53 protein-coding genes and 3 pseudogenes (1 of these 56 running past the window's edge) are annotated in these 57,671 nt (G+C 66.0%); 22 read left to right on the top strand and 34 right to left on the bottom strand.

Annotated elements, in window-relative coordinates; translation table 11 throughout:
- The 7 genes from ACYVHU_RS26125 to ACYVHU_RS26095 all read right to left on the bottom strand — a co-directional run.
- Positions 1-378, bottom strand: the 5' end (the start) of a protein-coding gene (locus tag ACYVHU_RS26125) for a putative type IV secretion/conjugal transfer ATPase (RefSeq protein ID WP_498949804.1). Its footprint begins 1,215 nt before the window's first position; only the first 378 of its 1,593 coding nucleotides appear in the window; the start codon lies at positions 376-378; its stop codon lies beyond the left edge, outside the window.
- A 17-nt stretch (positions 379-395) separates the two neighbouring features.
- Positions 396-1,832: an SCO6880 family protein gene (locus ACYVHU_RS26120; protein WP_498949803.1), complete on the bottom strand. Its 1,437-nt coding sequence runs from the start codon at positions 1,830-1,832 to the stop codon at positions 396-398.
- Entirely contained in the window at positions 1,829-3,718 is a 1,890-nt protein-coding gene (locus ACYVHU_RS26115) for a hypothetical protein (protein WP_498949802.1), read from the bottom strand. Before ACYVHU_RS26115 ends, ACYVHU_RS26120 begins: the two co-directional genes overlap by 4 nt.
- A complete protein-coding gene (locus tag ACYVHU_RS26110; RefSeq protein WP_498949801.1) occupies positions 3,715-4,467 on the bottom strand; it encodes a hypothetical protein in 753 nt (250 codons plus the stop codon). The genes ACYVHU_RS26115 and ACYVHU_RS26110 overlap by 4 nt, the downstream gene beginning before the upstream one ends.
- Positions 4,468-4,626: 159 nt before the next feature.
- Entirely contained in the window at positions 4,627-5,382 is a 756-nt protein-coding gene (locus ACYVHU_RS26105; RefSeq protein WP_498949800.1) for a hypothetical protein, read from the bottom strand.
- Between the two features lie 10 nt (positions 5,383-5,392).
- On the bottom strand, positions 5,393-5,734 hold the full coding sequence (locus ACYVHU_RS26100; RefSeq protein ID WP_498949799.1) for a hypothetical protein: 342 nt from the start codon (positions 5,732-5,734) through the stop codon (positions 5,393-5,395).
- A gap of 16 nt (positions 5,735-5,750) precedes the next feature.
- The gene (locus tag ACYVHU_RS26095) at positions 5,751-6,350 is read right to left on the bottom strand and encodes a hypothetical protein (protein ID WP_498949798.1); all 600 of its coding nucleotides are present in this window, start codon (positions 6,348-6,350) and stop codon (positions 5,751-5,753) included.
- 476 nt (positions 6,351-6,826) lie between these two features.
- On the opposite strand from ACYVHU_RS26095, the gene ACYVHU_RS26090 reads away from it, so the two are divergent.
- Positions 6,827-7,723: a C40 family peptidase gene (locus tag ACYVHU_RS26090; protein ID WP_498949797.1), complete on the top strand. Its 897-nt coding sequence runs from the start codon at positions 6,827-6,829 to the stop codon at positions 7,721-7,723.
- Positions 7,724-10,549: 2,826 nt separating this feature from the next.
- On the opposite strand, the gene ACYVHU_RS26085 is transcribed toward ACYVHU_RS26090, so the two are convergent.
- Entirely contained in the window at positions 10,550-11,743 is a 1,194-nt protein-coding gene (locus ACYVHU_RS26085; RefSeq protein ID WP_498949795.1) for a ParB/RepB/Spo0J family partition protein, read from the bottom strand.
- Complete coding sequence (locus ACYVHU_RS26080) at positions 11,740-12,903, bottom strand: AAA family ATPase (protein ID WP_498949794.1); 1,164 nt, start codon at positions 12,901-12,903, stop codon at positions 11,740-11,742. The genes ACYVHU_RS26085 and ACYVHU_RS26080 overlap by 4 nt, the downstream gene beginning before the upstream one ends.
- Positions 12,904-13,741: 838 nt before the next feature.
- On the opposite strand from ACYVHU_RS26080, the gene ACYVHU_RS26075 reads away from it, so the two are divergent.
- Complete coding sequence (locus tag ACYVHU_RS26075; protein WP_498949792.1) at positions 13,742-13,981, top strand: helix-turn-helix domain-containing protein; 240 nt, start codon at positions 13,742-13,744, stop codon at positions 13,979-13,981.
- Entirely contained in the window at positions 13,978-14,388 is a 411-nt protein-coding gene (locus ACYVHU_RS26070; RefSeq protein ID WP_498949791.1) for a hypothetical protein, read from the top strand. The genes ACYVHU_RS26075 and ACYVHU_RS26070 overlap by 4 nt, the downstream gene beginning before the upstream one ends.
- Before the next feature lie 96 nt (positions 14,389-14,484).
- On the opposite strand, the gene ACYVHU_RS26065 is transcribed toward ACYVHU_RS26070, so the two are convergent.
- Both ACYVHU_RS26065 and ACYVHU_RS26060 read right to left on the bottom strand, forming a co-directional pair.
- Positions 14,485-15,741, bottom strand: coding sequence for a DEAD/DEAH box helicase family protein (locus ACYVHU_RS26065; RefSeq protein ID WP_498949790.1), 1,257 nt, complete (start codon positions 15,739-15,741; stop codon positions 14,485-14,487).
- Positions 15,742-15,743: 2 nt separating this feature from the next.
- Positions 15,744-16,208 (bottom strand): hypothetical protein, encoded by a 465-nt coding sequence (locus ACYVHU_RS26060; RefSeq protein WP_498949789.1) that lies wholly within the window; start codon positions 16,206-16,208, stop codon positions 15,744-15,746.
- Between the two features lie 509 nt (positions 16,209-16,717).
- Between ACYVHU_RS26060 and ACYVHU_RS26055 the strand changes: the two genes are divergently transcribed.
- Complete coding sequence (locus tag ACYVHU_RS26055; RefSeq protein ID WP_498949788.1) at positions 16,718-16,957, top strand: hypothetical protein; 240 nt, start codon at positions 16,718-16,720, stop codon at positions 16,955-16,957.
- A gap of 1,075 nt (positions 16,958-18,032) precedes the next feature.
- Positions 18,033-18,758, top strand: a complete 726-nt coding sequence (locus tag ACYVHU_RS26050) for a hypothetical protein (protein WP_498949787.1) — start codon at positions 18,033-18,035, stop codon at positions 18,756-18,758.
- A 584-nt stretch (positions 18,759-19,342) separates the two neighbouring features.
- Here ACYVHU_RS26050 and ACYVHU_RS26045 read toward each other — a convergent pair.
- The 3 genes from ACYVHU_RS26045 to ACYVHU_RS26035 all read right to left on the bottom strand — a co-directional run bounded on the left by ACYVHU_RS26045 (position 19,343) and on the right by ACYVHU_RS26035 (position 21,690).
- The gene (locus ACYVHU_RS26045) at positions 19,343-19,756 is read right to left on the bottom strand and encodes a replication/maintenance protein RepL (RefSeq protein WP_498949785.1); all 414 of its coding nucleotides are present in this window, start codon (positions 19,754-19,756) and stop codon (positions 19,343-19,345) included.
- Positions 19,753-20,301: a replication/maintenance protein RepL gene (locus ACYVHU_RS26040; protein WP_498949783.1), complete on the bottom strand. Its 549-nt coding sequence runs from the start codon at positions 20,299-20,301 to the stop codon at positions 19,753-19,755. Before ACYVHU_RS26040 ends, ACYVHU_RS26045 begins: the two co-directional genes overlap by 4 nt.
- An 861-nt stretch (positions 20,302-21,162) precedes the next feature.
- Positions 21,163-21,690 (bottom strand): SHOCT domain-containing protein, encoded by a 528-nt coding sequence (locus tag ACYVHU_RS26035; protein ID WP_498949781.1) that lies wholly within the window; start codon positions 21,688-21,690, stop codon positions 21,163-21,165.
- 75 nt (positions 21,691-21,765) lie between these two features.
- On the opposite strand from ACYVHU_RS26035, the gene ACYVHU_RS26030 reads away from it, so the two are divergent.
- On the top strand, positions 21,766-21,999 hold the full coding sequence (locus ACYVHU_RS26030; protein WP_498949780.1) for a hypothetical protein: 234 nt from the start codon (positions 21,766-21,768) through the stop codon (positions 21,997-21,999).
- On the top strand, positions 21,996-22,397 hold the full coding sequence (locus ACYVHU_RS26025) for a hypothetical protein (RefSeq protein ID WP_498949779.1): 402 nt from the start codon (positions 21,996-21,998) through the stop codon (positions 22,395-22,397). Before ACYVHU_RS26030 ends, ACYVHU_RS26025 begins: the two co-directional genes overlap by 4 nt.
- 428 nt (positions 22,398-22,825) lie before the next feature.
- Here the strand turns inward: ACYVHU_RS26025 and ACYVHU_RS26020 are convergent, their stop codons facing one another.
- Complete coding sequence (locus ACYVHU_RS26020; protein WP_498949778.1) at positions 22,826-23,881, bottom strand: site-specific integrase; 1,056 nt, start codon at positions 23,879-23,881, stop codon at positions 22,826-22,828.
- 1,000 nt (positions 23,882-24,881) lie between these two features.
- Between ACYVHU_RS26020 and ACYVHU_RS26015 the strand changes: the two genes are divergently transcribed.
- The 4 genes from ACYVHU_RS26015 (at position 24,882) to ACYVHU_RS26000 (ending at position 30,139) form a co-directional block, all read left to right on the top strand.
- Positions 24,882-25,361 carry a hypothetical protein gene (locus ACYVHU_RS26015; protein WP_498949777.1) on the top strand — a complete coding sequence of 160 codons (480 nt, stop codon included), beginning with the start codon at positions 24,882-24,884 and terminating at the stop codon, positions 25,359-25,361.
- A gap of 363 nt (positions 25,362-25,724) precedes the next feature.
- A complete protein-coding gene (locus ACYVHU_RS26010) occupies positions 25,725-26,138 on the top strand; it encodes a DUF4158 domain-containing protein (protein WP_498949775.1) in 414 nt (137 codons plus the stop codon).
- Between the two features lie 469 nt (positions 26,139-26,607).
- Positions 26,608-27,525, top strand: coding sequence for a hypothetical protein (locus tag ACYVHU_RS26005; protein WP_498949774.1), 918 nt, complete (start codon positions 26,608-26,610; stop codon positions 27,523-27,525).
- A gap of 658 nt (positions 27,526-28,183) precedes the next feature.
- Positions 28,184-30,139, top strand: coding sequence for a hypothetical protein (locus tag ACYVHU_RS26000; protein ID WP_498949772.1), 1,956 nt, complete (start codon positions 28,184-28,186; stop codon positions 30,137-30,139).
- Positions 30,140-31,339: 1,200 nt separating this feature from the next.
- Here ACYVHU_RS26000 and ACYVHU_RS25995 read toward each other — a convergent pair.
- The gene (locus ACYVHU_RS25995; protein ID WP_498949771.1) at positions 31,340-31,462 is read right to left on the bottom strand and encodes a hypothetical protein; all 123 of its coding nucleotides are present in this window, start codon (positions 31,460-31,462) and stop codon (positions 31,340-31,342) included.
- A 457-nt stretch (positions 31,463-31,919) separates the two neighbouring features.
- Here ACYVHU_RS25995 and ACYVHU_RS25990 point away from each other — a divergent pair, with 457 nt between their 5' ends.
- Positions 31,920-33,557 (top strand): pentapeptide repeat-containing protein, encoded by a 1,638-nt coding sequence (locus ACYVHU_RS25990; RefSeq protein ID WP_498949770.1) that lies wholly within the window; start codon positions 31,920-31,922, stop codon positions 33,555-33,557.
- A gap of 53 nt (positions 33,558-33,610) precedes the next feature.
- Here the strand turns inward: ACYVHU_RS25990 and ACYVHU_RS25985 are convergent, their stop codons facing one another.
- The 7 genes from ACYVHU_RS25985 to ACYVHU_RS25955 all read right to left on the bottom strand — a co-directional run bounded on the left by ACYVHU_RS25985 (position 33,611) and on the right by ACYVHU_RS25955 (position 37,845).
- Positions 33,611-33,802, bottom strand: a complete 192-nt coding sequence (locus tag ACYVHU_RS25985) for a hypothetical protein (RefSeq protein ID WP_498949811.1) — start codon at positions 33,800-33,802, stop codon at positions 33,611-33,613.
- A 62-nt stretch (positions 33,803-33,864) separates the two neighbouring features.
- Complete coding sequence (locus ACYVHU_RS25980; RefSeq protein ID WP_498949769.1) at positions 33,865-34,056, bottom strand: hypothetical protein; 192 nt, start codon at positions 34,054-34,056, stop codon at positions 33,865-33,867.
- Positions 34,057-34,169: 113 nt separating this feature from the next.
- On the bottom strand, positions 34,170-34,454 hold the full coding sequence (locus ACYVHU_RS25975) for a hypothetical protein (RefSeq protein WP_498949767.1): 285 nt from the start codon (positions 34,452-34,454) through the stop codon (positions 34,170-34,172).
- 483 nt (positions 34,455-34,937) lie between these two features.
- Complete coding sequence (fxlM, locus tag ACYVHU_RS25970) at positions 34,938-36,194, bottom strand: methyltransferase, FxLD system (protein WP_498949766.1); 1,257 nt, start codon at positions 36,192-36,194, stop codon at positions 34,938-34,940.
- The gene (locus tag ACYVHU_RS25965) at positions 36,182-36,334 is read right to left on the bottom strand and encodes a Scr1 family TA system antitoxin-like transcriptional regulator (RefSeq protein ID WP_498949764.1); all 153 of its coding nucleotides are present in this window, start codon (positions 36,332-36,334) and stop codon (positions 36,182-36,184) included. The genes fxlM and ACYVHU_RS25965 overlap by 13 nt, the downstream gene beginning before the upstream one ends.
- Before the next feature lie 767 nt (positions 36,335-37,101).
- A complete protein-coding gene (locus ACYVHU_RS25960) occupies positions 37,102-37,590 on the bottom strand; it encodes a hypothetical protein (RefSeq protein WP_498949762.1) in 489 nt (162 codons plus the stop codon).
- Between the two features lie 102 nt (positions 37,591-37,692).
- Positions 37,693-37,845 (bottom strand): hypothetical protein, encoded by a 153-nt coding sequence (locus ACYVHU_RS25955; protein WP_498949761.1) that lies wholly within the window; start codon positions 37,843-37,845, stop codon positions 37,693-37,695.
- A gap of 51 nt (positions 37,846-37,896) precedes the next feature.
- Between ACYVHU_RS25955 and ACYVHU_RS25950 the strand changes: the two genes are divergently transcribed.
- From ACYVHU_RS25950 to ACYVHU_RS25940, 3 genes are read left to right on the top strand one after another with little or no spacing between them, the layout of a single operon-like run.
- Positions 37,897-38,208 carry a hypothetical protein gene (locus ACYVHU_RS25950; protein WP_498949760.1) on the top strand — a complete coding sequence of 104 codons (312 nt, stop codon included), beginning with the start codon at positions 37,897-37,899 and terminating at the stop codon, positions 38,206-38,208.
- Positions 38,209-38,222: 14 nt separating this feature from the next.
- Positions 38,223-38,417 (top strand): hypothetical protein, encoded by a 195-nt coding sequence (locus ACYVHU_RS25945; RefSeq protein ID WP_498949758.1) that lies wholly within the window; start codon positions 38,223-38,225, stop codon positions 38,415-38,417.
- A complete protein-coding gene (locus ACYVHU_RS25940) occupies positions 38,414-38,659 on the top strand; it encodes a hypothetical protein (RefSeq protein WP_498949757.1) in 246 nt (81 codons plus the stop codon). The genes ACYVHU_RS25945 and ACYVHU_RS25940 overlap by 4 nt, the downstream gene beginning before the upstream one ends.
- A gap of 102 nt (positions 38,660-38,761) precedes the next feature.
- Here ACYVHU_RS25940 and ACYVHU_RS25935 read toward each other — a convergent pair whose 3' ends face one another.
- A complete protein-coding gene (locus ACYVHU_RS25935) occupies positions 38,762-38,911 on the bottom strand; it encodes a hypothetical protein (RefSeq protein ID WP_498949756.1) in 150 nt (49 codons plus the stop codon).
- A gap of 720 nt (positions 38,912-39,631) precedes the next feature.
- Here ACYVHU_RS25935 and ACYVHU_RS25930 point away from each other — a divergent pair.
- The gene (locus ACYVHU_RS25930) at positions 39,632-39,964 is read left to right on the top strand and encodes an MFS transporter (RefSeq protein WP_498949755.1); all 333 of its coding nucleotides are present in this window, start codon (positions 39,632-39,634) and stop codon (positions 39,962-39,964) included.
- 529 nt (positions 39,965-40,493) lie between these two features.
- On the opposite strand, the gene ACYVHU_RS25925 is transcribed toward ACYVHU_RS25930, so the two are convergent.
- The 3 genes and pseudogenes from ACYVHU_RS25925 to ACYVHU_RS25915 all read right to left on the bottom strand — a co-directional run bounded on the left by ACYVHU_RS25925 (position 40,494) and on the right by ACYVHU_RS25915 (position 46,484).
- The gene (locus tag ACYVHU_RS25925; protein ID WP_498949810.1) at positions 40,494-44,822 is read right to left on the bottom strand and encodes an RHS repeat-associated core domain-containing protein; all 4,329 of its coding nucleotides are present in this window, start codon (positions 44,820-44,822) and stop codon (positions 40,494-40,496) included.
- Positions 44,823-44,882: 60 nt separating this feature from the next.
- Positions 44,883-45,266: pseudogene (locus ACYVHU_RS25920) on the bottom strand (DUF6531 domain-containing protein); the annotation flags it as partial.
- Between the two features lie 867 nt (positions 45,267-46,133).
- A complete protein-coding gene (locus ACYVHU_RS25915; RefSeq protein WP_498949754.1) occupies positions 46,134-46,484 on the bottom strand; it encodes a hypothetical protein in 351 nt (116 codons plus the stop codon).
- Between the two features lie 126 nt (positions 46,485-46,610).
- Here ACYVHU_RS25915 and ACYVHU_RS25910 point away from each other — a divergent pair, with 126 nt between their 5' ends.
- The gene (locus ACYVHU_RS25910) at positions 46,611-47,843 is read left to right on the top strand and encodes a helix-turn-helix domain-containing protein (RefSeq protein WP_498949753.1); all 1,233 of its coding nucleotides are present in this window, start codon (positions 46,611-46,613) and stop codon (positions 47,841-47,843) included.
- Positions 47,844-47,893: 50 nt separating this feature from the next.
- Positions 47,894-48,304, top strand: coding sequence for a tetratricopeptide repeat protein (locus ACYVHU_RS25905; protein ID WP_498949752.1), 411 nt, complete (start codon positions 47,894-47,896; stop codon positions 48,302-48,304).
- Between the two features lie 352 nt (positions 48,305-48,656).
- Here the strand turns inward: ACYVHU_RS25905 and ACYVHU_RS25900 are convergent.
- The 4 genes and pseudogenes from ACYVHU_RS25900 to ACYVHU_RS25885 form a co-directional block, all read right to left on the bottom strand.
- Positions 48,657-48,854 (bottom strand): annotated as a pseudogene (locus ACYVHU_RS25900) (abortive infection family protein); the annotation flags it as partial.
- Between the two features lie 71 nt (positions 48,855-48,925).
- Complete coding sequence (locus tag ACYVHU_RS25895) at positions 48,926-49,252, bottom strand: hypothetical protein (RefSeq protein WP_498949751.1); 327 nt, start codon at positions 49,250-49,252, stop codon at positions 48,926-48,928.
- Between the two features lie 47 nt (positions 49,253-49,299).
- Positions 49,300-49,866, bottom strand: a complete 567-nt coding sequence (locus tag ACYVHU_RS25890; RefSeq protein ID WP_498949749.1) for a hypothetical protein — start codon at positions 49,864-49,866, stop codon at positions 49,300-49,302.
- Entirely contained in the window at positions 49,856-50,518 is a 663-nt protein-coding gene (locus tag ACYVHU_RS25885; RefSeq protein WP_498949748.1) for a recombinase family protein, read from the bottom strand. The genes ACYVHU_RS25890 and ACYVHU_RS25885 overlap by 11 nt, the downstream gene beginning before the upstream one ends.
- A gap of 150 nt (positions 50,519-50,668) precedes the next feature.
- Between ACYVHU_RS25885 and ACYVHU_RS25880 the strand changes: the two are divergent.
- The 3 genes and pseudogenes from ACYVHU_RS25880 to mobF all read left to right on the top strand — a co-directional run.
- Positions 50,669-51,016: pseudogene (locus ACYVHU_RS25880) on the top strand (site-specific integrase); the annotation flags it as partial.
- 41 nt (positions 51,017-51,057) lie between these two features.
- Positions 51,058-51,282: a hypothetical protein gene (locus ACYVHU_RS25875; protein ID WP_498949812.1), complete on the top strand. Its 225-nt coding sequence runs from the start codon at positions 51,058-51,060 to the stop codon at positions 51,280-51,282.
- A gap of 182 nt (positions 51,283-51,464) precedes the next feature.
- Positions 51,465-54,998, top strand: coding sequence for a MobF family relaxase (gene mobF, locus ACYVHU_RS25870; protein WP_498949747.1), 3,534 nt, complete (start codon positions 51,465-51,467; stop codon positions 54,996-54,998).
- A gap of 526 nt (positions 54,999-55,524) precedes the next feature.
- Here the strand turns inward: mobF and ACYVHU_RS25865 are convergent.
- Together ACYVHU_RS25865 and ACYVHU_RS25860 are read right to left on the bottom strand one after the other, a co-directional pair.
- The gene (locus tag ACYVHU_RS25865) at positions 55,525-55,722 is read right to left on the bottom strand and encodes a transposase (RefSeq protein WP_498949746.1); all 198 of its coding nucleotides are present in this window, start codon (positions 55,720-55,722) and stop codon (positions 55,525-55,527) included.
- 527 nt (positions 55,723-56,249) lie between these two features.
- Entirely contained in the window at positions 56,250-57,218 is a 969-nt protein-coding gene (locus ACYVHU_RS25860) for a helix-turn-helix domain-containing protein (protein ID WP_498949745.1), read from the bottom strand.
- Between the two features lie 98 nt (positions 57,219-57,316).
- Between ACYVHU_RS25860 and ACYVHU_RS25855 the strand changes: the two genes are divergently transcribed.
- A complete protein-coding gene (locus ACYVHU_RS25855; protein ID WP_498949744.1) occupies positions 57,317-57,565 on the top strand; it encodes a hypothetical protein in 249 nt (82 codons plus the stop codon).
- On the opposite strand, the gene ACYVHU_RS25850 is transcribed toward ACYVHU_RS25855, so the two are convergent.
- The gene (locus ACYVHU_RS25850) at positions 57,538-57,645 is read right to left on the bottom strand and encodes a hypothetical protein (RefSeq protein WP_498947518.1); all 108 of its coding nucleotides are present in this window, start codon (positions 57,643-57,645) and stop codon (positions 57,538-57,540) included. The genes ACYVHU_RS25855 and ACYVHU_RS25850 overlap by 28 nt on opposite strands.
- Between the last annotated feature and the right edge of the window lie 26 nt (positions 57,646-57,671).

The raw sequence follows: 57,671 nt of genomic DNA, 5'->3' as shown, positions 1-57,671 counted from the left end.
CAACCGGCCCACCCACCCGGCCGGATCCACACACTCCATCTCCCCGGTCAACAGATCCGGCCCCAACGGCACCCCCTCGGTGGGCAACCCCGAGGCCTGCATGAACGGAAACAGCCCAGCGACCTGATTGGTGGTGCCGATGTACACATGGCCGGTCTCCACATGCCCCACACCACCACCGGCCGGATGACGCCAACCCCGCGCGGGCGCGATCACCCGCGGGTTCAACCGCGCCGGCTCTCCCACCCCGTCCACGGCCCGCACACCCCTCGACGAGCCCGCCCCCGCCGGCCCACCACCGGCAACCGGAGCCCCCAGCTCCTCAGCCGCGGCGATCCACGGATTGGGCTCGGCTTCCTCCGCCTTGTTCCCACGCATCGACAGGCCCCTCCAGATCACAGATCAGCGGGATAGATCCCGCCGATACCCAACGCCGTCTGAAACGCCGCGGCCTGCCCGCCGTAGCACAACCGCAACTTCAACCGAGACTGCGCAGCCGCCTGCTCAACCTCACGCCGCGCCTCATCCAACTGCGCGGGATCAGTGACAGTAGTCGTGACAAACACCGAGAACTCCACCAGCCCCGCACCCTGGGCCTCCTCCATCGCCGCCCGATGCGCCCGATCAGCATCAGCCCGATCCCGCGCAGACGGATCACGCCCAGTACGCGCCCGATAAATCTCCCGCGCCGCGGCCGAGTTGGCCTCCCGCTCCAGCACCGCACCGGCCTCTTCTCGCGACAACGTCCGGTACAGCAGCGTCACCCGCCGCGGGAAATACCCCGGCGAGCACAACGGCAGCAACACCTCAGAGGGAACCTGCTGACGCGGCGCCTCCAACAGACACCACGTCATCGACACCGCCCCATCATGGGCGTAATGGTCCAGGTGCTCCTCAGCCGACACCGGACCGGCCTCACCCCACGACAACCCGTCCCACTGCGCCCCATCACTGACCCGAGCCGAAGCCGGGTCATAGGCCGCGCGCACGATCTGCACCAGATCACTGGCCGAAGCGCGCCGCAGCACATCCACCCCCGCCTGCGACAACGCCAGCCCACCCAGCGTCCGCATCGTCTCGGCCACCCCATCGGCCAACCGCCGCACCGTCCGCGCGGCCCGAGACGGATCCACCGTCAACGACAACCTGGCCCGCAACTTCGTCGACGCCGTCGGCGCGGCCGCGATCACCTCGTCCATGATCTGGGCCACCACCGCCGGCGCGTCCGGATCCCGACGCGCGGCGGTATGGTCGACCAGCTCAGTCCCCGAGGTCGGCAGCAGATCGATACTCACCGCGGCATGCTGGATCGCACTGTCATCGGCCAACCCGGCCAGCACATGCCCCCACGACGCCACCTGGTGCCGCACCGTCTCGGAATCAGCCAGCAACGCCCCCATCGGAGACAGCAGATAAGTCGCGCTCATCCGCCCCGACCGCTGATTCCACACCAACCCCACCGGGCCATGCACCGGATCATGCGCCTCGATGATCTCCGTAGACGCCAGCGGACCAGGCAGATCCAGCCGGTACGGATACCGCGACCACACCTGCCCCCGATACGACGTCTGCCCCTGAATCCGAGAGATCTCAAACCGGACCCGGGCCAGCACCAGATCCACCACCCACACCCCGCCCCGCGTGGACACCGCGGCCAGCGCGCACACCACAGCCAACGGCCCCAACCACACCAACGCCATCGCGCCGGCCGCCCACACCGCCAGGATCGGCACGATGATGCTGCCCACCAGCACCGCCGTCTGCCGCCCGTCCAGCCCGCCGATCCCCAACGACCGGGCCCGACGCCACCCGCCGTACAACTGCTGGCTCACTGCTCCTCCTGGCCATAAGGCGTCTTCACCCGGTCGAACCGATCACCCGACCGCGCCGGCGCACCATTGGAAGGCGCCACCGGACGCGCCACCGGACGCGGCGCCCGCTGCTCCTCCATCGGAGGCGCCGGATCAACCTTCGGCGCTCCCTGTTGAACCGGAGAAACCGGAGGAACCGGCGGCACCGAAGGCGCAGGGAAATCACGCAACCGCAACTCCCCCGGCGCCAAAGACTGCGTCGACGAAGCAGCCGTCAACGTCCCAGAGTGCGCATTGGGACGGGCCTGCCCGCTCCCACCACGCTCAGCGGCCGACTGCCCCTCGTGCTCTCCCGCCGCGGCCTTGCCGGCACGCGCCCCCTGGACCGCCTTGTCACCACCAGTGGCCGCCTCCGCGCCCTTCTCCACAACCCGCTCGGCCAGCAACGCCACACCGGCACTGCCCACACCAGCCGCGGCCTCAGCGGCACCCTTCTCCGCCCCACGAGCCGCCCTACGAGCCGCACGCGTAGCAGCACGCTGCTCAGCGTGCTGACGCACATGACTGGTGATCTGCTGGGTCAACGCGACGTTGTTGATCACCGACCCAGCCGACGCCCCCTGCTCCACACCGGCCGCCATCAACGGCGCAAACGCCTTCATCAGCACACCCGGCGCCACCACACCGACCAACATGGTCAGCATCCCGCGCAAGAACGCGGTCTCACTGTCAGGAGCGATCGCCTGAGCAAACCCGACCGCCATGATCAACGCGATCATGGGCTTGTACAGGACCACCGTCAGCGTCAACGCCAACAGCCCCGACAGCCACTTACGCGCCACCATCCCACCGATCTGGCCGGCCGCGGCGATCGGGATCAACAACGCGATCAGCGGCAACGCCGCCTCACGCACGAACAGCAACAGGAACTGGATCAGCATCATGATCAGCCCGATGATGCCGAACACGATCACCATCGCGGCATTACCCACATTGCCGAAGTCCACCGACGCGGTAGCGCACTTCAGCAGCATGTTCTCCGCCGCGTACTCCCCGGCCGGAGCCGCGCTCTCGATGTCGGCGGCGATGCCCTCCGGCGCCTCACACGCCCAGCCCTCGCCCGGCAACTGCCCGAACGCGAAATCGATGACGCCCTTGGTCAAGGCATCCGCCAGGCTGATCAGCGCACCCAGCACCCCGACACCACACGCGGTCACCGCCGCGCACACCACCAGCCCGCGCACCGTCTGCGTCAAGACATCAACACGGCGAGCGAACATCATGCGCAGGCCCTGCCACACCAGCATGAGAAAAGCCAGAAAACCGCCGATCCACACCATCATCGGGTAGAACACCTGAGCGGCGTTGGTGCTGAGATCGACATGGGCGCCCTCATCCAGCAACCAGGAGGTCAGCAGGGTGAACATCCCCTGCACCATCCCGCCCACGATCTCCTCGGCCAGGTTGTAGGCAGCTGTATCCACCACGCTACCGATGGGATCCTCGGCCCACCCAGGCAACGGGTTTTGTAACTGACGCTCCCCCTGCATGTTGAAGCAAGTACGCGAAGAGTCGAATATGGCTCCGAGGCATACCTGCCGCTCCTCCCCATCAAGGTTGAAGCACAGATTCGCCGCTCCAATTTCCAGAAGCCCTGAAGCGAAGCTGTCTAGGATTAATTTCGCTTCATGGCTTTCAGGGTTCTTTCTCAGGACGTCGTAAAAATAATTTTGCTCTTCCTCGGACGCCTCGCCGAAATCCTTACAGTAATAGTCTTCACGAGGCGTGCCGTATCCCAGCTCGGTTAGGTCCTGCGTCCATGGGTCGAAATCGGCGTGAGCAGGTACGATTCCAATAGATAGAGCGACCAGCACGACCGCCAAAACGGAGAACAGCCGACGGATCACGTGCCAACGCCTCCTTGAACGGCGATCCATCCGCTCTCATCGAACCCAGGCTCACGGGGATCGGCCACATCTGGGATTGTTACTGAAGGAAATTCATCGGACAGCACCCAGTCACCACCACGAACGTCCTCACGCCAGACACAACGAGCTTCTCGCACGGCCGTAGACGTGCCGCGCCTAGAGATCCCGTCATAGATGGAAATTTCCTCTAGCAACGCCACATCGACTGTGTCGCTATCGACCTGTTCGTAGACCACTGCCAACGGAATCGAGGACATTTCTGCCTGATCTGGCAGCTCCTCCAGAGTCATACCAACGTCATAGCCTGATAGGTCCATCTCGATCCATAGAGCAGCTGACTGTTCCAGAACAGACAACTCTTGATCCCGAAGCTCATCGACGTACACCTGCCGAGCACGGGCTTTAGTCTGTGGATCCACGGTGACGTCGTTGTTACTGTAAGCAGCCAGCATTCCCACCGCGCCTTCTGGCGTATGGGGGAAGTTCACCGGGTAGCGGCCGTCGATGGTGTCGTTTCCGGACGGCAAGAGCAGAGCACCATCCGCGGTGGGGTCCATCGTCGGAGTCGGAGTGGCCTGCGGGTCTGGTGCTGATGTGGTCTCACCATCGCCACGGGCGAGCACAACGACCGCCACGGTCAGCGCCAAGGCGAGCACGACCACAAGCACAACCAACCCGATGATCAAGCGACGGGTACGGGCAGCAGCGATCTCACGGGGGGTAGACATCAAAGTGCTCCTCAGGCACTGAAGGACAGGACGCCGCTAATGACGGAGCCAGCCATCATTGGCAGGCAGACATGGCGATCCACAATCGGCGGAGACACCAGCAAAACCTCGACGACAGGGAGAAACAAGGCTCCAGAGAAGGAAAACGCCGTATCATCGTCAAATCCCGCCCTGGATTAAAATCCACCCGGAGGCTTCGAAGTCAGGATGATCCGGTGGCACCTCGACCAGGGAATCCAGTTCCATGGCAGGCTGATCAGCAACCAGCCAATCACCGCCGCGCACATTTTCTTTCCAGACACAACGGAGCTTCCGGACGAGCGAGGAATCCCCTCGACGGGAAATTCCATCGTAGGCGGATATTTCCACCATCAAAGCGACATCGACGGTATTTTCATCGACCTGCTTGTAGACGGTAGCCACCGGAGTCGAGGACAGATCAGCCTGGGTGGGAAGTTCTTCGCGTGTCATGCCGTAACCGAAGTTTTCCAGGTCCATTCCGATCTCCGCGGCTGCGGCTTCCTCTAGAACAGAGATGTCCTCAGCCTGATAGATGTCGATGTAGACCTGACGGGCGCGCGCTTTGACCTTGGGATCAAGGGTGAGTTCGTGGACGTTGTAGGCCGCGGCCATCGCCACCGCCCCCTCGGGGGTGCGCTCGAAGTTGACCGGGTAGCGGCCGTCGACGGTGTCGTTTCCCGGTGGCAAGAGCAGAGTGCCGTCCGCGGTGGGATTCACCGTCGGGGCCGCACCAGCCTGCGAGGCCGGCACTGATGCGACCCTGTCATCACCATCACCACGGGCGAGCACAACGACCGCCACGGCCAACGCCAGAGCGAGCACGACCACAAGCACAACCAACCCGATGATCAGGCGACGGGTGCCGGCAGTAGCGACCTCACGGGGGGCGGGCATCAGACGTTCCTCAGGCGCTGGAGGACAGGATGCCGCTGATGACGGAACCCGCCATCACGATCACGCACAGCCCGCCGATGACCCACAGCAGTCCCGTGGCACCGTCTACAGCCATGTTCTGCCGGTTACGGCGGCCCAGCATCATCATCATCGCGCAGACGATGAAGCCGAAGAATCCGCCGACACCGCCGACCCAGCGGGCCCAGCCGATCCAGTCCTCAGCAAATCCCTCCAGCCCGGGCGGGGCTTGCGGCCCGGTCTCCCAGTCGGGGTAGCCAGAGGCGAGCTGGACCTCGTGGGCCAGGGTGGACAGCGCAGGGTCGGTCACCACGGTGAACAGTTCGGGGAGCATGGGTTCCTCGGTTGTGTCAGTTGTTCTGGGAAAAGTCGTGGGGCAGCTGGAGGATCTGGTCACGCAGGCGGCGCACATGCCTGTAGACGCGCCGCTGGGTCCGGGTGGGACGGGTACCGGGCACGGGCAGGCAGTCACGTGGATCTACGACAGCACGCAGATCGGCGAGGTAACGCAGACGCAGTACCTTGACGACCCGCTCCTCCAGCGCGCGGACGTGATAGTCCACAATCGGCGGAGGTGGCAACGGAGCGTCGGCCGTCAGGAGCAGGACGGGGCGGGGCACATCCGGGTGCCAGGCGGTGATCATCCGGGCCGCCTGGTTCAGCGCGTGTGCTGTAGTGGGCGCGACCACGACCGGCCGCACCCCCGGAGGGATAGGATCACCGGATGACTGCACCTGAACGTCGATCTGTCCGCATGTGATCAGACGACGAATCACGTGGGCGTTATTGACGAACGCGTAATGCGGTGCGAGCAGCGCGATCCGGACCTGCGCCCGGAATTCACCCTCCGTAGTTTTTTCGCCTTTGGAGATAACTCCCCGCTCGCTACGCCTTTCCTCTGACGCGTCCGCTTCCGAGGGCTCCCCTCTCCAACGGGTCATAACACTCACGACCACTCTCCTACACCACAATTACAGACAAAGACTCCCCCGGGTTACGGAGAACCGTTAGACGTGTTGCATCATACGGGGCGAGCGATATCAAGATCACCCTGGTTCTTGGAACCGCCGAAAGCCGTTGACGCTCCCCCTCACCTGAGAAAGCGCCGAATGCCCCACCGTTCAGGACCCGACCACAGCCCAGCACCCCTCTCATCAGGAGGTTCACAATGCTGAACCTGGCCACGGGCCTGCTTAGCACGATCCTCGGAGCAGGGCTTGTGGTGATTTTCATCGTGACATTGCTCCTGGGCGGAAGTTCCCCCCAGGGCGGCATCCCTGACCAGGTAGAGGGCATCCCCCCCACACTGCTGGACGCTTACGTCCAAGCAGCCGCGAACACTGGCCAAATCCGGCCGAGCTGCACCAACATGCGATGGAGCATTCTGGCTGGAATCGGCAAAGTCGAATCCAATCATCTCCAGGACTTGGGCTCTGACATCAAGCCCAACGGCGACATCGACCCACCCCTGTATGGCCCGCAACTCAACGGCAACGGATTCGCCGCGATCTCCGACACCGACAACGGCGAATATGACAACGACACCGTCTGGGACCGCGCCGTGGGCCCCATGCAGTTCATCCCGTCCTCCTGGGAGATCTTCGGCCAAGACGGCAACGGCGACCGCGAACGCGACCCCCAAAACGTCTTCGACGCAACACTGGCCACCGCCGCTCACCTATGCGGCGACGCCACCCGCGACTTCTCCGACCGCGAACAGATCAAAGCCGCCGTGCACGCCTACAACCCCGGCGGCGGCTCCTCCCCAGACGACAACCAATACGTCGCCGACGTCATGGCCGCCATCGACCACTACGACTCCCTGGCAAGCCTGCCCGCCACCTACGACGGCGACATGCACCCCAGCGCAGCCATCGCCATCGAATGGGCCAAGGGCCAGATCGGCACCCCCTACGTCTGGAGCGGAACCTGCACCGACCCCCAACCCGTACGGGCCTCCACCAACTGCGACTGCAGCTCCCTGGTCCAAATCGCCTACCAGCAAGCCGGCATCACCCTGAACCGCACCACCACCACCCAGTACTACGGCCAAGCACACCAGTTCCACCAGATCAAAGCCCGTAACCACGGCCGGCTCACCAACCAGGACCTCGCCCGCCTCCAACCCGGCGACCTGATGTACTTCGACACCTCAGGCCCAGGAGGAAACCCCTCCCACGTCGGCCTCTACCTCGGCGGCTCCCAGATGCTGCACGCCCCCAACAGCCGTGAGACCGTCAAAATCATCGACCTCTTCGAACACAAAGGCGGCTACTACAGCACCGTCTACCGCGGCTCCATGCGCCCCTGGCAGCCGGCCTGACCCCCTCGAAGCGCCCCTCCACTCACACCAGCAACGCCAACCGGATCAAGCAACGGACACCACGCACACTGCAACAAGCTCCACACCCTCACCCGGACACCGCCCTACACGAACGACCCGTGTCCAGACCCCGCGGACAGGAGCGCTCCCCAGCGAAAGCCACCATGCGCGCCCACCCACCGTTCCACACAGACCGCTCCCTTGCGCGCGCAGATCCGCCCGGGAAACACCACCCGGCTTCGGACAAGCCACAGGACATGAGGAAGACAACGACGGGGGTACACCCCCAGCCCACGGACGCGCGAACACACGCCCGCGTCTTGGCCGAACCCGCCTCCTCCATGAACGGCCACCCCTTGCCCCGGCACTCCTCCAGGGCCAACAAGCCAACGCCTCCACGTCCCCGCCGGCTTCTCTCCCGCCGCTTCACCGACCCCACATCGAACAACCGCCTCAACACCGCGAGGCCGAGACGACGCAGGACCCACCTCAACACCAAGCCGCCCACGAGACCTCGCTCGCTCAGTACACGATCAACCCACCGCCACTTTCAAAGCACACCTTCAGCAGAACCTGACATGACCGCCCACCCCACGACGGCCATGCCCCTCAACGGCACCGGCATGTTGGAACAGGCCAGACCGGCCACCTGAGGGACCACACGCGCTTCGACGACACGACCCCGGTTGTAAACCGGGTTAACACATCAAAGGCCTCTGGCGGCGCTGAGAGACGCTGCGGTGCCACCCGGTGTTAACCGGGTTAACGCCGACGCCACCCTCGCCCCGCTTCGAAGACCGCCGCACAACCGGCGCGGCGAACCAGACCCCGGCCTGTGACCGCGCCCAGACAACCGTGTCCCTCTCCCCGCCGTACGGCAGCGAGCCCCCGCCCCCACCCCGGCCCAAGCAGGCTGCACCGGATCGGCTTCCGCGCTCAAGACCAGCATCCCCTCGAGAGACAGCTGGCCGGGCTGGAAACGATCCTGTACCGCTGCCTCTCAAGTAGAGAACCACCGCCGCTCCACCCAACACCCAGTTGTGCCGGACCCAGGTCGTGGCTACCGGCCGACCTCACCTAGATCGTTGACGGAGATCGGGCGTCCAGGTCGTCAGCGCGATCGAGCCCAGTCCACTCACCTGGTAAGCGCGCACCCCGCCAACTTCGCCGACCCCAGTAGGCCCCCGAGTCGACCAGGCACTGCTGGAGCTCTTCGAGGCCCCGCACCCGCTCCCGAAAACCCACCGACCGCACGGCCCTGCCGTGTACTCATCCACCCCCGCAGTACCCGGCCGCGTTCGATCAGGGAGCACGACAAGCACGGGGAACGCTGTAGCCAGGACAGACCAAGGTGAGTTCGCCGGCCAGGCCCAGCAGGGTGGACCAAGGTGCACTCCGGGCAACAGTGGCCGGACTGGCCGGGCCCTTGGACCGGCCACCCGAGGCTAGCCGGTAGGCACACTGGACGACCAGGAACAGAAGGACATAGGGCGGTAGCAGGATCGGGACGCTCACGAACTCCCCCTACTCTCCACTCGCTACCCCGGTAGCGGCCGGCGGCGTCGCCCACAGGCCCCAGTCCCCGGCAAGACAGACCACAGCCTGGGCTGCCGGATGAGATTGACGCACACCGCTGACCCGTCACGGCGCACGCTCTCACAGGCCAGCATCTCGAAGAACTAGGAGCTCTGCTCCAGGTACAGGGCCAGCACCAGCGCGCCCTCGCCGACATAGCAGAGCGGCCTGAAGGCACGCCCCCAGCCCCCGCTCCCTCGTCGTCCCCTCCCTGGACCACTACGACCGCTCACCCTAGGCCCTGGTCACCATGGTCACCGACCTACACACCCACGAGACCGGCTTCACCTCCCCGCACGGGAGGCTCGACACCACCCTCGAGCTGGCGCCTGGTCTTCCACGTCTTCGCCGCGCTGGCCGAGTTCACCCGCGAACTCACCATGACCCCAACCCACAAGGGCCCGGGCCACGCTGTAGGCCCGGGGCCAGGTGGGCGGCCGCCCAAGTGTGGTCGACGCCGGCCTGAGTCACGCCGCCCGCGACGTGCTCCCCACCCCGAGTACTCGATAACCCCCACCACCAAACTGCTCGGCATCAACCCCGGGACGCTGTACGACCACACCCCCTGGCCTGAAAGAGCCGCGGGCGGCCGCCATACGACGCGCTGGGAACGGGCGGCCGACTCGGAAAAGGCTTCCGTGGGGCTCAGATATCGCTCTACCGCATCCTGCCCCAGCTCTTCCCCCGATCGCTTGGACCTGGTGAAGAGCAGCCCCCTCTACCTCGTCCGCGTCCAGCATCTCGAAGACCGCGTGGCCACCAATGGCGATCTCCAACCACCCATCGCTGTGGGCGCAAGGGATCCAGAAAACCTCATAGAACGATCTAGGAGTGGAGGAGTCATAGCTTCGAGGCACGGCTGCGTGGCCGGGATGACCATGGTCACGAGGATGGGCGGCTCTGGAGGAGAAACAGCCGTGCTCCTCCCCGCAGAGCGGCTGGAAGCACAAGAGGCGTTACGGAGCAGGGGAGTGGAGGACACCGCCGGAACAACCACCTGCCCCGTCAATGAGGTGATGCCCAAGGCGGAGACTCACAGAGCGTTGTCCTCACGGTCCATCCGTGGTCCTGCTGTTTGGGTTGAGCGGTGCGGTCACTCGACCGCGTTCCTTTGACTCAGGGCGTGTGAGAGGGGAGAGAACACACCACTCAGCTTTACACAGTAAGGTGAAGTTGGAGCTTCGAGAGGGCGGCCCCGGCACTCACAGCCGGGAAGCCGCCCTTCCTCACAGCAGTCGGAACAACAGACCCTCAGCGCTTCGGCAGCATCTCCATCAAAGCCGTCACCAGCTCCTCCAGGTCGTCTTCCTCCAGCTGCTCCTTGAGCTGAGACGCCAAAGACTGCGGCTCCCCCAAAGTCAGCCGAAGCGTCAACTGCTTCGGCCCCTTACCACTGTCACCCCTGTCATCTGCGCCCAGCCCCCCACCGTTCCCGGCCTCAGCAGGAGCAGGAGCAGGAGCAGTGTTAACCGGGTTTACACCGGCATCCACCACGTGCCCCACCGCAGAAGCAGAAGACGACCGCGCCGTGTCAACCGGGTTTACATCAAAGCCTCCCCCGCCCGGCATCGACACCACAGAAGAAGACGCCTCCACACCACCAGCACCAGCCGGCTCCGCGCTCCGCTGCGCGTCTTGAAACACCACCTGACGGGAGCTGCTCTCCCCCGGCGTGTTAACCGGGTTTACACCCGGCCCCTTCGGCACCGGCACGACAGGAACGGAAGCGGGCGGAGCCGGAGGCCTGTTAACCGGGTTAACAATCTGCTCCCACGCCGTCAGCTGCTCCTCCTCAGGAAGGGTGCCCAACCTCCGGGCCTCCTTGACCTTGAGCCTGCCGCTGCGCAGCGCCTCCTTCAGCTCAGGACGTAGCCCCAGAAGAGCCATTCGTTGACTGACCCAGGCGCGAGTCATTCCCAGCTGCCGGCCCACCTCCGCCTGAGAACCATGGATCTCCAGCAGCTCGGCCACAGCCTTGGCCTCTTCCAAAGGCTCGAGATTCTTACGGTGGATGTTCTCCACCAACGCCCCCGAGAGGATCTCCCCCGCACTGGCAGGCGAGTCCGCCACATGGATCAGAAGCGTGTCCAAACCCGCCAAAGGCGCGGCGGCCAGACGCCGGTTACCGTAGATGACGACGTAACGCGCATCCCCGACCGCGGCGGCATGCTCGGGCTTGACCGCGAGAAAATCCGCGCGAGTCACCACAGTGACCGGCTGCAACTGCCCCCTGGCGCGGAAACTCTCCGCCATCTCCTCCACGTCACCAAGGGTGTCGCGAGGATTGTCGGGGTTACCGACCAGCTCCTCCAGACGGGCCCGCACCACCGGACCGGCCGGAGCCGCCTCCCCAGTAGCTTGAGCGATCACCTGCCGCCGCGCGCTACGCGGCCGCGCCGCGGCCGCGAACGCCGCACTGTTGCCGAGTTGATCGGCCTTGCTCACGAGATCTCCTTGGCGATTGAACGCATCAGGTGGGACTGCTGGCAGTTGGGCTGGTACGCCAGCAACGGCTGCTTACGACGTACCGCTTCACGCTGCTCCTTCAGATCACCGACCACCGCGACAACCGGCGGATCCCCGATGGACTGCCACCCCTGAAGAGAGGACGTGGCAACGTAACCTCGCCGGGAATCGAACTTGTTCACCACCAGACCCAGATAATCGACGTCGACACGCATATCGTCACTGAGGTCTTCGATCTGCGCGGTCAGCAGAGTGAACGCATCAGCAGAGGAGTCGTCGGCCTCCACCGGAATGAGGATCCCCGAGCTACCGGGATCCTCACCCGCACGACGCCGGCCGTAGTGGATAGCGGTGTCCATCGCCAACCCCAGACTCGGCGGGCAGTCCACCACGACCACGTCGATGTCTTCCTCCAGCGGTTCCAAGGCCCGCTCCAACGCTTCTTCACGCGCACGGGTCGTGGACAGCTTCACGTCCAAAACGAAACCATCGGCACAGGAAGGCAACAACCACAGACGGTCACCGAAACGCTCGTCCTCAACGGGAACGATGAGCTCCTTGATATGACCGGTGGCCTCCCCAGTCATGTGCTTGACCAGGCTGTCTCCTCCCAACGGGATGGTAGCGGCGCCCAACTGGTTCGTGAGGTGCCCTTGCGGGTCGAAGTCGATGAGCAAGGTGCGCAACCCAGGGCCACCGAACTCGACTCCTTCGGCCCGAGCCTGGGCGACACCGGCGGCGACGGCCGTCTTACCGACCCCGCCTTTCTGATTGGCCACGATGATCCGTTGGGGCACGCGTATGCCTACCTGTCCAGAAGAGCGAGGGGAAGGATGCTGCTCCAGCCACAGCGTGACAGCCTGGGCCAGTCCTTGGATGTAGGAGACCTGGCGTGTGGCACAGTCGGTTTTGAACTCCTCATATAGCCCAGCGGGCAACCAGGTACTGAAGGAATCAGCACCAGAGGTGTCCGCGGTGGGAAGCTCTCGCTGCTGCCGCCAGGCCTGGATCGCTTCAGTCACCGCGTCTTGGATATCGATACGGTGCTCAGCAGCCCGGACCTTCAGTTCGGCCCTCAGCGACTCCGGCAACTTGGACGTTACCTTCTCCCGGTCAACGCTCGCGTCAGAGATCGTCATTCCGACACCTTACTAACGTTGGGCCAGGAAGGAGAACACGGCACTCTGAACACGACCTGATTCCACAGTGAACCGTGCGACCACACCACGGTCACGCCCAACAGGACACACTCCGCCCGCGACACCCCGCCACAGAGGCCATCACCGGCTTCCCCGAACCCGTCAACGCCCACCCCCACCCCAAACGACGAGGGACACCCCACTCCGATCGACAATCAGACGACTGGAAGCGAAGAGTCCCGCCATCGACTCCTCCAAAGCGCTACGGTCTTGTCATGCCCCCCAGGAGTTCCGCACCATCTCCTCTGCCGATACACGGTTACCGCTTGTCCGCCGCCCGGTATGCCAATGCGCTACACCAGCACCAACAAGAGAAATCACAAATCAATAACGCCCCACATTGACGCAGGTCGCGAAGGGTGCTCCCCGCCTACGCGGGGGTGAGTCCACGAGGGACAGAGGTGGTCGGACGCCCGTGATGTGCTCCCCGCCTACGCGGGGGTGAGTCCGCGACCGGAACGTGGCCGCTGCCCGGCTACCCGTGCTCCCCGCCTACGCGGGGGCGAGTTCCCGGTGTACCGGCCCAAGGGCCGGGGACGGTGGTTTAGAAGTCCGATGGCCGTGGTCCACGCGCGTCCATGACGTGCGGATAGGGAACCGGGCAGACCCGCACGCCCCCCTGAGACCGAGAGCAACTGCCACGGGTAGAACGGCGGTGGGAGGAGCACCGGCACGGGTGGGAGTACTGCCTGTTGTGGCCGGACGGCCGGTGCGAGGTGTATGGCCTGCTCTCCCGAGTGCAGGCCCGTCTGGACCGGTTGGAGCGGGAGGGCCGGTGGTGAGCGTGCGCATCACGGTCCGGGTGAACGGGCGTCACCTTCCCATCGCGCAGACACCCGCCGTGGGGTGGCCGGAGTTGCTGACCACGATCGAGGTCGCCGATCTGTGCCGGGTGGCCCCCAGCACCGTCGGCCGATGGCTGCAGGAAGGACGGCTGCACGGGCAGCGGACCTTGGGGGGTCACTGGCGGATTCCCGCCGACCAGATCCGCGCACTGCTGGAAGGACAGTGGCGGTGAGGCGGCCCTGTCTTCCCGGTCACGCCGTCGCGCGTGACCTGTCCCGCCGAAGCGGCGTGCTGGTGTGGCACGGGGAAACCTCCGGTGGCTATCTGGCCCTGGCCGGAAACGAACTGCTCACCGCCGCCACTCCCGAGGAGATGTGGATGAGGCTCGCCGCGCGCGGCCTCATCCAGACGGGAGAGGAATCTTCCCCGCGCCCCGCGGTTCTGCCCGGGCGCGATCACCTGGCCGACGCCGACACGACCGACACCACCTGGACCCAGACCAGACCGGTCAGACCAGCCCGACCGGCCCCGGTGGCGCCGCTCCGCCCGGTCACGACCGCGGCCTTCGGGGAACAGCGGATGCCCCCGTTGAGCCCACCGGCCGCCCTGGAGCGGCACGGCGACCCCGCGCGCGGATGACCGTTCGACTCCTGCGAGCCCGCGCGCGGCGCCGCCCGCCCCGTCCTCACCCCCGCGGGGCGGGCGGCACACCACGAAAAGACGACCCGACCGGACTCACCCAGGGCCGTGGCGCGGCCGAGGTTGCTCAGTGTGCGCGTGCCCTGGCCGCGGCTGCTCCATCGAAGGAGGCGGGGATTTCTTAACACCCCCGGTGGAACTGGTCGCCCGGATCGCATCATCCATGCTCGGAGCCACAGGCGGCCGCGGGGAAGAGACCACGGCCCCGCCCAACGCGCTATCAGGACCAGAAGCCTGCAACGCCGCCGTAAAAGCCGCCCGCTCCTGAGGCGACGCCTCGAAATACTTCCGAGGCGAAGCCGGCAACACCTTGTTGGGCACTCCTCGCTCCCCCGCCTCGACAACAGCCAGCTGAACCTTCTGCCAGCGAGCATGCCGCGCCAGTTCATGAGGAGCACGCTCATAGGCGACCGGCGCGATCCGGTCAGCATCACCATGCAACTCACGCATCGAAGGAGCCGTCACCGCAGTGAGCTCCTCACGACGAATCAGCATCTCCGAACGCTTCCAATAGGCCCCCAACCATTTCTGGGCCTCCCTCTCCTGGAAAGGAACAGCGCCATCACCACGAACCCGGTGAAGCACCTCCACGGCCCCGGGCTGAACCGCCCAGGTGCCGTCGTCACGACGCGCGTTGTCGTAATGATGAACACCACTACGATCAGTCACAATGACCCGGCCCACATCAGGGCTGTTCTCCAACGCTGCGAGAGTACGAGGCAGGTTGGCGTAACCGACGTCATGGGCCTCGACGCTGTTCCAACGACCCTTCCCCGGCGGATCATCAAGGTAACGGCCCAGCATGTCCAGACGACTGCGCGCCTGAGGCGTGGCGACCACGACGACCTCGGTGGTATAGCCCTGCGGGGCCTGAGCCGCGAACTTCAACGGCCCCTCAGGACTGGAGAAGGTTCCCTCGATCAGCAGGGAATAGCCATGCTGGAAGGCATACTCCCGGCACATGCCGGCCCAGGCATGCATGGCCTGGGCGGTGGCCCGCACCATGTCATGCGGCCGTTCCCGCATGATCCTCTCGTATTGACGGTGGAGCGGACGAAAGCTATCAGGGTTGATCTCCACGATATGGGGATGACGCCGGGTGATACGTGTGATCGATCTGCTCTTACCCGCGGCGAGCTGCCCGCCCAAGAGGACAAGCACCGGATCCTGCCCGGCTGGGACCGCATCTTTGAAGACACGATCACGGATAACGGCGTCGAAGTCTTCCCGCAGGGTCCGCTCGTCAAGGACGAACTCTTCCAGAGAGCCTTCAGGGGGGTGGGGCGATGTCATCGTCAGCTCTGTCTCAGCTCCGCGAGCCTGCTCTCGAACCGGTGGATGAGAGCGATCAACCCCTCCCGGTCATCGGGATCAGCATCACGCCGGGCATCCCACACCTCATCCACCTGCTGGAGCGCCCGCTGCTTGGCCTCAGGAGAATCCGCCCTGTGATAAAAGCCCATATAGGCACCAGTGAGACGATCAGCAGCACCACTCATGATGTCGAAGATGACCTCGTCGGACAGATCATCAAAACGATCATCAGGGTCAAACCAGACGGCCAACGCAGGGTCCTTTCCAGAAGAAGCCACCGGGGCGATGGACAGCAAAGTGCCAGCGGTAAGGGCATAACGCCCCGGGTGCAAAGGCACACCGGAGTGGTCACGAAGCGTCCCGCTCTCATCCAGATACAAAGCGGGGGTCTCCAAGACCTCCGCCCCCTGAGACAGAGCCTCGGCATAGGACTGGCAGATCAACACCGCGGTGAGCCGACCACGATGAGTGATCCCCTGAGGCGCGTCACGCGCCGCACGACGCACCGCGGCCCAAGACTGACGCGCCTGCCGTATGCCATGACGCCCACCAACAGGCATCCCCAACCGCGCGGCCACCACAGGCGGCACGAGCGCCCCGTCAGGAACCCCGTCCACGGTCAGACACACACGACTCCGAGTGGAGGCCACCATCGCGCACAACTCCCCGAGCCGATCACGCGCCTGGGCCGCGGACACCGTGACGTCCATACCACCCCTCCGATGTGTACACCGCTGTAATCATCAGGAGGGTACACGACCACCCGCACAAACAACCAGAGGGGTTCCGACGAAACCCCCCAGAGACCACCCCGCAGCTGCTACAACCCCATGAGGACACACAGCCCGCCACCCCGGCAGGCACACAGAGCCAACACCGCCTAGACGGTCACTCTCCCGCGAAACACCACGACATTTGAATTCAGAACGGGCGGAGATGTGAGACGATCAGACCCATGGAGACTGTGAGACCGAGGCGACAGAAGCGGGCCACCACGGGGGCCTCCGCCAAGTTCCTGTCCCTCCAGACCAAAGTCCCGCCGCCAGTACACCAGCAGTACAAGACCGCGGCCAAGACCATCGGGGTATCCCTATCGGTCTTCCTGGAACGGCTCACCAAAGCCACCGCTGAAGGCGAAGCGGCACGCAACGCGCTGATCAGCGCGAAGCCCACACAACCAGAAGCAGCGGCCTAGAAACCACTGCAAAAAACAAGGCCCGGCATACCATCCGGGCCACCAACCACCAGGGAGACCGGGCACCACCCCGCGCCTCCCACAACCACAACCACATAGCCGGTCCGTTACCAGCGGACCTGATCGCGACTCCCAGCACCACCTGGGTGATCCCGATCGACCTGAAAAGCACCCACCTCACCACCGGGTGCGAACACCCTCGGGGGTTGCCGCCCCCGACCACCCGCCCGAACAAGGGCGAAAAGAAAAAGCGAAACGAAGCGAAGCGAAGCAAGTGAGGTGACGCGTATCGACTTGTAAGACGTCCCGTTCACCACGGGAGGCCACGCCCTAGGACCCACCTGCCCTATGCCGGCAGGGCCTTTGGCGTACCCCCAATACCTCGGAGGTCCCGCCCATCTTAACCGATGGCCTGCGGGTTAGCCCAGCATGCCCAAAAACAGGTCAGCCTGACCAGCGCATCACCACAGGTCACGGGCAAAACCCGCGCAAATCATCGTCTTCACCGCCACGCCGGACACCCCCGCCGTGGCGGCCATCCACGCCACGGCTCCAACGCCTCATGGCCATCGCCGCGGCCATCCCCGGCGACGCCCGCCGCGCCGCCGGCCAGACCCAATGGCTCCACGCCGTCCAAACCCACCCGGAATTCACCAGACTGCGCAGCGACGCCCGACACCGCCTCCTGGCCATCTGCCGCGTCCTTTCCTCCTACGCCGACTGGAAAGAACTCACCACCCGACCCACCTGGGCCATCATCTGCGACCGCGCCCACGTCTCACGCGCCACACTCAAACGCTGGCGACGCTGGCTCCTAGACCACCGCCTTCTCGGCCAAGTCGAACGAGGCAGCACCCCACGCACACGCACCGGACGCGACAACGGCGACGACCTCGGCAACCGCGCGGCCGAATACGTCCTGCTCACACCCACCAACCACAAACACCCAGACGAAACTGAGCCCCCTTCTCTCCTCCGTCAGGAGGAGAGAACCCCCCGCACGCGCGCGCGTAAAACCACGCCCGCCCACCCACCCCTATGGCCCGGCCACACCCCACCCCGCTCCCGCACCCACATGGCACTGGCCAGCCAAGAAGCCCGCCGACGCAACATGCTCCTCCGCCACCTCAGCTGGCCCCACCTACGCTCACTGCTACGCGACTTCTACCTAGCCGGCTGGACCCTGCTGGACTGCCTATACGCCCTAGACCACCGACCCGACGGCACCCCCCACCACCACACCCACCACCCCCGCCACATCCCCGGACTCATCCGCTGGCGGCTATCACTATGGCGCCACCAAAACGGCACCATCGGCATGTCCCGCAGCCAGCTCCTAGCCCACGCCGCCCACAAAACCCACACCCAGCAGGAACACCACCGCGCGCTACGCGCCCTCTCCACCACCCAACGCGCCACCAACCCCCACCATCACGCGGCCACAGCCCGCAAGAACATAGAAAAATTCCTCTCCCCACAAACACGACTCAACCAGCACAAAACCACCCCCGTCCCCCCGCACCCCCCAGAACAACCACGCCCCGCCTGCACCACCATCGCCGAAGTCCGCAAGCTCCTACCCGCCCAACCCCCCAAGACAAGCCGGCAACAACGCCTGCTCGACCGCGCCCGCCTCACCCCGGCACAACGCGCCCACAACCAGACCCGGCCCGCGCCACCCCTCCCCTCACCACGGGCCGAAGCCACCCCCTGGACCACCGGCCCACACGACCCCTTCCCCACCCGGGACCTCGACGAGATAGCCGCCACGCTGTCCACCCACACCGAAACGATGTTCTGACCAGCCCCACAACAGCGGTCACAACACCCGGACCCGTCGCCACCAGGCCGACTCACAGCCCGTGAAAAAGAAGGAGGGCACCCCAAGGGCACCTGCCGAATGAAGAGCACCAGCGGTCGATGCCCATCCACACTCAAAACCCACCAGACGGTCTCAACCGGCCCGCTCACGTCCCCGGCCAGGCCCCGTCCTCGATGAACCGGACACCCGCAAAACCCTCAGCCCAGTGGCACCACACCGGAAAGTGTGACGGGCAGACCGGCCGGCAACCCGCCCGCGAGCCCGCCCACCGCCTACCTGCCAACCCCCCAAAAAACCAGGGACAGGTGGTCACGGGGAACAGAGCGATCCCCAGTCCGCCGAACAGGACGGCAACCACGTGGAAACACCACACGGGGGTGGAAGGCCCCACCCCCCGGGAAAAAGAAGACCGCCGCCAACAGCGCCACGCCCGCAAGTGTCACAAGCAGACCGGGAAACGACCCCTTCGATCATGGTGCGGCGCCTCCCAAACACCGCCACACCCACCAGACACCACTGACGACGACCCCATCACGAGCTCTACACCAAGCCCCGTGAACCCCTCAGCTCACAGCCCGCAACTGCCCCCGCCGCCGCGGCGGCGGACGCTTGTAATCAAGATCCACCACCGGGGGAACATCATCAGGGATGGAGTGGAAAGCCTCATACCACTCCTCATCACTACCCACGAACCCCACATACGGGCTGATCCGCCACATCCCCGTGGACACCATCCAGATCAACCCCCGGTCCTTCAACGCCCGCATCGCCTTGGACACGTTCTGCGGCTGAGCCCCCACCGCCTCAGCGATCTCCTTGACCAGCATCGGAACCAGATTCCCATGCTCGGCCCGCCCGATCATCGCGAACAAGATCGCGCTCTGCGTGGTCGTGAACCGGTGCGCCGGCACCGAGCGGGCAAACCCCTGACGCATCCGAAACGTCCTCGTGCCCACCGTCTCCGTGCGCCCGCTCATCTACGTCCCTCTCTCCCGCCCCGCTTCTGACGCGCCTTCCGCTTGGGGGACAAGTTCAACTCCGGCAACCCGGAAGGCATCTCACTCAACGCCTCAGCCTGCTGCCCACTACGGCCGAAGAAAGCCACCCTCGGATTGATCCGATACACACCTTTACGCGGCCTCCAGATGATCCCCCGCTCCAGCAGCGTCTTCAAAGCCCGGCTGATCTCCGCGGTATCGACCTCCAACCGCGCAGCCATCTCCCGCTGCGTCCACGGGATCACCCCACCCCGCTCCTGATTACCCAACAGGAACAACCACACGTTGTGCTCGGTAGCCGTCAACCCCACATGCGCCAGCTGAGCGGAGAACTCCCGACTCGCGAAGTAGAACGGACCACCATAGAAGTCATAAAGGGTGTGGTCAGGATCGTTCTCGACAACCAACCGCTGGTGAGCCTTCAGATGCACCGAGACCGGCTCCACCGTGGCGGGCTTCACCGGAGGAGACACCACCTCCTCCGGCCTGACAACGCGGAACCGCCGCTCCGCAGGCCGTGCCACCCAGTCACCTCCCTTCACTCAACGTAAACCTATCCTAATTCATTCATCCTGATGGGCCTGGACCCAACAAACCCGCGGCGAGCACACCACCGGCAACCACAGACTCCACCATCACACCCTGTGACCAGCCAGAACGGCAACGCCGCGCCCTCGCCAAGTGAGGCTATCTTAATTAACACTTTTACTTGGGCCTGGACCCAACAACCACCCCCACCACCACCACAAAACAGGGGGCAAACCCAAGTTCCACCCCTCAAACTTGGGCCCACACCCAACTTCCAGCGACGTTTCCGCAGGTCACAGCTCCGCCCTCTTCTATATAAAGGCGCGCGACTCCCCACACCTGACCACACCCGGCCTCAAGCCCCACCACACCTGTGGCGCGCCCATCGACCCTTCGGGCCGATCCGGCAGTACGCGCGCCAGGCCCAGCCCAACCCCACCCACACCTCAATGGCGCGCGAATCTCGCGGGGGGCTCCTCCGGACCCCCGCCCCCCGCGACCCGACCACCACCCCGCTCCTCCACAAACACCCTCACACCCAGGCGACACTTCTCACCCACCCCCACAGCCGCCCCGGACCGGACCACGCATCGAGCTGACCAGGGAAACCACCAAAGCAAGCGAAGCGAACGGAGCGAGGATCACTGCAACTGCACGACCAGCCGTAGTACCGCATCCACCAACCCCAAGCGGCTGACAGGAGCACCGCTCCGCGGATACCCAAGGGCCTTGAACGTCTCGCCGGCTGGCTCCGCGCCCTTTCTGGGGGTCGGGGTTGCGTCGAGCCGCCAGGACACCAATCGAACCGCCCCGGTCTAACGCTCCACACGCGGTGTGTCGAGCTCGACTGGGGCGGTTCACCCAAGCTTGCCGATGATCTTCTGGATCTTCGCGCGCCGCTCCGCGTATTCCTCCGGCGTGATCTCTCCCCGGTCAAGCATCCCGCCGATCTGCGCGAGCGCGTCCTCATGGGCGGCTTCGACCTTGTTCACCGGCTTCGTCTCGGTGGCGGGATCGACGGGCGCGGCCGGCGTCACCCCGCCTTCGTTGATCGCCTGCTCGATCAAGTGGCCGGAGGTCACCGACTCCAACCGGACGTCACCGGACGTGCTACGGATCGTGAGTTTGTTCCCGCCCCGTTCGACCCCGGTCACTGCGGACAGCAGTAGCGACGACGTTTTCCGCGCGGGGAACAGCCCAGCCGACGCGAGAATCACCCGACGGTTGGTGACTACCGCGACGCAGTTGTTTTTCATGTACCTGCACGTGCTGGCCGCCGCGACGGCCTCACCTGGCTGCAACAGGGTCTCGACTGCGGCGAGGGCTTTCCCGAACGGGCCGATGAACGCGCCGGTATCCGCGGCGGCTTGCAAGTCGGAACGCATTCGTTCTCCTGCATCTGGGGGACAACTGGCCCCATGATCCCTCACCACAACCCTCGAATGGACAGGAGACCCGCAATGGCCAACCCGGACACCCCACCCCAAGGATTCAAAGAGCCCCCGGCCGTCGCGGCCATGTTCGAGGCGCAAGAGCAGTGGGGGCAAGCCCTCATCGTGTTCAACGGGATGGTTGAGCAGACCCGCAGGGCGGGGTTCACCCGGTCGCAGGCGCGGGCGTTGGTCGCAGCGTCCCTGATCCAGGAAGTAGCCGCTTCGGAGTTCGTCCGAGACCGGAAGGACGGTGACCGGTGAGTACCGCGTCCACGCTCGGTCAGTACCGGAGAGAGCTGGAAGCCGAGGGGTTCACCCGGGAAGAGGCCCTGGACTTGGTCGGGTACGCCGCACCAACCGAACTGGCTGACCTCGACACCACGCCGGTGAGGGCTCCCCGGACGCTCCCTCCGGGGGCATTGCGCATCGTTGTGCTCGCTGGGAGCCATGACGAAGCGCGGCGGTGGAAGAACGACCAGTTCACCCGGAACGGGATCGACCACCTGGACCGGTTCATCATCACGGCCGGGGACGTCCGGCTGCTGGCGGGGCTGCCGGCCCCGCTGGCCACGATGGCTTTGCCCGGGTTCTACCGGCTGCCCGCGGAGAAACGCGCCGAGATCGAGGACACCATCCAACGCATCAACGCCGCGCTGTAACCGACTGTAGTTGCAAACCCCGGGGAAGGCGACACCCACCGGGGTTTTCACACACGCACAGTAACCGACCCCTCGGAGGTAACCCCGTGTGCCGCCCCGGACCCGACCTCAACCAGTGCTCCCCGCCTACGCAGGGATGAGTCCATCACGGCGTGCTCTCTCGCGCGCGCGAGCGCGTGCTCCCCGCCTACGCGGGGGTGAGTCCCGCAGGTTCAAACGCCGGAAGGACAAAACCGCGTGCTCCCCGCCTACGCGGGGGTGAGTCCTGATCTCCCATGCCCGCTACGTCCACGGCCGCGTGCTCCCCGCCTACGCGGGGGTAAGACCACGGCCGTGTCGCGATACAGAGCGGCGGTGCGGTGCTCCCCGCCTACGCGAGGACGAGTGCCTGCAACGCGGAGCCCGCACCGCCTACACGACATGCCCTGCTACAAACCGATACCGACCGTGGCGTTGTCCTGGTGGCTCCACTCATCGGCCACACGCAGATAGCGAGCCAGTTCGGGCGAGTCCGGACGCCATCCCCCGATACGGGCGATAGCCACGATGTCATGGCCGGCCAGCCGCGCAGCGGTGGCCAAGCCGGCACGCAGCGAATGCCCGCTCAACCCTTCAACGCCGGCACGTTCACCCGCCCGGCGAATGATCTCGCCGACAGCCTCAGCGCTCACACCACGAGCAACGAGCGTGTCATGGCGAGTGACGCGCAACAACGCCGGCCCGTGGTCGTATCCGACCACCTTCCGCCACTGCTGCCAGGCGTCAGCCGCGCATGTCAGCGGATCCGAACCACGAGCGATCGAAACCGTGCGTCCATGCCCGGTCTTGGACGTGCGGATACGTACCCGCAGCCCCAGCAGCCTGCCCGTCTCGTCCCGCGCCACGACGACATCTTCCGCGCGTAATCCGGCAAGTTCACTGCGCCGACACGCTGCGCCGAAACCGATCAGTAGCAACGCGCGATCCCGCCGCCCCGCCAGACTGTCGGGACACGCCTGACACATCGCCCGTAGATCAGCGACCCGCAGAAACGGGGCCGGGCCCCGCCCTGTATCGATACCACGCTCGGCCAGCCCCTGGGCATAGGCGCCGACCTGCTCTCTGGCCGGCTTACTGATCCGGGAGGGCACCATGAGACCTGCGCGCCGCCATCCGGCCAGCACCCCGGTGATACGCCGCTCGATCGTGGCCGGTGCCGCGAACCTGCCTCCCGGCCCTGGTTCACGGCCGAGCCAGCCCACGAACACGACCAGGGCATCGGCTGAGACTCGGTAAGGGTCGTGACCGGTGAACTCGCAGAACTCCAACCAACGGGCCCAGTCTTGAGCGAAGGCGGCCTCGGTGTTGGGACGGGTGGCGGCGGCCTGTAGATGCGCGGCGGCCGTGTGCATCGCGTCAGCCGTTTCCAACGCGTCCAGCCCGGTCCACACAGGAGCGGTGGGTGAGCCGGACGGGCGGAGGGGGGCGAGTTCACCGGTCACCATGCGCTCCGTCCTACAGACATGGGGTAGACAGCGAGACCACCGGACAGCACAAGCATGGATCCTATCGACGGGATAAAGCGGTGACACGACAGGCTGGTCCCGGCTCCTTGCGCCCTCTGGTTTGTCTGTGAGCGACGCTGCTCTACCGGCCCTTTGGGGGCACGATGAGGGCTTTCAGGATCAGCGGTGACGCTGGGAGATCGGAGGCGGACGAAGTGAGAAGTGAGGTGTGTGAGGATGAGGCCGAGCTTCCTTGAGGCGCGTGAACACAGTCTCCGGTCAGCTGTGGCGCTCAACAGCGTGGAGCGCCCAGCAGGGCTCATGGCCCTTTCAGGAGGTGGTGGTACCCGACGCTCCCTCTTCTGAATCTACTCTGTAAAGGTAGCCATATAGAAGATAAAAACCAAATCCCTACAGCTCCCCACCTAAAACGAGAAAAATCGATAAAATAGTAAATGAAACCAGCCGTCATGCCAGAGCAGCTAAATAAAGAACACCGCTTCGGCAGACGGATCGGTTCTTCTGATCCTGAATCCACGCCACCCCTTAACCTGGCTACCGTCTTACCGATCAAACCGATCAACCCGCTGACATGACGACCCTGGATCCCGCCCAGGCCACCACCTTCAGCGGTGACTCGCCCACCGAACGCTCTGTTCCCCGCCGAAAGCGAACCGTCGTCCATCGAGGAACCGGCGCAAACCTCATCGGTCGGCTATGCACCCTCGCCGGGGAGCAACCCCCTTGCCGGCTCCCAGCGGCACCCCGCGGGCAGCACCCCTGAGAAACATCACTTCACGCCAGAGGGCGCGGCACCTCTATCGCGTTCCGTACGATCACACAGGTACTAGACGACAACACCATCACCAGGCAGCCCCACGTGGCGGGCCATGGCGCAGACCGGTGGCGAATCGGCACAAGGGAAACGAGGCCACCCGCCACGTCGACCCGTCATCGCCGCAGTGACCGGGCGGGCACCTCTTCGAACGGAAAGACCGCGATGTTCGACCCCCACACCCTCGCCGACCTCACCACCCTGTGGAACTCCTACGATGACGCAACCCTGGCCACCGCCGAGCGTTTCCCCCGGGACGAGCCGGAGGTCGCAGCCCGTCTGCGCCACTACGTTCACATCCACCGCGCGGCCCGCACCGCCTGGTTGGAGGTCTTGCGCGCCGAGGGCCTGGACCATGAGGGCTGGAACGTCGGAGGCCTGGACCTGCAGGTCACCATTTCCATCGAGCATTACCGGACGGCCCGCGCCGACCTGCCCCACGGCTCCGTCGAACAGCTGCTGCGCCACGACTACGGCGAGCGAGTCGTTGAGAACCTGCTCGACTTCGTCGTGCCCGAGGAGCTGGACGACTCGGATCGAGCCGCCGAGTTCGACCGTGTCCGTCCCCAGGCCGAACGGGCCACAGCCACGGTCTTCCAGACCATCATCGCCGCCGAGAACCAGCAGGACCAGGACATCGTCTGACCGACGGCACCCACGGTGCTTCCCCTGAAGACAGACGCCACTGAGGCACACACCCGCGACCGGATCCATCACGCTCTTGCCGGCATGGAACCCGCGGGGAACAAGGGGCGGAATACCGGGCGCAGGCCCGAGCTGGTGCAGGCGCTCGCGGACCAGGGCTACCAAGTCGAGGCCTGCAGCATGTCCAGCATCAGCGATGGGTAGCTGCTGGAGGAGTGTGGGCTACCCCAACGGCCAGGGCGCGGCAGGCGTTGCACGGTCAGCGGCTCGTCACTATAGACGGGGTGCCGTTAACGAACGTGTCACCAGCCGCAAACGTGACCAGCTTCGGTGATCGACCACCCTGAACCAGAGCCTTCCGGCATGAGGCGGTCCATGAGTCGGCAGCCGGTGAACATGGACGAACTTGTCGAGCATTGGACCGTGCTGGACGACGAACAGGACCTGGTGACAGGCAAACGTGGCACGACAAAGCTGGGGTTCGCGTTGCTGATGAAGTACTACACGCGCCACGGCCGCTTCCCCCGCGGTCGAGCGGACTTCCCTGACGAGGTCGTCGGCTTCGTCGCCCGCCAGGTGAAGGTGCCAGCCACCGACTTCGGCTTCTATGAGTGGTCCGGGCGCACGATCGAGTACCACCGCAAGCAGACCGAAGGAGGTGGGCTCGCCGTCCTCGGGGGGCGTGGAGTCATTCACGGGCATAGATCTACCGGACCCGTACCTCGCCTGTCAGGCAATCTTCTGGCGTCGCCCGATCGCTTCAGTAGCGCGAGGTGACCTTTGGCGGCCAGCGCCGCTTGCCGTCCCCACGCTGTCCGCCCGACGGACGGCAACGCCATCTGTCTCTTTGCCGCTTGCCTCTACCGCCGTCTTCTCCGGCGCCACCAAAGTGCGACGCGCGCTTCCGCTTCGAGAGCTAGACGGGAAGGCATCGACAATCTCCTCACGAGCTATACGTGCGGCACCGCTCCCCGGCGTGGGCCCCGTTGGTGACCCGGCGGCGGGTCTCTCGCGTGCTTCAGCACGGCAGGGCAGGCGACGATGAGCGGCCCCGGTCACTGGGGCGTGGTCGGCCGCGCCGGCTACCCTTGCTGCGCGTCACTATTGCTGCGCGTCACTACTTCAAGGGACAGCAAGGCGTCCGAACCGATATCGTTCACCCGTTCGATTCGAGGAACCTTGCGAACCACTACTTTCCATGCACAACCCATGGTTGTAGTGGGCATTGCGTCGTTAAAGTGTTCATGTGATCAGAGAGCAGTGGAGCGGGGGCGAATGGGAGTCGTACTGTCGACGCCTCCTGTCGATGCGCTACGACTCGAACATCCAGTTCATTCCCGCTCGGGATGGCGGTGACGGCGGCTTGGAAGCGTTCCGCTTCGACGGCGTTGGCTACCAGTGCTATGCCCCAGAAGACGCTTACACTTTGGAATCCCAGACAAATTCGCAAAAGCGCAAGATGACGAAGGATCTTAAGCGGCTTTGTGACGACGTCGAGGGAACTTGTCGGCTGCTTGGTGACGTGCGGCTGCATACATGGGTTTTGATGACTCCGGAGTTCGACAGTCGCTCTCTGGTCGAGCATGCTCAGAAAAAGAAAAGGGACGTCGAAGCGATTATGCCACGCCCGAAGTGGATGGCTGATGAATTCAAGGTGCTAATCATCACTGACGAAGAATTCGCTTCTGAGCGCGCCCGGCTTGTTGGGCAGGTTGAGACGGAGCTGCACCTGGATGTTCCGGATCCGGATGAGTCGCTGTGGGGTTCTGGTGAAGGCAATGAGATAGCTGATCGGGTCACGGCGAAGCTATCAGTGGTGCCTTCGCTTGCTTCTGACCCGGAATGGCTCGATGACTATCGCGATGGAATGCTCCGAGTGTACTTCCGGGGCCAGGCTCAGATGGATCGCCTTAAAACGGAGTACCCGCCGCTTCATGCAGCCGTTGAACGCAGACTCAAGTCCGTCGTTTCCACCTTGACAATGACCGTTTCTGGGATGGAGAGGCCCGGTACCGAGGTGATCGATACCCTGGTACGCAGGTTGGCCGAGGATCTCAAGAAGGATGCGCCAGGGCTCGCACGTCTTCTATGTGAAGAAATCGCTTGGCATGCGGTCTCTAGTTGGCTCGTAAGATGCCCGCTGCGCTTCAGGAGGGCGGCCTGATGTGGTTAACCCTGCCGGACACCGTCTCGCTTGAGTCGATCCGCCAGGATGATCAGCCGACTGACCTAGTTGAACTCAATTCCTTCCCCCATCGCAATCCGCTAGCACCCGTTGAGATGCGGCGCGTACCTTTGCCGGTTCCGACAACCCAAAGGGCAGGATGGCGGGTAACTGCTTTGGTGCTCATTCTCGGTAGTTGTCGAGGATCTTCAGCCACGACTGAGCAACTTAACAGCCTACTGTGGGCCATAAGTGACAGTGCGAGCGCGGAACTCTTCTTGTCTACCTGGCGGAGCCAGGATCCACAGAAGGCGCCATTGCGTGTGTTTTTCCCTCCGCTCGACGATGCTCTCAAGATCGCGCAAGCGGAAGAGCTAGTTGAACAAAAGGGGAAAGTTCGTTTTGGGCTTTCTGTGCATGGGAAGCAGTACTTGCGTCTGCTTAACTCAGACGCGGAGCTATTGGAGCAAGAGAAGCGGTTCCTGGCTTCCCTCAGGCCAATCACTACATCCGGTATGTGGGAGAGGCTGGGAGTGGTCAAGGTGAATGATCGTCCAGGTGCGGGGGCCTGAGTGTGAGTATCCGAATCGTAAGCATCGAGGTTGCGTCCCGGACTGACCGAGGCTTGCTTCGTTACGCTACTGAGCTGTCACCTGGGTTGAACGTAATCGCTGCTCCTAACAGCTTCGGTAAATCCACCCTTCTGCAGGGAGTGGTTTACGCACTCGGTCTTGAGGGCATGTTTTCCTCAAGTAGGAAGCCTCCATTTGGTCCTGCTCTCCTGACCGTCGCGGACTTCCCGGATGGTGGTCGTTCTCCGGTACGTGAGTCCTGGGTTACGCTGACCATTGCGAACGAGCAGGGCGATCTTATGCGATGCAAGCGCTTCGTGAGAGGCGATGGCATCGACACTGCACTTATCATGACTTGGAAAGCGACCACTCTTGCTGAATTACAGCGGGCAAGTCGGGTCGATATGTTCGTTCGGCATGGTGGTGCAGCCTTTCGAGAGCTTGGGTTCCATAGAGAGCTGGCAGAGTTCTTGGGTTGGGAACTCCCACAGGTGCCTGGGTTCAATACGGAAGAAGTTACTCTCTATCTCGAAGCGCTGTTCCCACTGTTTTATGTCGAACAGAAGTCTGGTTGGTCCGGAGTTGCGCCGCGGATGCCAACTTATCTCGGTATCCGTGATGTGCTGAGACGATCTGTGGAGTATGTCCTTGGCTTGTCGACCTTGGAGCGACTCACTGCTCTAGCGGCAGCCAAGAGTGAGGAAGACGAGCTCAAGAAGCGTTGGCAATCAGCTAGCGAGCGACTCACCGATTCGGCGAAGAGTCTTAACTGCCGCGTCTTTCTTCACCAGGAATCGCCGGTCACGCCTGCTCGTCGGCAGCATGGCGTGATTGAGGTGATGGAAGAATCCTCATGGGTACCGCTGGAACAACAGATCGGCGTTTGGCGACAACGCCTAAATGACCTTGAGCGACACGGTGTCGAACCTGCTGGAGAGCGCACCCAGCAAGCTCGCGAGGAGTTGTCCCAGGCGGAAGCTTCCGTGCGAGACGTTGGTGCACGTATTCGGCTTATCGATGAGCAGTTGAATCTGTCGCGAACGGATTCGGACGCTCTTGCCAGCCGCTCTGCGAGTCTAGATATTGAGAGAGGCCGTCTAGCGGACCTTAGGAAGCTCCGCAATCTTGGCAGCACCCTGGGGATTGCATCGGTAGCGAATGACATTTGCCCGACTTGCGGGCAATCTCTGGACGGCAGAGAGTCTGCGACGGGCATTGCTGCTGATCTAGACCAGAGTATCGCTGAGCTCGAAGCGGAGAGGGAGACTGTTCGGGCGGCAAGCCAGAGCGCTGAGCGGCGCAGGGCCGCGCTAGAGCGAAATCGTGCAGCGCTTCAAGCCGCTTTGCACGGTGCTATGCGGCAAGTTAGAGCTCTGCGTGATGAACTTGTCGGACCTTCTGCAGCGCCGAGTCGGGCACAAGTGCAACAGCAGATGCTGCTTTCCTCGTCCATCGAAAGAGCGCAACGCTTGCTCGACCTTGCTGATGAGGCAAATGAATACTTCGATGATCTTTCGCTGAAATGGCAAGATGTTAGCGACAGGTTGGCTGATCTGCTTGGCGGAACTCCCAGCCGTGCCGACCAGCAAAAAATCTCTGTCATGCAGTCGAGTTTCCGGGAGCAGGTTCGGGATTACGGTTTGCGCAGTGTCCCGCCATCGGACCTTTCGATTGATGAATCCGCTCTGATTCCAGTGAACGACGGGGTCGAGCTTACCTTCGACTTGTCGATGGGTATCAGTGCTTCGGATATGATCCGCACGAAATGGGCCTACTATCTGTCACTCTTCGAGGCGGCAGTTTCTTCGCCTCATAATAAGCACGCCAGGCTACTGATGCTTGACGAGCCTCGGCAGCAAGAAACAGATCGAGGTAGTCTCGCGACGTTCGTTGAGCGACTGGAGATGGCAGCGGCTAGCGGATGTCAGGTCATATATGCGACAAGTGAGGATCGCCGAGACCTGGACGAAGTTCTGCGTAACGTGCGAGTCGCGATGCTGCCAGCGAACGGTCCTCATCTGCTTGCTCCAGCAGTAAGTTAACGATTCGACTCAGCCGTTACAGGCGGCTGCGACCAGGTACACGGAAGCGTGTCCTCCCGGCGCATAGTCCGGGAGGGCACCTCTTATCCGCTTACGCAGAGTCCTTCCTCATGCACTCTCCAATACCCCGGGCAGCTGTCCAGCCGTTCCGATTCCTCACTACTGGGCTCAATATGAGGATAAGCGGGGCGACCACAGGGGTGCTCCGTGAACCTGCCCGCTCAGCACTCTCAGATGACACGGCGGATTCATGGCCACGTCTCCCCCGCCGTATGGACACCGCGACTCTTGACGCCGTGGAGAATCCTGAACGAATCAAACCCTGATCGCTGCCGGTATTGCGCATGACATAGTTCACAAACGGTCTCCGGGGGAATGACGCGGAGCTAGGGAGAGGAGGATCGCTACGGCGGCCAACGGTCCCTTTCCGGCTTTTCCCGCTAACAGGCGGGGTGTCATCCTCGAATTGTTCCCGAAGGGAATCTCCGGTAGTAAGAGAGCTCTTCGCGGACACCGCTTCCGGGCGAGTGATCCTATCCCCGGTTTTCAGGTGGTCACCGGCCGCATCGAACATCCCCTAGGCTAGCCGCCGCGGTTACCGGACCGGTCGGCCGAGAGTCACGCTGACGCGTGAACCCATGATGAGTTAGGTCGGCTACAGGAAATCACTATCAGGGAAAGGGAGGAAACCATGATGTTTTCCGCGTTACCTTGAACGCGCTCCCGCTCCTTGCGGTCCATCTCGCGGCGACCGCGCCCCTCCCCCTCGGTCTCGCGAGGTTCGAGCCGTCCAGAAGGAGGGGTTGTGGCCCACCACTCCCGTTTTAACGACATATGAAGCGCGAGTGTCCACAACAGATCGCCCGCCAGCGGGCGAACAGAGACTGCCCGGAGTGATGGGATGCGTCTCCACCTTCAAGCGTCCAGTCGAGCTCTGAAGAGTGCGCGGTCTGAACGGGCGAGGAAACCGTCAGTGTCTTCAACTCTTCATACCCTCCCATATGAAGAGTTGAAGACACTGAGGAACAACCCGCACCCGCAACGGCTCCATCCACCCCAAGCACCGTCCCGGTCACCGCCCGCCTGCCCACCCCCACTGCGCAAGTCCTCCTCCCCGCCCAGCCAACTCCGGCAAGCCCCTCATCTGCTGGCCACCGCGCAAAGTCACCGACCACCCGGACAGGGGTGGAACCCGAACCGCTAGGCGTTCTGCGTCGGGTCGCGCGGGAGCCGCAAGGCACCGACCGATGATCCGGTGGGGAAGGTGTAGGAGCCCAGGAAGTTGATGTGGTCGAAGCCCAGCGGGGACAGGTCGGCGCGCATCTTCTCCGTCGAGGGAAACCCGCCGGCCCGCAGGCGCGGGCCATGGTGGCGTCGATGTACAGCGAGTTCCACCACACCACGGCGTTGAGAACTAGCCCCAGGGCGCCGAACTGGTCCTCCAGGCCCCGCAGAACCGCTGACCGGCACACCGGTCTGCCCATACACCGGTGTATGGGCAGACCGGTGTGCTGATACCCGAACGCCGAGCACCAAGTGGTGAAGGGAGAGGGAGGAGGATCAGGGGCGTGAGTAACAACGGAACCGGTGGCCCCGACCCAGACGGCCTCTGACCGTGGTGACGTTGCCAGGGGAGCTGCGTCGTGCCCTCGATCACGCCACAGGTTGAGTGGATCGAAGAACGGACGGGCGAAGGGCGGGCGCACGATGCCGGGAGAGAGCGAGCAGAAGACCGCGATAAGCGGCGACGAGTGTCCGCGGACGCTCTACCGTGGACGCCATGACCGACACCCCTCCGGCTGCCACTCCCCTCCCACGGCGTTCGCGCGCGTGGGCTCTTCTCGCCTCGGCCGGCCAAGAGCCGGACCAAAGGGACAAGGCCGGCCTCGTCGAGCTGGTGCGCCGGTCTGCGCTGCGGTCGGGGATCGTGGGCGCGGGTCTGGTCCTGGCCGTGGTGGCCGGAGCGCCGCTGGCCGCCCGGGTCTGGGCGGGGGTGTGGTCGCTTCCCCAGGCCGGGCGCCTGGCCCTGGTCGCCCTCGGCCTGGCCGTGGCCGCCACGGCCGCGCTGTGGAGAACGCCGCTGCGGCTGCGCGAACGCCTCGGGCGGGCGCGGCTGGGGTCGTTGATCGTGGCGGCCTGGGCCGTGGTGATCGCCGTGGTGGCACTCATCGTCGCGGGAACCTGGTGGGTGATGGACACGCCCCCGCCGCGGTTTCCCGATCAGCTGGGGCCCCGGGCGCTGGATGCGATCGCCACCCGCGCCTTCGCCGTGGTGGCCGGCCTGGGCGCCGCCGCGCTGCTGGTCATCTCCTACCGCCGCCAACGCACCAACGAGGAGGAGGTGGAGCTGGCCAAGGCCGATGACGCTCGTGCCCAACTCGCGGCCGCTCGTGAGGACACCCGTTTGTTCACCGACCGCTTCGACACCGCCAGCGAGAAGCTGGGCAGCGAGCACGCCGCCGTGCGCCTGGCCGGAGTACACGCCTTGGCCCACCTCGCCGACGACGCCTCCACCCGTGAACTGCGGCAGATGTGCATCGACGTGTTGTGCGCCTACCTGCGCATGCCCTACGAGCCAGAGCCCGCCCCCCTGGACGAGAACGCGACCGAGGAACAGGTTGAGGCCCACCGCGCCGCGACGCTGGCGTTCGCCGGATTCCGGGAGGTGCGCCACACCATCATCCGCATCATCGGCGCCCGGCTGCGCGAGGACACCCCCTGGCGCGGATGCGACTTCGACTTCACCGGCACCGTCTTCGACGGCGGCGACCTGTCCCGCGCCCACTTCACCGGCGGCACGGTGTCCTTCGGCGACGCGGAGTTCACCGGCGGCAGGGTGGACTTCTTCGGCGCGGAGTTCACCGGCAGCCGCGTGTCCTTCCGTGGCGCGAAGTTCACCGGCAGCCGTGTGTCCTTCGGCGACGCGGAGTTCACCGGCGGCAGGGTGGACTTCTTCGGCGCGGAGTTCACCGGCAGCCGCGTGTCCTTCCGTGGCGCGAAGTTCACCGGCAGCATGGTGTTCTTCGGCGCCGCGAAGTTCACCGGCGGCAGGGTGGACTTCATCGGCGCGAAGTTCACCGGCAGCCGCGTGTCCTTCGACGCCGCGAAGTTCACCGGCAGCCGTGTGTCCTTCGGCGCGGAGTTCTCTGGCGGCACGGTGAGCTTCTCCTGGGCGGAGTTCACCGGCGGCCGCGTGTCCTTCGGCGCCGCGGAGTTCACCGGCAGCATGGTGGACTTCGGCGACGCGGAGTTCTCCGGCGGCACGGTGGACTTCGCGGGGTCCCCGAACGGGAAACCTCCTCTCCGACCGGCGTCGGGGAGGCCTCCGGTCGGGTTGGTGAAGGCGGTCGCGGCGGGGAAACCTGGGGTGGTGCGGCTGCCGCTGGCGTGGGAACCAGCAGGCCCCATCGAGGAGTGACCCCGTCTGGCTGCCGATAAGGTTCACTGATCGGAGGCCGGAAACCTGAACAATCAGGACACGACGGAGCGTCCCCTCCCCGCGCGGGGAGGGGACGCTCCGTCTGTCACCGTTGTGGTGACAGACGGGCGGGGCGATCGGCCGCGCGCGCCTGGTGGCGGCGGTGGGCGACCTGGCGGGCCTACGGCCTCGGCGCGCTGTTGGGCGTGGGCCCACAGGCCGAGCTGGCGCACCGCAGCGATCATGGTGAATGCCAGAGGCAAGACCAGCACTAGTTCGGTGGAGCCCCGATCATTCAACTTGCGCTTCACTTGGTGATACCCAGGTCGATGTCGCGAGCGGCTCGGGCGAAGGCGTCGGTGAGGATCGGGCCAACCACGGCGGTGATGGCCGCCACGATGGGGATGCCGATGACGATCTCGGTGGTGTAGGAACCCCGACCACCGCGCAGGGTGACATAGCGGTCACGGAACATGGTGGCGAGTTGGTAGGCGAACACGGTCCAGGTCCTCCTCAAGTGCGGGCGCGATTAGAAGTCAGTGGCGACGTGGATGAGCTCGGGATAGCCGATCAGCACCATGAACTCCAGGACCAGGACGGTCACCGGCAACGTCATGCGCTCGGTCTGAGCGGCGGCGCGGGCCTCGGCCAGCTCTGCGGTGTGTAGTGCCCGGACCTTGCCGTCAGTGAAGCACGGACGCGAGCACCTTCGGTCCCAGCCAGTTGCAGGGACGCGGCCAGTTCGCCCAACTCACCGACTTCGGTGCGCTTGGCCAGGGCGTCCAGGGCCTGCCAAGAGGGCTTGCCGCGGAGCGCGGCGGCGTGCAGCGCGATGCGAATCTGCTCGGGCGCCCATCCCTGGCCGTGGCGAGCGGCCTGGGTGAGGGCTTCGGCCACCCCGGCGCCCCCGCAAGGGCGATCACGGTCAGGTCGGCCAGCAGGCAGGCAGCCGAGCGCAACTGGGCGCGGCGGGTGGGAAGCGCCGCGCTGTCGGACCCTGCGCATCCATGAACGCTCCCTTGGGATGGGACGGTGGGATGCGGCGGTGTCCGCCGGGGGGCAGATGCCGGCGGACACCGGGTCACGCAGTGCGCACGCTCTCAGGAGAAGTCGACGATCACCCGGTTGAGCGGGGTGTCGAGGACGAAGTATCCGGGACGCGCTTGCTCCAGCGGTGTTCCGCGGTCGTGGAGTTCGAAATGGGCCGCACGGCCTCGGCGACGCTTTGCGCCAGGTCTCCGGCGCCGGGGCCGTGTGCGGCGACGCCGAACTCCCACAGCCTGGCTCCCTCGGCGGTGGTCTTGTGCGAGGGGCGGCGGGTGAGGTAGGCGAGGGTGCCCTTATCGAAGGCTGCGGCCGAGGAGGGGTAGGGGTCCGCGGTCAGCAGCCCGCCCTTCGCCTGCGGGGGGACAGCATGCGGATCAGTCCGCTCACTCCGCTGGGCAGGGCGCAGCTCACGAACAGCTCCATCCACTCAGGGGATTCCGCCGCACGCACCGTCATACCGGTCCAGACCTCGGTGCGTGGCTGTTCCAGTACCCCGGCCAGTTCTTCGGCGTCGGCACCGACTCCGGCAGGCGCTTGCAACCGCACAGTCCCATCGGCGCTGAGGGGGATCATGTGGCGTTCGCCGTCGGCGATTCCCCGGCGCAGGGGCATGAAGGTGTTCATCGCCGATCCCTTGGAGCCCCATCGGCCTTCGCGGCGCTCCCAGACGATGGAGCGGGAGACGCTGCCCTTGAGACGCTGGGGTGCCACGAGGCGTCCGGCGGGTACGAGCTGTTCCAGCCAGGCGCGGGGGATGGCGTGGGCGCCGACGGTGGCGATGATGCGGTCGTAGGGCGCGTTGAGGAGATGGCCGAGGGCTCCGTCGCCCAGCACGACCTCGACGTTGTCCACGCCAGCTGCGGCCAGGTGCGCGCGTGCTCCCTCGACCAGGTCGGCGTCGACGTCCATGGTGGTCACGTGCCCGGTAGCGCCCACCAGATGGCCGATCAGGGCGGCGTTGTAGCCGGTGCCCGTGCCCAGCTCCAGGACGTGGTCCCCCGGCCGCGCGTCGAGCTGGTCGAGCATGAGGGCGACGATTGTGGGTTGGGAGGCGCAGGAGATCGACGTGCCGTCGGGGGCGTACTTGATGTGGACGGGGCTGTTGGCGTAGGCCTCGGTCAAAGGCGCGTTCGGCACGAAGAGGTGGCGTGGCACGGTGCGCAGAGCCTCTTCGATGCCGGGAGTCCGGGCGTGTCCGTCGGCCCGGATCTGCTCGACCAGGGCGTGGCGCAACGCTTCGGCTTCGTTTGCACCAGCGGGGCCTGTTGAGGGCGAGGCCGTGCTGGTGATGTCAGCCGGCATGGCGTCGTCGGCGGCTGGCGCGGTGCGGTCGTCGGTACCCATGACTGCCTCTTCTGCTATGTGGGAAAGGGTGTGCTGGTCCTGTGCGGACAGGCCGGCGCGGTTGGCGTGGAACAGGATGTGGTGCGCGATGATGGCGCGCAGGCCGCGGGTGAGCTGTCCGCTGGCGGCGAGGACTCTCAGCGTCGCGCCGGCGCGTTCGAATTCCGCCACCCACGCCAGGTGGCCATCGAGTGGGCCGCCGGTGCGGGCGAGGGCGGCGGCATCGGCGGTCATCAGCGTGCGCACGGCCGACAGAAGGCGTTGGCGCCGCCCGGCCGGCATGTGGTGAGAACTGCGCGCGCGTATTCCGGTGTCTGAAACCGTCCCGGAACGAGCGCCGGGTGGTATATCTCGATACGAGTCGCGTACTTCTCTGCCTCTGTCACCTCGCGGAACCACTCGGGATTGGTATCCGACCGTTGCGCTGACCCCCACGCGCGAAGGATGGCGCCATGAGCGTTGAGCGCGGTGTCGAGGCGTTCTGCGTCACGTCGCTTCGGCCTGTGGTGGCCGGTCTCGTAGCCGCGCTAAGCCGCGAATGGGGCTGGTATCGCAAGGACGGTGAGCACGGGGTCACAGTGTGGGCCGAGCTCGCCCGGCCGGGACGGCGGAGGTGAGCCGTGGCTTGGAGCGCTCAGGACGACAGCCGCCAGTACGAAGACGCATATCGCCTCCAGCAGGTGGTCGGGAGCCGCTGGCTGGTCATGTGGGGACCGGGCAGTCGCGCCTTCTGGGCCTTCTATCGAGGACCGGCCCAGGTGCCTCCGATCTCGGCCCCCACCGCTCCCCAGCTCCGCGACGCCATTGACCACACGGAGCGCTGGCTCCCCTACGGCGGTGCCCACCGGTCCGCCTCCTTTCCACTACCCCCTTACTGACGCATATGGAGACCCGATGCCCTGTAGAAAGCCCGCCGCGCCGATCGCCACGATCGTCGTAGCCGTGGACCGGCTGACCAAGTCCGCTCGAGCCTAAGGCGTGCGGGTGCCCCCCCGACGCCGAAGACCCCACTGGTCGCCGCTTCGCTGTCCAGCGACGACACACGGTGATCGTTAGGCGGGATCCACGGGGAACGACAGATCACTCGATCAGCGACTCTTACCAGTCTCGCCCCCCGACTCGAACCGGCGTTCTGCCAAGCGAGAGGGTGGCGCTACGGTGTGGAACCGTCCTGCCAGGGAAGCGGTGGTCGGCGCTTATCGGAACCCGACCCGCGCCCTGGACGGCTGTTCCACATGATCAGCAGGTCGCGCGCGAAGTATCGCGCCCGCGGGTAGCACTGCCGTCGCCCGTCCACGGTGGGCGGCAGCGTGTCGGGGCGGTCGTCCTTGATCTGGATCACGCTGCCGGGGTTGACGGCGATGAGCTTGGCGAAGTCCCCCAGTGTGACCTGCTTGTCCAGGTCTTCCTCGGGCAGTTCCACAGGGTCGGGCCGCCGCGGTGTGAACGGACCGGGTTTGGCGGGGTCATACAAGTTGCTCCCGCCTCCGCCGCCTTTCTCCGTGGCCCCTTGCCGCGTCTTCTCGGGGGCGGGGAAGTCCGGGTAGTAGCGGGGCATGACGTGCACGGCGTAGCTGTGGCTGTAGCCGTTCCGCGCAGCCCACTCCTTCAAGGTGATCAGGTCTTCGCCGGTGGTGCTCATCGAGTTTCCACGGGGCCGTGGGCGGTGACGCCCGCCCTTCAGTGTCTGTTTACATGAAATGGTCTGGAAGGGTGGAATGTGCTGGAGCGCGCATCAGGCGGATTACCAGGGGCGTGGGGCGCCCCGGTGGTTGACGTCGCAGAGGCCGATGATCTCGACGTCCTCGCCCCGGTCCAGGCGGCGCCGCACGTGGTCGACCACCTCGGCGGGGATCTCCTGGGAGGGGAAGCGTGCCACCCCGGCCAGGGCGCTCACCTCGTCCGTGACAACAAGACCTCAGAAGGGTCTATTTGATACGGTGCGCGTATGGGAACCTCCGCGACCAGGCAGCGCTCCCGCCGCCACGAGCAGATCAGCGACACCGTCGCCGTGCTGTTGCGCAGGTGCGGTGAGAACATCGCCGATCTGGCCGCGAGCCTGCATCAGGACCGCACCAACGTCTCCGCGAAGGTCCACGGCCGCCGTTTGTGGACCGTGGACGACCTGGACGGTATCGCCGCCCACTTCCACATCACCCTCCTGGAGCTGCTGTCCGGGCCACAGGCCGCCGTCGAGGCCCTTCCACGGCAATGCCACACCACACCGGCCGGGAGCCAGCCGGCCCTACCCGCCGCTTGAGAAGGGGGAAGCCCATGACATCCCACACCACCAACGGCCCCGGGGCACCACACAGCGACGCCGATGTCGTGCACCGTGCCCTGGAGCGAGCCCACTCCGACCTCCCTCCCGAGGGGGTCACCATCGAGGCCGCCGACGAGGCGTCCATGCGAGAGGAGCTTTTCGCCGTCCTCCTGGACGACGCCGAGCACCCGTGGCGCGCCGCGTGAAACGCTCCATCACCCTCTCAGGCCCTGTTCGCGACCAACTGCGGGCACTGCCGCCGCGCGTGCGGATCCGCGCCGGTGACGCCCTGCTGGCGCTGGCGGCCGCCGACGACCCCGCGCTGCTCACCCAGCCCCACCCCGACTACGACGACCCCTTCGTCCGTCAGATGCGCGGGATCGGGTATGTGATGACCGTCCTCGTTTACGGTCACAGGATCGTCGCGCTCACAGTCCGCCCGGACTGACCACGCTCCCCCACCCCTACCAGACGAAGACGGCGGCTCAAGGAGGACCTGACGAAGGCCGCGGAGCCGTACGGAGGGGACGGCTGGCAGGAAGGCCTGCGGTCACTCCGTGCTCGTGCCGGGAAGATCGCGCTCGAAGCCGGTGTACTCCTGCCGGCCCAGGAGTTCGACGGCTCCCATCATCAGGCTCCGCTCCCGGCACCCGCCAAACACGGGATCGGGTTCCGCGAGCTTCTCGGAGCACTCCGCCAAGCCCGGATGGGAGTTCTTCTCCTCCTCTCAGTGCATCGCCTGGTTTCTCACCTGTCAGATGATCACCGATACCGCCATGCCGCCGACACTTCGTCCCTCGGACCAGATGTAATTGGCGCTAGTAACCAAGTACGCCGGAAAGCGGCAACGGGGTTTTCCAGCGGAGCCCGGATGCGGTCTGACCGCACTGATAAGAGCAGTTATCGGCGGCCAGAACAAGGACGAACGGGAACGAACCACGCGGCGCGGGTAGGCCAATCCGTTCACCAGGATGGGTCTAACTTCTGACCTGCGCCAACGTCACCACGGAGGTATGTTGGGGCCTCGGATGCCCCTGTCACGACCGACCGGGTGCGCAGTCACGGTGTGTGCCCACTTCTCCGAGTGAGGCGGAACCCTCCGACACACCAGGCTTCGGACAGCTGCTGGAAAACCCATCGCTCCCCCAGAGGTTTCCCCGTAACGTGCTCCTCGCCGGTCCCCCGGCCCCTGCCCACCCGCAAGGCACGACCGACGCTCGAAAGGACCCCTGATGCACATCACCACCGTGCGCCCGATCGCTCAGCCCTCCTGGCACCGGGAGCCTCTGCGGTAGGGCCTCAGGCCCTTTCGCTTTTGCATCACGCGACTCCCCGCCGAGGCGGGCCGGACAGCACCCAATCGTGCTGTCCCGTCCACGCGCCGATCGGCGCCTTCGTCATGTCTTGGGGAGTTACCTCCATGTCCCTTCTCCGTCGTGCCCGCCGCAGGCGCCTGCCCCCTCTGGGGCCCGACTTCACCCGCCTGTGGTCCGCCTCGGCCATCACCAACCTCGGCGACGGGGCCCTGCTCGCAGCGGGCCCGCTCCTGGTCGCCTCCCATTCCTCTTCCGCGGTCGCGGTCTCGGCCGCCGTCGTGGTCCAGCAGCTGCCCAAGCTGCTGTTCGCACTGTTCGCCGGAGCGCTAGTCGACCGCCTGCCTCGCCGAGCCGTGCTCGTGGTGGCCAACCTCGCACGCGCAGCGGTCCTGGGTGCGCTGGCCCTGACCGTGCTGACCGGTGTTGAACTGAAGTAGCGCTGGCGGGCTCTGAAGGACGCGGCTTTGAGCCTTGGCCGAATCGGAGCGATAACTCAAACTGTTCTCTTCCTCAACAACGCATGGAGGTAGAACCCGTTGAGGAAAACTCACTCACACGAACCAGGAGTCACTTCGATTTTCACACCTCTATCGCGAAGAAGCTTGGACAGGAGGACCACCTCCACACGTGTTCCCTCATACCCAGAACCAGTCACGTTATGGCTGAATTCTTTCGCCTCGCTGATAGAAGAATTAAAAGCTTCCCTGAAGACCTTTAGTAGCACACCTTTTTTTTGCCCTTCCCCCAAAACCCTCAAGCAATCTACACCATGCCGCTCAATCAACAGGTCGCGCACATGGCCCGGAGCGGACCCCCACGCCCATTGGTGAGACGCCTCACAGCCGGCGCATTCCCACTCAATCTCCCACCGGAGTCTACCGTTTTTGACTAGTTGGACCACCCAGCCCTCACGAGTACTACCGCACTCCCTGCACGCATCAGTTAAGCGAACAGCCTGCTCAATCATCACCAACCCCGCATATTTTGATATCTGCGTACAGTCTCATAGAAGCGATCAGACAATCCAGATCCGTCTCGCGGATGATGCCTTTCATAAATTCCACGAGACCACCAACGATGATGCAGCTCCTCATGCACAAGGCTATCACGCAACTCTGCCCTGCTTACAAACGATTCTGCACCTATCTGAGTCCCTTCCCCGTGTCGAGCAATGCCACTGCTTACCCAAGGGCTATAGACGGGAGTATGGGTGAATCGGAGGTCAGGGAAGTCTTCGGATATAATCGCTGATATGGCGCGGTTCCGTGAAGCCGCAGTTGAACCGGTAACATGACTCAGATCTGCTACCCACGAATTTCCACCAGGCTTCCCTTCAGTCAACCTGGCTCCGTTAATAGCATTCGCTGCGGAGCGATTAGTGTTTGCACTTGCACCAACCGCACCGCCGAGCGAACTCAACCGTCCCCCCATGAGACTTCCGGCGGCTCCGCCGAGGGCTCCGAAGAGCAGGTCGGTGGGGCCGGTGGGGCGGCATTGGATGGTGTTGGAGGCCCAGGTGAACCCGGCGCCCACCGCGGCGTTGACCCCTGCGGACACCGCGACCGAGCGGGCACCAGTCAGGCTCAGGGAGCGGGCGGCGAGGTTGCCCGCGCCAGGCATGATCGCCCCGCCCACCGCTCCGATCAGCGCGCCACGGCCCGCGGCCTGGGCCAAGCCGCCCCAGGTGGTGTCCTCGGTGGTGTAGGCGTAGATACCGCCCTCGATGACCCCGCCCAGGACGGCGCCGATGCCCATGCTGATGCAGATGGGGCAGCGCCCTGAGGGGTCGCTGAGGGTGGTGGGCAGGTTCTCGGCGTAGGCGTAGGCGCTGGTGTAGGCGTCGGTGGTCTGGCGGGGGGCGGGGTCGGCGGTGGTGAAGCGTCCCAGGTCGGGGCGGTAGTCGCGGTCGTGTAGGTACAGGCCCGCACCGGGTTCGTCGTACTGGCCGATGTAGGTGAAGGGGTTGGCCGGTGCGTTCTCGGTGAGGGTGGTGTGGTGAGTGATGCCGAAACCGGTGTAGGCGTACTGGTGTTGGGGGGTGCCGGTGGCGTTGGTGGTGTCGGCGACGGAGCCGTGCCAGTCCAGGTGGTACTGCTGAAACCCGGCCGTGGCGTGGTTTTGGGTCTGGATCTGGCCGTGGGGATTGTAGGTGTAGGTGGCCACCAGGGCTCCGGTGCCGTCGCGTTCGCTGACCAATTGGGGCAGGGGGTGGAGGATGTCCCAGGTGTTGGTGCGTTGGAGTTGGCCGTCCAGGCTTGAGGTGGTGCGGTTGCCGTCGGCGTCGTAGGTGTAGGTGTAGGTGCCCTGGTCGGTGTCGGCGCTGGTCAGGCGGCCGGGGGCGTCGTAGGTGTAGGTGGTGGCGCCGTCGAAGGTGAGGTTGCCGTCGGCGTCGTGGGTGTAGGCCGTGCTGGTCTGGCCGGTGGTGGCGGTGGTGATCTGGTCGGCGGCGTCGTAGGCGTAGGTGGTGGTCTGGGTGCCGGTGTGTGCGGTGAGGCGGTTGCCGACCTGGTCGTAGGTGTAGGCGGTGGTGGCCTCGTCCCCCTCAGGACAGTCCTCGGTCTCGGGGGTGGTGGTGCATTCGCGTGTCAGGCGGCCGTTGGTGTCGTAGGCGAAGAGCTGGCTGCTGTGCTGGCCAGCTTGGGTCGCGTCCACCCGTAGGGGCTGGCCGTTGGGATCGCGGGTCACCTCCCACGCCGACAGGACGCTGACGCCTTGTGTGGTGGTGGCGCTGTCCAGGCGGCCGGTGGGGTCGAAGGTGCGGGTTTCGGTGTGGCCGTTGCCGGTGGGGCTGGTGATGGTGGTGAGGTTGCCGGCCGGGTCGTAGCCGTAGTCGATCCTGTGGCGGGATGCGATGTTTTGTGAGGTGCGGAGGCCGTCGGCGTTGTAGGTGTAGGTGGTGGTCTGGTTGTTGGGGGGTCGCAGGGATGTGATGTTGCCGGCCGCGTCGTAGACGTAGGCCATGCTCCCCTGGTCGCCGGGCAGGGTGAGGGTGCGCGGGCGGCCTTCGCCGTCGAGGTTGGTGAAGGCGCGGGTGCCGGTGCCGTCAGTGACCTGGACGGGTTGGCCGGTGGCGTTGTAGGTCAGGGTGACCGTGGGGGTGCCCTCGGAGTAGGTGGCCTCGGTGGTGCGGCCCAGGGCGTCCACCTGGTAGGTGGTGGTGTGGCTGCGGGCGTTGCTCTCGGTGATGAGGTTGCCCTCGAGGTCGTAGGCGAGTTCGCGGACGCGCTCGAGGGGATCGGTCACCGAGGTGAGCCGTCCGATCGGATCGTAGTCGTAGTGGGTGGTGTGGTCGTTGGCGTCGGTTCGTGAGGCGACGTTGCCAGCCACGTCGTAGGCATAGGTGGTGGTGCCACCATCGGGGGCTTTGACCTGTTCCAGGCGTCCCAGCACGTCGTAGGCGTAGGTAGTCCTCTCCCCGAGAGCGTCGGTCGCCTGGGTGAGCAGGCCGCGCTCGTCGTAGGTGCTGGTCTGGGTGTGGCCCAGCGGGTCAGTGACGCCGGTCAGCAACCCGGCGGCGTCGTAGCTGTAGGTCCAGGTGAAGTCGTCAGGGTTGGCGCCCTCGACGTTGCCGCGGGGGTCGACCACGCTGGTCGGCAGGCCGTCGGCGTTGTAGGTGTAGGTGGTGGCGGCGCCGGTGGGGGTGCGCTGCTCGATGAGGTTGCCGTCGGCGTCGTAGGCGTAGGTGGTGTTCTTGCTGCGCCGGTCGTTGACGCGGATCAGCTGTCCGGCGTCGTCGTAGTAGCGGTTCTCGACCCGGTTGTTGCCATCGACCACCGTTCGGATCAGGCCGCCCTGGTCGTAGGTGGTCCTACGGATGATGCCGCGCGCGTCCGTGGTCTGCACGACACGGCCGTCGGCGTCGTAGGCATAGGCGGTGGTGTGCCCGAGTGGGTCGGTGACGGTCGTGTTCTGTCCGGCCTCGTCGTAGCCGAAGGACCAGGTGAAGTCTTCGGGGTCGGCGCCTTCGGTGTTGCCGCGCGCGGTTACCACGGTGAGCGGGCGGTCTGCCTCGTCATAGGTGTAGGAGGTCGTGCCGCCGTCTGGGGCGGTGACCGAGGCCAGGTTCCCGGCGTCGTCGTAGGCATAGGCGGTACTGGCCCCGCCCGGTGCGGTCACCTTCTCCAGGCGGCCGGGGGCGTCGTAGGTGTAGGAGGTGGTGCGCTCGGCCCCGTCGGTGACGGTCTCCACCTGGCTGTAGGCGTCATAGGTGTAGCGCTCGGTACCACCATTGCCCGGCAGGGTGAGGGCGGTGATCCGGTCAGCGTCGTCATAGGCGAAACTCGTGGTGTACCGGTCCGGGTCCGCGCTGTCGTGGCCGCGCGGGTCGGTGACGGTCAATACCCGTCCCGCCGCGTCGTAGGTGCGTTCCTCACGCGCCCCCGAAGGACTGACCACCGCGGTCTGGTTGCCAGCGGCGTCGTATTCGAAGCGGGTGGTGTGGCCCCGCGGTGTGGTGACGGATTCCAGCAGACCGTCGTCGGTGTAGGTGAACGCGGTGCGGTTCCCCAGGTCGTCCACTGCCGCTGCGAGCTGGCTGTCGGCGGTGTACTCATAGGAGACCGCGCGTGAGGCACCATCGGTGGCGGTGGCGATGTTGCCGTCCGCGTCATAGGTCCACGTGGTGCGGGACGCCTCGCTCGAGGCCCGGGTCAGACGGTCGTCCGTGTCGTAGGTGTAGGTGGTGGTGCGGCCGAGCGCGTCCTTGACCGCGGTGCGGTTGAGGTCTGCGTCGTAGGTGTAGTCGGTGGCGTTACCGAACGGGTCGAGTTGCGCGAACAGGACGTTGCCGGCGTAGATGTCGGTCCAGATTCCCCCGGAGGGGGTGGTCACGTTCGTGGTGTCGAAACCATGACTGGTGGAGTAGTCGAACTCGGTCACCGCACCGGAGGCGTCGGTCTGCTCAATCACCCGCCCCTGGGAGTCGTAGACCAACCCCAGCAGCTGGTGGCCGTCAGGACCGGTGATCTCGTCCAAAAGCCCGGCGGGGTCGTAGCCGTAGCGGATGGTGGTGCCGTCCAATCCCCGCACACTGGTGAGACGGCCACCGGTATAGCCGTACTGGATATACCGGTCATCGGGGAGCGTCACCCGGGTGAGGCGATCATCGGTGTAGTCGAGCTCGTAGTCACGCCCGGAGGAGTCAGTGACCTGCGAGGGCCGGTCTGCTTCGTAGGTGACAGCGAGTTGTCGCTGGCCGCGGCTGGTGATCGAGGACAGGCGCCCCTGGGAGTCATAGCGCAGGATGCGCCGGTCAGGTGTGGTGAGCTCCCACCCCTCAGCGGTACTGGCCAGCACGGACCTGGCACCGGTCGGCGCGGTATAGGTGCCGCTGCTACTAGGGGTAAAGGTCAGTTGGGAACCGGACTCCTCCCGGAGGGTGACCGCTCCATCCGCGCCGGTCGACAAGGAGGTCTCCCACGGCAGACTCCACCCCGCTCCCAACGCACCACCAGAGTTGCCCGAACTGTAGGCGCGCTCCACCGCGAACGGAGTCTGCGCGGAAGAGAGTGAAGCGTCCTGGAAAGAGCCTGCGTAACCGCCGGTAGCGGTATTCACCCCCGCGCCCCGCGCATTGACTGGCTGCGTTAGACCACCGGCGCCACTGCACTCCGGCGCGCAAATCGATGCGTCGTTAATTTCAGGAGATGCATAAAGAACAACCGGGTTTCCAAAAGAACGCGGATCTATCCCAGGTGAACCATCATCCACCAGTGTGAGAATGGGGAGTATTATCACCATTTCATCTAAAATTGGCCCACATCCCAACTCTTCAGGAAGAGGCAGAGTCGCAGACACCGAAGGCCTGTCCGCAAGGGATATCGCATAAGGAGCCCTTATGGACTGATTGAAATCATAAAAAGTGGATCGATTGGGGTTTCCACAAGGGCGCACTTCCCATGCGACGGTAACATCACGCCATCTTACTTCATTAAGACCCAAGGGACTGGTCGTATCATGGTGGCCAACTTGCGTGGATATATTTACTTCCGTGCCGGGAACTACCCTTGGCCTTACAAAGGTAGTACCCCATGGCATCGTGAACGAACTCCCCCAATCCACAGGGAGTATCAGTCCATCATCACTACTCGCCACTGAGGGCCCGTCATCGCTATCCGCCGCCAATGGGGTTTCTACATGGTCGCCTGGAGTAGCCAACGGAGCATTATCAGAATTTCCCTCAAAGCCGTTAGCCAGTTGTTCCTTGCGATCGGAAAGTGACATGGGTTCTTGCCTGGGTGCTGGTTCAGGCGCGTTCTCTGATGCTGCTTCCATGGGACCGAAGCCAAGACCCTGGGGACGCATGTCTCCGGCCAGGAGGACCAATGCGACCAGCACGACCAGGATGCGCACACGCCAAAGAGACCGAAGCATCGGCAACCCCTACCGGGGTTGCCCCCGACCGCGAACAAGTTCCAGCCATGAGGCAGTCTTCACTGGCGCCAGCTTGCCCTCAAAGGCAAGCGGAAGAGATCTCCCTTAAGGCCTGGAACAAAGTACCCAAATCAGGATGAACGATAAAGAGTGATCGGAGTCACTTTTTAGACCAGAGGTGGAAGCAGGTGCACTAAGAGTGCCGAGACCTGGCCAGACTTGAGCGAAGAGGTTTCAAACATCCATCGATGGCCGGAGACGGACATGGCTTGCTGGCCACCGCAGAGCGATGTTCACACGCACCATGCTCAAATGATACTGAAGCGCTCTTGCCTTTTTATCGGCCGATGATGTACGCCTATGATCTTCGCGGGTGTCTATTTGCGAATTAGTGCGTGACAGCATCCAGCACAAGCTATGGGCAACGGTGAGGGTTGCGGCTGTGGTGACCGCAGCGCGGCCGATCGCGCTCGGACGACTGGCACCATCACGGCGAGCCAGATAGGCGGCCCCCACACCAGCCAGTACCGCCACAAGCCCGCTCAGGATGCAGGCCAGCGCCAGCATCATCATCCACTCAGCCATGGGCTTCTCCTCCGATTCGATTCGGCGTTGTCGCCGTCGAATCTGGTCGAAGGGGTGGCCGCCGATGACCACCTGGACAAAGATGAACAACGACGTACAGACATAGCGGTCACGGTGGGAGTGGGTGTGGGGCAGGCAGATACGTGCGAGCAGCCCGCACCACAGGACGCGCGCGCTCAGCTGGTCGATCGTTTGGACACCGCCCGGCTGAAAGCGCGGCTGAGCAAGAGCCAGTTGGCCGCGCGCACGGCCTTGAGCCGCACCACGGTCACCGCAGCCCTCAACAACACCAGAGCGACCCCGTCCAAAGAGACCGTCACTGCCCTGGCCAGAGCACTCGGCCTGGACAACGGCCCACTCCTGGCGCTACGCGAAAGCGCTGTCGGGGCGAAGCCGGTGTCCGAACATCGAGCAGGACAGGGTCCAGCGCCGGGCCCGAGCGTCGTCCACACGGTCCAGGGCGATGTCTCCGGCACCGTGATCATGGCCGGCGGCGAGGTCACCCTCACCTCCCACCCACGACCCGAGCACACCCTCATCGCCGACCAGGCCGCCGGGGTCGATCACCTCTCCCCCGCCCAGTTGCAGGTGCACGCCGCGGTGCTGCCCGCCCCCGACCCGGGCGGCTACCCCTTCCTCACCCCCTACCTGCCCCGCGCCCACGACGCCCAGCTGTGTAAGTCCCTGGAGCCTGCTCTGGACAGGGAAACGTCGGTGCTGGTGATGCTTACCGGCAGCTCCTCCACCGGCAAGACCCGCGCCCTGTACGAGGGCCTGCACACACTGGCCCCACGCCGCCCCCTACTGCGCCCGGCCACCGCGAACGACCTCCTGCGTCTTCTGGCCGACGGGCAGGTGGGCGACCAGGTGGTGCTGTGGCTCAACGAGGCCCAACGCTTCTTCTACGGCACCAGCGCTGCCGAAGCCGCCGCCCTGCACCACCTGTTGCACCAGCGCACGGGCATCGTGGCGGTGGGCACCTTGTGGACCTCTCCTTACTGGGAAGAGCTGACCCGATTCGGCACTTCCGCCGACCCGCACGCCCAGGTCCGCGAACTACTCACCAACCCGGCCACCACCCACATCCCCGCCCCCGGCCACCTCTCCACCCATGAACAAGACCAGTGGGAAGAGTTGGCCACAGCGCGCGGCGACCAGCGCATGCGCGACGCCCTCCACGCCGGGACCGCTGACCGCGGCCGGGTGGTCCAACACCTCAGCGGCGGCCCCGCCCTGTTGGCCGCCTACGACCAAGGCCCCGGCCGCACCTTCACCCCCGTCGAACACGCCCTGCTCACCGCCGCCATCGACACCCGCCGCACACGGGGCACACCGACATCGCCATTCACCTTGCCCTGACGCTCAATTCCTACCTGCTCCCTCGGCGCCGCTTCGATGAACAGATCACCTTGTCCGCCCTCGCCTGCGACACCGCCCACCGCGCCGGCCAAAAGGCTGAGGGGACCCTGGCGTGGACCAGCCTCGGCGGCGCCCTGCGCGGGGTGGGGCGGTTTGAGGAGGCGATCAAGGCCCTCACCACCGCCCGCACCTTGTTCCAGGAGGCCAGCGACCGCCACAGCGAGGCCATAGCATGGCACACCCTCGGCACCATCCTGGCCGGGGCGGGGCAGGCTGAAGAGGCCATACGCGCCATCGAACACGCAGTGGAAGTTTATGAAGTGACCGGTGATACCCACCGCCTCACGGCCGTACAGGACGACCTGAAGTACCTGCGCCAAGCGCACGCTGGAGCGGGGCGAACCTCCGCTGAACCACCGACCCGGTGGGCGTTCCTGCGACTGCGCCGCGGCTGGCGATGAGCCGCATCACGTGTCATCGGCAACCATTCGCCCGCACGGTCCCCGCACCCGATGACCTCCCAGGACGTGAGCCCCGGCCTGGACGGCCGGAACTCGATTTGTATGGGTGCCCCGCATCTGGGGCACGGGGCGGCCCGAGACCAGACTGCCCGGCCGGGCGCCGCCACGCGAAAACGTGGGCTATGGATAAGCCACGACGAGCTCCTAGTGCTCGACGTCGCGCGGCCTCATCCCCCGCCGAGGTGGCCCTTGAGGGCGGGGGCGAACAGGGTAAGCCTGAAAGGGGCAATGAAGTCGAGCGGCGTGCCCCCGCCCAGAGGCCCCGCCCTCTGGGCGGGGGCCTCTTCTTCCGCTACGCCTTCTCCGGCGAAGCCTTCGTTGCCTGGTTGCGCCAGGGAGCTTTCTCGTCGGCGAGGGGGTAGAGCATGAGCTGGCACCAGGTGGTCGCCGCGTTCACCGCCAGGTGGGCATGGCGGGCGCTGGGTCCCGCCCGTGCGCCCATGGGCCCGTGCCCGGTGCCGTAGCGGTTGCGCAGCTCTCCCACGGCATTGGCCCAATTCTCCCGAAGCTACGGCGAGCCGCAAAGTAACCGGTGAGTAGCTACACCGGGCCCTACGGTCTTCAGGGGTGGGTGTAGCAGCGTGGGCAGGCCGGGGCCGCCACCGCGGCGGGGGTGTTCCAGGTGAAGCGGCAGTGCCAGCGTCGGCACCGGCGCGACTCAGCCGCCGGGGCGTAGTCGTCGGTGGACAGCGGCGCGGTGTGCCCGCACACCGGGCAGGTCCATTCGTGCCGGGTCGCCTCGGTGCCGTGAACCCGGGTCACCGACAGGTGCAGGCGCATGTGGCCGGGGGCGGGCCCGTGCGGGCCGGCCACGTGGCCACAGGCCGAACAGCGCGGGTAGGCGGGTGGGGCGGGTTTGCGGTTGAGCCACACCATGAGCAGGGACATCAGCAACTCCACAGGGCGAAAGGGCGGTGACAGTCGGGCGCATCAGCTCAGCGCTGCTTGTTGGACGGCAAGAGCACGTTGAGCAGGCGGTGCCCCAGCGCCGCGGTCGCGCCCGCAGCCACCCCGGCAATCAGTGGCGCGGCGGCCGCGTCCCTTACCGCCAGTCGCGGCGCGAAACCGCGCGCGCTCTCGCCGGAGTCCTCCCCCAAGCGCCGGATACGGTTGGCGGCCTTGGCCAGCCGGGCGGCCACCGGTTGGTACGCGCGTACCAGCACCTCCAGACGCCCCAGGGCGGCGACCTCGGCGAAGCGGCCGTCGGCCGAGGCCACGACGAAGTTTCTTCCCCCCTGGTCATGGACGTAGCGGGCGTGAGCGATCAGTCCTCGGTCAGCGGCATCGGCCCCCGCCAGCACCCGCAGCGGGGCGATGCCCAGTTCTGCCAGCACCGAGGCCAACAGGTCGCCGGCCGGGTCATGGGCGGCATAGCCCGCCACGGCGTGGTGCAGGGGGCCAACGTCGGCCAGGAGCGCCGCCAAACGCTCCCCGGCGTTGCGGGGGCGGGAGCCCAGGACGTTCTCCACGTCGATCAACAGGACCCGATCATCAGCGCGCATCCGTCGTCTCTCCTTGGGTCAGGGCGGTACGTCCGCCGGACAGCTCCGGCACGTGCTTGTACAGGGTCGACCTGCTGACGCCGAGCAGGCGGGCGATGGAGGCCACCGAGTTGTCGGGCCGGGTGAGTAGGTCGCGGGCGTGGCGAACCTGCTCCGTGGTCATCGCCGGGGGGCGGCCCAAGCGTTTGCCCGCAGCCCGGGCGGCGTCCAGGCCCTCGCGGGTGCCCTCCACGATGAGTTCGCGGATGAACTCGGCCAGGGCGGCGAAGACGTGGAAGACCAGGCGCCCGCCGGGGGTGGTGGTGTCCAGGGCCTCGTGCAGGGAGCGAAAGCCCACCCCGGCGCGGCGCAGGTCGCCGACGAGGGTGATGAGGTCCTGGAGGGAGCGGGCGAAGCGGTCCAGGGCGGGGACGACGAGGGTGTCGCCGGGGCGCAGGTAAGCCAGGCACGCTTTCAGCTCGGGGCGCTGGGCGTTCTTCCCGGACTTCTTGTCTGCGAACACCTTGGCGCACCCGGCCGCTTCGAGGGCGCGAAGCTGGCGGTCGAGCTTCTGCTCGCGGATGGAGACCCGGGCATAACCGATGAGCGCCCCGCCGGCGGCGACCGGGGCGGGGGCGAGCGGATCCTCGGGCAGGGCGAGGGCGGTGTCCATCCGGCGAGCGTAGGAAAAACGGTGTCGTCCGGATTGTCGGACACCCGGGGTTCCCAACACGTTTTCCCGACGCTTTGCCGACCGGTTCGGCGCCCCCGGGCGGCGTTCGGGGCGCCTGTCCAAGAATCGATCGTTATCTAGAGCGTTCTGATGGGTGTCCTGCATGTGGACCAGGTGTTGGTGAAGTGCCTTCTTCCGCCTGGTGGACGTGGTTATCTGCTGCCGTCCATCACGCGAACCCTCGGAGGCACGATGCTCGTTCAGCGCGTGGTGATGCCCGCCTCACCAATTGAGTCCTGGACCGTGCTCGGCGATGACGCCGCGCCGGTGGAACCCATCGAGCGATACCTGGCCTACCTGACCGACATCGAGCGGTCACCGAACACCGTGAAGGCCTACGCCCACGACCTCAAGGACTGGCTCTCCTTCCTCACGCTGCGCGGACTGGACTGGCGCGAGGTCCGCCTGGAGGACGTAGGCGAATTCGTCGCCTGGCTCCGACTCCCGCCCGCCGCCCGCTCAGGAGCACCGTCGGGCGGGTGCACCCGATCGGCGCGCAGGAGGCCGCAGTGCTCGCCGCGCTGCTGGGGTTCGGTCCGGCGCCGCGCGGCGCGGATTGGAGTGCGGGCGCCGAGGGTCTGGCCGCGGCCGGGTTGGCCGCCGTCAACGTCGAGGGCGAGTTCGCCGTCGACCCGACGGTCCGGTTCAGTCTCCTCCCCGAGCACTCACCGTCAGCACAGGAGGAGAGAGAGGACGAGTACTGACATCCCCGTGCTCGTCAGCAACTGACAAGCCGGTGCTCGATCCTCCTCCTTCCGTTGCGCTCAACAACCGAAGGAGGAGGACGCAGGTATCTTCGATACTCTCTTTCCGGCGTGTCGCCGATGAGACGCCCATGGCGCAAGGGACGACGAGGCGGGGGTGAGCGGTGGCCGACGGTGGGCCGATGCACACCCCGGAGGAGATCGACTACCGGCTGGCCCAGGAGTGCGGCGAAACGAATGCGCGGGACGCCGCCCTGGACTACCGCCTCAATGCCGCACGCGGGATCGAACGCCTGGGCGGTGGATGGAACGAGTTCGGCCGGGAGGCCGGGACCGTGCTCGCTTCGGCCGCGGAGGTCCAAGAGGTCCGCGAGATCATGTCGGGCCGAGACCCCCGCACCCGCGTCCAGCTGGTGCGTCCCAAGATGGCTGTGGACCCGCGCGCCAAACTTCCCGCGCGCCCGCTGGTATCGGCCGTGACGGTCATCGCCGAGGCCGCGCACGAAACGGTCGAGCAGCTGCTCGGGGCACGGCTGGCGCAGCGCTACCGCCAGATGGAGCGCGGCCTGATTCGCGATGGCGAGGCGCACCAGGTGCCGGTGCGGGACCTGGAGGCGATCGCCGAGCGGGCCGGCGCGGACCTGGCGGCGCTGTATGCGGCCGATGAGCTGGCGATCGCGCGCGAGCACGCCGATGAACGGGTGCGGGTGGGGGTGCGGGCCTGGCGTGTGGACTTCGACTTCCCCAAGAGCGAGTCGGTGCTGGGGGCTTTGGCCGATGAGGCCACGGCGGCGCGCATCGCCGAGATCCACATGGAGGCGGTACGCCGCTCGATGGCCGCGCTGGAGTCCTGGTGCGCCTACGGCATGTCCGGCCACCACGGTGACGGGCAACGCGCCGAACGGGTCGCCACGTCGGGGTGGGCGGCGACCGCGACGCCGCACCGCACCGCCCGCGGAATCGGGGATGGCACCCCGGGCGACCCCCACGACCACATCCACGTCATGGTCGCCAACATGGTGCGCTGCGCCGACGGGCGCTGGCGCACGGTCGCGGCCGGGGGCCGTGACATCATGCGCCACATCCCGGCCGTGGGCGAGCTGGCCCGCGCCGTCTCCCGCCGGCTCATCACCGCGGAGCTGGGCGTGTCCTACGAGCGCGATGCGGTGACCGGGCGCTGGGAGATCGCCGGCATCGGAGCCGATGTGCGCGCGGTGTATTCACGGCGGGCCACCCAGGTCGACGAGCGCGTCGGCCCCGAGGCCACCCCACAGCAGCGTCGCGCGGCCGCCCGCGCCACCGCCGCGCCCAAACGGGCGTGGACCCCGCGCCAGGAACGGGCCTCGTGGAAGAACCGCGCGCTGGCCGCGGGCATCGATCCCGACCGTCTCGTCACCAGTGTGCTGGGCGACCCCGGTAGCGGCGCGCCCGCCGATCGCGGCCCCGACGGTCCCATCGCGCCGGATGTGGAATCGGTGGCAGCCGCGGTGTGGGATCCCGAGACCGGGGTGACCGCCCACGCCAAGACCGTCACCAGGGCGAAGGTTCTGGCTGCGGTCGCCGCCACCTGCCCGGCCGGGGTGGCCGGCCCCGAGGAGCTGGAAGCGCTGACCGACGCGGTCTTGGCCGACCCTCGCGCCGTCGCGCTGCCACCGGGCGGCCAGGCCCACATGACCAACTCCGCGCGGTTCACCAGCGCCGACATCCTCACGGCCGAACAGACGATCATCGAGTCCGCCCGGCGCCGGCTGGGCGAGGCCACCGCGACCGTCAGCGCCGATGTCCTCACCAGCGTCCTTGACGACCTCCACCAGCGTCTCGGCCATGGATTGTCGGCGGAACAGGAAAACGTGGTCCGGCGTTTGGTGGGGGCCGGACACGGCATCGACCTGATCACCGGGGTCGCCGGCGCGGGCAAGACCACCACGATGACCGCGGCGCGCATGGCGTGGGAGAAGGCCGGCTACCGCGTCGCCGGAGCGGCGACCGCCGCGGTCGCCGCGGCCAACCTGCGCGCCGAAGCCGGAATCCAATCCCGCACCATCGCCTCCTGGCTGCAGCGCATCGACAGCGGACAGGGACTGCGGGGCATCGACGTCCTGGTCCTGGACGAAGGCGCCATGGTCGATGACCGCTCCCTGGCCCGCCTCATCACCGCCGCCCACCACAGCGCGACCAAGATCGTCTCCATCGGGGACCCCCGCCAGCTCAAGGCCATCGGAGCCGGTGGCGGATTCGCCCGTGCCCACCGGCTGGTCGGCGGCCTCCACCTGGCCCACAACCGCCGCCAGCGCGACGACGTCGACCGCGCGGCTCTGGCCGCCTGGCGCGAGGGAGCCCACCGCACCGCGCTGGCGACCTGGCACCGCAACGGCCGCCTGCACGCCGCGCCGTCCCTCACCGACACCTACACCGAGATCACGCGCCGCTGGTGGGCCCAGCGCCGGCTCATCGACGACCCGCACCAGGCGGTGGCCGACCTGCTGGTGCTGGCCGCGACCCGTGCCCACGTCGATGAGCTCAACCACCGCATGCGGCTACTGGCACGCCAGGCCGGTCTTCTCGGTTCCTGCCTGGAATTCGCGGTCGCGGGCGCCACGACCGTCGAATTCGCCATCGGCGACCAGGTCCGCCTACGCGCCAACGACTACCGTTCCCGGCGTGGTGCGGGCGAGGCCGATGTCCTCAATGGTGTGCGTGGCGTGGTGACCGCGGTCGACGCGCGCTGGGGCGCGCAAGTGCGGTGGCGCCACGCCGGCCGGCTCCAGCAGGCATGGATCAGCCCACAGGCCATCGCCCGTGGGCACCTGTCACACGGGTATGCGATCACCATCGCCGCGGCCCAGGGGCTGACCTCTCAGCACTGCCACCTACTGGCGTTGGGCGCCGATGCCCACGCCGCCTACGCCGGAGCCTCCCGCGCGCGTGAACGCGTCGACATCTACCTGCCCGCCGCCGAGCTGGAAACGCTCGAGCAGCGCTTGCGGTCGGGGCCTCCCGCAAGTGATGAGGAGCGGGCTGTCCGCACGTTCCAGGCCTATGCGGCCGGGCTCCTCGACCGTGATGACGGCATGGTCACCGACGAACTGGCCACCTCGGCCAGGCCCCCCGCGGTGTCTGCGACGGTGGTGGCCGAGCCGGTCCTGACCGTGGCCGAAGCCCGTGCCGGCCACGGACCCGCCGCCGCACAAGCCGCCCCGCAGATCGCGGCACTGCGAGAACAGGCCCGCCAGGCGACCGAACGAGCCCGCTTGCTGCAAGACGAACTGGTACGGCTGTCCGCCCAGGCGACCGAAGGCGGGTGGCTGCGCCGCAGGACCCGACGACGGGCGACCGAGCAGCGCCACGCGGAGATCACCATAGAGCTGGAACAGCTGCACCAGATCATGCGGCAGGCACGCGCTCACGCACACCGGCTCCATGCCGAAGCCGTGGCCGCGGACGTGCGCCAGGCCCATCACGAGGCTGAGCGGGCGCGCCATGACCGGCTCGTCCACATCGCCGCCGAGCGGGGGATCACCGTGGAGCAGGCCGCACGGCTACCGCAGGCCGAGATCGATGCGGCACTCACCCGTGCGCTTCACACCAGCCCTAGCACCACGAACTCCACGGTCTTCCCGGCCCGCTCCCGGCCGTCGCCCAATGCCGGCCACCTCACCGGTCCTACGTGGTTGGAAAGCGAACCCCCATCACAGCACCCGCATAAAACACGGTGAGTGAGACCCCGGCCCCGCTTCGACGCTGGAATCCGGCGACTGGTGAGTGGCAGGCCGCTCAGACGCAGGCCCACACGTCGATGAGCCACAGTCTCAACCCCGGCGGCAACGCGCAGGGAGACCAGGCCCTCGATACCACAACCCCGCTCCTCCTGACAGGCTGGGACAGGAAAGCAGACGCCGGGTGCCCACACGCATGGCCTGCCACTGGCCTGAAGGAGCTCAACGGCACCGGCGATCCCTCTTTGCCCCCCGGCCCACAGTCTCGGTATCACGGCCAGTGACATGGGTGCGCCCAGGGCCACCCCGGCGGCAACAACAGGGAGCGGTATCCGGCCGGCCCCGACCCATTCCAAGAGGCGCCGGGCCCGCAAAGACACCGAGTCCTCCAAGCGGCTGGGACGCCATCGCTAGACCGTTGAGCGTACATGGTCCTGCTCACCCGATGCCGTCGCCCGCACCCTCGTTATGAGCGCGAGACGGAGCACTCCCTGGCCTTCACCAACATCGCCTGCACTCCCATCTACTACACCGACTCACCAAATGAGATGACCTCTAAAGACCGGTGGCCGGCGCGGCTGCCGCGCCGGGCCCGGTTACGGACCTGGTCGGCCCGCTCGGGGGTCGTGTGCGTGATGCCCTTACGGCGCAGCCAGGAGCGGATCGCCTTGGAACTGTAGCCCTTGTCACCGACGACGTGGTCCGGCCACGTGCTGGTGGGCACACATGATGGTGGAGTCCACCGACACCAGCCAGCCGATGTCGCCGACCGCGCCGCTCCTTGCCCGAGCGGCCTGGAGCATGCGGATGAAGGCACCGTCCTCGGCCCAGCGGCGGCAACGGATGTGCGGACTAGCCCAGGGGCCATACCGCCAGGCCACCCCAGCCCGGAACCTCCACACGATCCCGTTCAGGATCTAGCAGTCATCCGGCCGTTGCCGCCCCCGCTGCGTCGGGGGCGGCAACGGCCGGATGAACCCCCACTCGGCATCGGTCAATTCAAGACGACAAACCACACGACCAGGATGCCTCTCTTTTAACGACAACCCTAGTAGCCCCACTCGGACTCACCCCCGCACAGGCGGGGAGCACGGACCCCATGCACTGCATACGCAGGTTCGCGCGGGATCATCCCCGCATGCGCGGGGAGCACTGGCGTGCGGGTGAAGCAAGTCAAGGAGCCCCTGTTCGAACTGGGCTGAATAGAGGGCGGCCCGCACATGGCTACAGGGTGCGGGCCGCGGTCGTGGGCTAGCGGGCCGCCCGCGCCTGGGTGAGGGCCTGGCGGTACTCGTGGGTCCACTCCGCGTCACGCTGGTCCGGGGGGAGCCCGGCGAGGCCGGTTTCCAGCAGATCGGCCGCCTGGTCCCAGTTGCCGAGGCTGTGGTGGACCAGGCCACTGTAGGTCGCGAAGAAGTCCGGGGAGTACCAGTAGACGATGGAGGGTGGGTCCCCGGCCGCCTCCACGAGCGTGGCGGCCTGATCGAGAAGCCGCGTGGCCGTGTCGCGGTCGCCCAGATCCGCGAACGCCTGCGCCTGCTGGAGGGTGTCGAACGCGCGTTGCGCCGGATGCGCGCCATCGACGTGAAGAGCCGCCTCGGACTCGGTGACGACCAGGTCCGCGCGGCCTCGCTGTCTGGCGACATAGCCTCGAAACGAGGTGGCGGCCGTCTCCACGAGCGGGGCGCCGGCTTCCCGCGCCATGCTCCGAGCGGTGTCGAGGAGCCTCAACGCTTTGACGTCGCTGCGAATGGCGGCATGCAGCCAACCAGCGAACTGCGCCCACTCGGCCGCTACGGCCCGCAACTCGTCAGCGTGCGGCCCGGTCGCGGCGCGGGACATGGTGGTGAGGGTGCTGACCTGGGCCATGGTCGCGGGGATCATCGCGGCGGATCCGATCGCGTCGTCGAGGCGTCGTTGGGCCGCGAGCACGTCGGCAACGGCGCGCACGGTTTCGGCGTCAACCCTGCTCGGTCGAGCGATGCTTTGGGCGATCCGGTCGCGGTCGTCGGGGGTGAGCGTGGCGGCGAGTCCGGCCAGCGCGCCCTCCGCGTCGAGCAGGTCGTCGAGGGCTTGGGCGAGCTGGGGGGAGGGGCGTTGCCGGCCGGATAGGACGCGGGAGAGGAACGCGGGGTCGTAGTGGATCGCGCGGGCGGCGGCGCGCAGGGACATGCCGCGTTCGGCGAGGGCGGCGCGGACGCGGGCTCCGAAGTCGCTCACGATCGCTCCCGGGGGAGGGGGAGTGGAGGGCGTTGACTGGCAGCCTAGTCAACGCCGTCCCCGCTGCGCCGGAGATTCGCGCGGGGCAGGATGACGGCATGGCTACCGACGATGAGATCGAGCGGCTCCGCGACCGTTTCGGCGGCGACTGGGACATCCGGCGTTCCCCCGAGGGGATCACCGCGACGCACCGACGCGAACAGCCCGACCGGAAGCGGGAGCGGAGCGGCTTCCTCACCCGGGTGTCCGCGCTGGACGCCAAGACGCTGAGAGCGAGATTGGAGGTCCAGCAGACCCTCCGCGCAGAGATCGGCTACCCCTATGTGCCGTCGGTCTTTCTCACGTAGACGCCGCGCTGGGGGACCACGAACACCAGCTGTTTCTCGGCCAGGACCGCGACGGCTTTGCGGACCGTGCCACGCGCCAGCTCGAACTCCTGCTGGAGCTGTTTTT

Source organism: Marinactinospora endophytica (genome assembly GCF_054780875.1).
Note: the sequence above shows the minus strand (reverse complement) of the source record. Positions and strands in the feature narration are given on the sequence as shown.

Bases quoted from the DNA above. Each gene is read 5' to 3' on its own strand.
- ACYVHU_RS26055 (WP_498949788.1), top strand. From the start codon at position 16,718: ATGGAGACTGTGAGACCGAGGCGACAGAAGCGGGCCACCACGGGGGCC.
- ACYVHU_RS26035 (WP_498949781.1), bottom strand. From the start codon at position 21,690: ATGCGTTCCGACTTGCAAGCCGCCGCGGATACCGGCGCGTTCATCGGC.
- ACYVHU_RS26030 (WP_498949780.1), top strand. From the start codon at position 21,766: ATGGCCAACCCGGACACCCCACCCCAAGGATTCAAAGAGCCCCCGGCC.
- mobF (WP_498949747.1), top strand. From the start codon at position 51,465: ATGCACACCCCGGAGGAGATCGACTACCGGCTGGCCCAGGAGTGCGGC.
- ACYVHU_RS25895 (WP_498949751.1), bottom strand. From the start codon at position 49,252: ATGTCCCTGCTCATGGTGTGGCTCAACCGCAAACCCGCCCCACCCGCC.
- ACYVHU_RS25890 (WP_498949749.1), bottom strand. From the start codon at position 49,866: ATGCGCGCTGATGATCGGGTCCTGTTGATCGACGTGGAGAACGTCCTG.
- ACYVHU_RS25855 (WP_498949744.1), top strand. From the start codon at position 57,317: ATGGCTACCGACGATGAGATCGAGCGGCTCCGCGACCGTTTCGGCGGC.
- ACYVHU_RS25990 (WP_498949770.1), top strand. From the start codon at position 31,920: ATGACCGACACCCCTCCGGCTGCCACTCCCCTCCCACGGCGTTCGCGC.
- ACYVHU_RS26100 (WP_498949799.1), bottom strand. From the start codon at position 5,734: ATGCTCCCCGAACTGTTCACCGTGGTGACCGACCCTGCGCTGTCCACC.
- ACYVHU_RS26020 (WP_498949778.1), bottom strand. From the start codon at position 23,881: ATGGTGACCGGTGAACTCGCCCCCCTCCGCCCGTCCGGCTCACCCACC.
- ACYVHU_RS26080 (WP_498949794.1), bottom strand. From the start codon at position 12,903: ATGACGATCTCTGACGCGAGCGTTGACCGGGAGAAGGTAACGTCCAAG.
- ACYVHU_RS25950 (WP_498949760.1), top strand. From the start codon at position 37,897: ATGGGAACCTCCGCGACCAGGCAGCGCTCCCGCCGCCACGAGCAGATC.
- ACYVHU_RS25985 (WP_498949811.1), bottom strand. From the start codon at position 33,802: ATGATCGCTGCGGTGCGCCAGCTCGGCCTGTGGGCCCACGCCCAACAG.
- ACYVHU_RS25885 (WP_498949748.1), bottom strand. From the start codon at position 50,518: ATGGACACCGCCCTCGCCCTGCCCGAGGATCCGCTCGCCCCCGCCCCG.
- ACYVHU_RS26065 (WP_498949790.1), bottom strand. From the start codon at position 15,741: ATGACATCGCCCCACCCCCCTGAAGGCTCTCTGGAAGAGTTCGTCCTT.
- ACYVHU_RS26110 (WP_498949801.1), bottom strand. From the start codon at position 4,467: ATGTCTACCCCCCGTGAGATCGCTGCTGCCCGTACCCGTCGCTTGATC.
- ACYVHU_RS26105 (WP_498949800.1), bottom strand. From the start codon at position 5,382: ATGCCCGCCCCCCGTGAGGTCGCTACTGCCGGCACCCGTCGCCTGATC.
- ACYVHU_RS25945 (WP_498949758.1), top strand. From the start codon at position 38,223: ATGACATCCCACACCACCAACGGCCCCGGGGCACCACACAGCGACGCC.
- ACYVHU_RS25930 (WP_498949755.1), top strand. From the start codon at position 39,632: ATGTCCCTTCTCCGTCGTGCCCGCCGCAGGCGCCTGCCCCCTCTGGGG.
- ACYVHU_RS25995 (WP_498949771.1), bottom strand. From the start codon at position 31,462: ATGCGCGCCGACCTGTCCCCGCTGGGCTTCGACCACATCAACTTCCTG.
- ACYVHU_RS25960 (WP_498949762.1), bottom strand. From the start codon at position 37,590: ATGAGCACCACCGGCGAAGACCTGATCACCTTGAAGGAGTGGGCTGCG.
- ACYVHU_RS26015 (WP_498949777.1), top strand. From the start codon at position 24,882: ATGTTCGACCCCCACACCCTCGCCGACCTCACCACCCTGTGGAACTCC.
- ACYVHU_RS26010 (WP_498949775.1), top strand. From the start codon at position 25,725: ATGAGGCGGTCCATGAGTCGGCAGCCGGTGAACATGGACGAACTTGTC.
- ACYVHU_RS25915 (WP_498949754.1), bottom strand. From the start codon at position 46,484: ATGGCTGAGTGGATGATGATGCTGGCGCTGGCCTGCATCCTGAGCGGG.
- ACYVHU_RS26045 (WP_498949785.1), bottom strand. From the start codon at position 19,756: ATGAGCGGGCGCACGGAGACGGTGGGCACGAGGACGTTTCGGATGCGT.
- ACYVHU_RS26050 (WP_498949787.1), top strand. From the start codon at position 18,033: ATGGCACTGGCCAGCCAAGAAGCCCGCCGACGCAACATGCTCCTCCGC.